Below are 41,944 nucleotides of genomic sequence, written 5' to 3' on the forward strand. Positions count from 1 at the left end.
CTGCAAGCGGCTCAAGGTGCTATCGACCAGTTGCTGCAAGCGCCAGCCGTCACGGGCTTCGAGGTCTTGCTGCACATGCATCAACTTGTCCAGATCGGCTTCGGTGACACAGTTCTGCGCCAGGTGGTGGTACTGCGCAAGTAACTCGCCCACGCCGTCCAGACCCTGAGCGACCACATCAAATACGGTGCGATCGTCAGCCACCGGCAATTCCTGCGGTAACTCACCAATTTTCAGCCCGGGTGCACGCCAAACAGCGCCGTCATCCGCCTTCTGGTCGCCCTTTACCAGCTTCATCATGCTCGACTTGCCGGTGCCGTTGCGGCCGATGATGCACACCCGCTCGCCACGGGCGATCTGCCAAGACACCTTGTCCAAGAGCGGCATTGCGCCGTAAGCCAGGGAAATATCGGTGAACTTGAGCAGGGTCATGGCACGCCTCAACAAAAAACGACGGGTGAAAGCCGGTTTAACCGCAACCGAGCAACGGGCTTCGTTGCATCCAGGGCACAGCGGCAACCTGAAACACCCAAAAAATCATCTATGGCTGCCGGAAGCACCCACAAAACAGGGCGCGCATTCTAACCGAGAAGCGCATCGACCAAGCAGGCAATTTCAACGGTGCACGCAGTAAATTCCGCTGCGATTCCTGGCGCACCTGGCGCCAAGCCCTCTAGCACGCTTGCCCAGGCTAAAACAGCGGTGAGCGTCATCAATTACGCGTTGAAACGCATTGCACCTTCACCGCCCATAGGCAAACGACTAAGCTAGGGCCATACGCACTATTTGCCTGGAAGTGTCATGCGCGGTCCCCTGTTCAGCTTGCTGTCCTGCCTGTTGGTTTCCACCTTGAGCGTCTCTGCAGCGCAGGCCGCTACCCTGACGCAACAACGTCAATATTACGATCAAGCCAAAGCTGCACTGGCCAAAGGCGACAAAGGCCCTTACCAGCGCTATGCCAGTGCTCTACATGATTACCCGCTGGAGCCTTACCTGGCGTATGACGAGCTGACCGCCCGGCTGAAGTGGGCCAGCAATGACGAAATCGAGAAATTCCTCGCCGAACATGGCGATCTGCCGCAAATCAGCTGGATGAAGCTGCGCTGGCTGCGCTGGCTGGCTGAACGTGGCGAGTGGCAAACCTTCATTAATTACTACGACCCGAAGCTCAATTTCACTGAGCTTGACTGCCTGTATGGCCAGTACCAGCTGAGCCACGGCATGCGCGCCGAAGGCAACGCCACCGCCGAGAAACTCTGGCTGGTGGGCAAATCACAGCCCAACGCCTGCGACCCGCTGTTCGCAATGTGGGCCGCAGAAGGCCAACTCACCGATCAGAAGCGTTGGCAGCGCGCCAAGCTGGCAGCCGAAGCGCGTAACTACGGCCTGGTCACCCACCTGATCAAGACGATGCCAACCTTGGGCAACCAGGGCCAGCGCCTGCTAGAAGTGGCGCAGAAGCCTGAGTTGCTGAAGCAGACCTCGCGCTTTACCCAGACCGACCCGGCCATGGCCGATGTAGTAGGCCTCGGCCTGCGCCGCCTGGCCCGCCAGGACCCGGAAAGCGCACTCAAGCTGCTCGATGGCTACGCCCAACGGATGAAGTTCTCCAGCGACGAGCAGGTGGCTATTGCCCGCGAAATCGGCCTGACTCTGGCCAAGCGCTTCGACTCCCGCGCTCTACAGGTCATGGCCAAGTACGACCCCGAGCTGCGTGATAACACCGTCAGCGAATGGCGCGCCCGCCTACTGCTGCGCCTGGGCCGCTGGGATGAGGCCAACCAGCTGACGCGCCGGATGCCTGCGGAACTGGGTAACACCAACCGCTGGCGTTACTGGCAGGCGCGCAGCCTGCAACTGGCGCAGCCCAACAGCCAAGAACCGAAAGCGCTGTACCAGGCACTGGCCAAGGAACGAGACTTCTACGGCTTTATGGCCGCCGACCAGGTGCAGGCGCCCTATCAACTGAACAATAAGCCACTGACCCTGAGCCCACAGACCATCCAGAAGGTGCGTAATTCGGCAGCGATTCGCCGTGCCCTGGAGTTCCACGCCCGTGGTCAGGTCGCCGATGGCCGCCGCGAGTGGTACAACGTCAGCCGCTTATTCAGCCGCGATGAGATGGTTGCCCAGGCGCGCCTGGCCTATGAGATGGGCTGGTACTTCCCGGCCATCCGCACCATCAGCCAGGCACAGTATTGGGACGATTTGGACGTACGCTTCCCCATGGCGCACCGCGAACACCTGGTGCGTGAAGCGAAAAACCGCGACATCCATTCCAGCTGGGTATTTGCCGTCACCCGCCAGGAAAGCGCCTTTATGGCCGATGCCAAATCCCATGTCGGCGCCATGGGTTTGATGCAGCTGATGCCCGCCACCGCCAAGGAAACCGCCAAACGTTTTGGCATTCCGCTGTCATCGCCACAGCTGGCCTACCGTCCGGAAGTCAATATCCAACTGGGTGCGGCCTATTTGAGCCAGATCTACGGCCAGTTCAACGGCAACCGCGTTCTCGCCTCTGCGGCCTACAACGCCGGCCCAGGGCGCGTGCGCCAGTGGCTGCGCGGCGCGGATCATCTGTCGTATGACGTGTGGATCGAGAACATCCCGTTTGATGAAACCCGCCAGTACGTACAGAACGTGCTGTCCTACTCGGTGATCTACGGCGAGAAGCTCAACGCACCGCAGCCACTGGTAGCCTGGCACGAGCGTTACTTCGACCAGTAACAGCTTAATAGGCACGCTCAACTGCAACGGTTGAGCGTGCAGCGCTGTTTACTCCAATACCTGCACCGGCATATCCAGACGCAGCTGCCCTTCGCCACAGGCGATCAGGTTCTGCCCGAAATACACCTCGCCTTCACGCTCACGGTAGGTTTTCAGGGTAGCCAGCGGTTCGCGATCGGCGCTGCGCTCGCCCGTCTGCGGGTCGAGGGTGGTCATGATGCAGCGCGAGCAGCCCTTGACCACCCGAAACTCCAGCTCACCAATACGGATGCGCTTCCAACTGTCTTCGGCATAGGGCTCACTGCCACTGACCACCAGGTTCGGGCGAAAACGCAGCATCGGCAACGGTCGACCGACGCGCGCCGAGAGGTCATCCAACGACGCCTGACCGATCAGTAGTAGAGGAAAGCCATCGGCAAACGCCACCTTGTCGCCCGCCTCGGCATACGCCGTATCGACCTGCCGCGCCCGCGGTTCTGAGACCTGAACCAGGCGGCAGGCACGGCCAAGCAATTGGCTAAGCCAATGCGCCGCCTGATCACCGGCATCGGGCACTTGCAAGCTGTCGCGCCAGATGGTCACACCGCGCAGCAGCGCACTGTCATCCGGCACCGCTACCTGCAGATCAGCCATGCCCGGTGCACTCAGTTGCAGGTGCGTGCTACCCAGCCAGCGCGCCTGCAACTGAGTCATCTGCGCCAGCAGGCGTTGCGTAAGGAAGCGCCCGGATTCAGCATCGACTACCATCCAGCGACGATCACCCTGTACGCCCAAAGCGTCCAACATCGTTTCGCGCAGGGCTTCGCCCGCCGCCGACTTCAGTGGATAACGGTACAACCCGGAGAGATGCAACATGAGTCCAGCTTCCGTTTGGCAAAACGCACTTATACGAGCAACCCGACGTACCTACAAGCCTGCTTTGGCCCTGCCGCTACTGGTGTTGCTAAGCGCTTGCAGCGGTACTGCGCCGGATAACCTGGGCATCCATGATGGACAACTGAGCGCCTGCCCAGACTCACCGAACTGCGTAAACAGCCAGGCCAGCGATGCGCGACATGCCATTGAACCGCTGCCACTGCAAGGTACCGCCGCAGAAACCCAGGCACGCCTCAAGGCGCTACTCAGTGCAGAGCCACGCGTGAGCGTGGTGGAGGAGGCTCCGGGGTATTTGCGCGCCGAATTCAGCAGCAAGCTGATGCGCTTTGTCGATGATGTGGAATTTATGATCGGTGCGGCCGGAGTGGATGTGCGCTCGGCATCGCGCCTGGGCTACGCGGATTTCGACGTTAACCGCGAGCGCATTGAACACCTGCGCCAGCGGCTAAGCGAATAAACAGAAGGTGCATGCCAGCCTGACGCCCGCGTCAGGCTTATTCCTCGGGGTGCAACAGGGCCAAACGCTGGTGCACCACATCCACCAATTTGTCCGGCTGAAACTTGGAGAGGAAGTTGTCGCAGCCGACCTTCTTAACCATGGCCTCGTTGAAACTGCCTGACAACGAGGTGTGCAACACCACGTACAAGTCCTTGAGACGTGAATCGTTGCGAATTTCGGTGGTCAGGCGGTAGCCGTCCATCTCCGGCATTTCCGCATCGGTGATCACCATCAGCAGCTTTTCATGCACATCGACGCCGGCATCAGCCCAGCTCTTCAGCAGGTTAAGGGCACGCAAGCCATCGCTGGCGGCATGGCAACGGATATCCAATTGCGCCATGGTGCCCTTGAGCTGGCTCATGGCCACGTTGGAGTCATCCACCAGCAGCACTTCGCGTCCTTTGGCATGCTCCAGTAACGGATCGGCGAGCTTTTCCGGGGAGACCTTGGTGCTCATCGGGCTAATTTCCGCCAAGACTTTTTCCACGTCGATCACTTCGACGATCTGGTCTTCAACCTTGGTGATGGCGGTCAGGTAATGCTGACGCCCGGCGCCACCGGGTGGCGGCAGGATGGATTCCCAATTGAGGTTGAGGATGCGTTCAACCCCACCGACCAGAAAAGCCTGCACCGAGCGGTTGTACTCAGTGACGATAATGGTGCTGCGCTCATCCGGCACAATCGGGCGCATGCCGATGGCCTGGGACAGATCGATCACTGGCAACGTCTGCCCACGCAGGTTGACCACCCCACAGACAAAACGATGGCGCTGCGGCATCAGGGTCAGCTTGGGCATTTGCAGGACTTCCTGCACCTTGAAGACGTTGATCGCAAACAGTTGCCGACCCGCCAGGCGGAACATGAGAATTTCCAAGCGGTTCTCACCCACCAGCTGGGTGCGTTGGTTCACTGAGTCGAGAATGCCGGCCATCATGCGCTCCTGTTCACTTATCGATCTAGCCTAGCTCAAATAGCCATACCCAGGTGTATCGGCCATCTGCCGTGCATCTGAAGGCAGATGGCGCAGCGCCATCATGCGATAAGCGCGGCGAGTAGGCCAGTCAGGCGGCAGAAGCCGCTCGACTTATTCAACCAGCAGCGGCGAGTCTTCCGGCAAATGCACACGTAACGCCTTCGGCCTGGCCGCGAACCGCAGTTTGCGGCTTTCCATCGGCTCACCGTCAAGGTTGAGATCCAGGCCTTCGGGGGCTTCGACTTCCAGCCAAGGCAGCCGTGCGCTGAGGGCTACACTCTGCAGGCCATTGATTCCGCCAGACAGCAGCGTACCGAGGGTGCCTACCACATCCGCTGCCGCCGGCACGATGCAGACATCCAACAAACCATCGTTGACTCGCGCCTGCGGGCATAGCACATGCCCACCGCCGGCCTGCCGACCATTGCCGATGCCGAGTGCGAGAAACTCGCCTTCCCACTGAAAATCCGGTCCGGTAAAGCGGCCAAACGACGATTGCACTTCGGCAAAACGGGTCAAGCCCGTCAAAAAATAAGCCGCACCGCCGAGCATGCGTTTGAGGTCTTCAGACGTGTTGGCGGTGACGTTAGAGCCAAAACCGCCCGTGGCCATATTCAGGAACACCTGACCATCCACTTCGCCCAGATCGATCGGCTGCGCCGGTATATCCAACAAGCTCAACGCAGCCAGTGGCTCGAGCGGAATACCGGCCGCACGCGCAAAATCATTGGCTGTACCCAACGGCAACAGCGCCAGACTGGCCTTGGTTTTTGCCAACGCCATAGCTTCAGCCACGTCACGCAGAGTGCCATCACCACCGCCGGCAATAAGGGTTGGGTAGCCCGCCTGCAACGCCTCGTTGACCAGACGCTGTGCATCGCCACCCTCCCAGGTGACCCGCACATCCACTTGCCAGCCCTCTTCACGACGCGCCTGCACCGCAGCGCGCACCTCGGCATTGAGAGCTTGCTTACCATGCAGAATCAGCAGCGCTTTACGTTCTTGCATTCACAGCATCCTTTCACGTTTCAACACAAAGATTCAGCAACAGGGCATGAGGTTGCACCAGCCGGCTGGTGACGAAATAAACATCAGCTAAATAGATTATTAAGCTCAATATTTACGCATTTTTAATCGTATTGATTTATTGGATCATCCTTACATCGCCAATGAACACCGCCGCTGAAAGCCGGTGCTCCTTAAATGAGGATATGCAGATGATCGACGTACGCCCCTTCGCCGAGCTCGGCGGTGCCCATCACGGTTGGCTGAATGCCCGCCATCATTTTTCCTTTGCCGAATACTATGACCCGGCGCGCATGAGCTGGGGACCACTGCGGGTCTGGAACGATGATGAAATCGCGCCGCACACCGGCTTTCCGACCCATCCGCACCGCGATATGGAAATCATCACCTATGTACGCCAAGGGGCCATCACCCACAAGGACAACTTGGGTAACCATGGCCGTACCGAAGCCGGTGATGTGCAAGTGATGAGCGCCGGCACCGGGATTGCCCACAGCGAATACAACCTGGAAGACACCACCACCAAGATCTTCCAGATCTGGATTCAACCCAACCAGTCGGGCCTACCGCCGTCCTGGGGCGCCAAGCCGTTCCCCAAAGGTGAGCGCGCCGGCACCTTCGTCACCCTGGCCAGCGGCTTTGCCGAAGATCAGGATGCCCTGTCGATCCGTACCAATGCGCGGATGGCCGCAGCCACCCTGCAAGCCGGGCAGAGCACCGAGTATCCGATTGGTGCTTCTCGCAAGGCTTATCTGGTGGCCGCCAGCGGCAGCATTGAAGTCAACGGCGTCAGCGCCCAGGCTCGTGATGGTGTGGCAGTCAGCGATGTAGAAGTGATCCGCGTAACGGCCATCGAAGACAGCGAAATCATCCTGGTGGATGTGGCATAACCAGCAGAGATGGCTTAGCGGCGCAGCAGAACCTGTGCGCCGCTAAGCGGCTTTACGCCGGATACCCAGTAATCTTGCGAATGGTCTGATACAGCGGCTTCAGCTGCTTGTACATGCGCTGATAAACCTGGGTGTACAACTGCTGATAGGTGCGCTGCGCCTCTGGATTGGGTGTGAACACATCACCGACCCGGGTCATGGCTTTGATCGCTGCTGGGTAATCTGGGTGCAGACCCAGCCCCACCGCGCAATTGATCGCCGCACCCAGGCCGCTGGTTTCATACAGATGCGGACGCTCGGCAGGCAGGCCGAAGATATCGGCCGTCAGCTGCATCGCCGCATCGCTCTGTGAACCACCACCAGAAACGCGTAGGCGGGTGATGCGCGTGCCCGAACGCTTCTCGATCTTCTCCTTGCCCTGGCGCAGGGCATAAGCCAAGCCTTCAAGAATTGCCCGGTAGATGTGCGCGCGGGTGTGCACGTCGCCAAAGCCGATGATCGAGCCTTTGGCCTCCAGCCCCGGTTCGCGGATGCCCGGTGACCAGTAGGGTTGCAGCATCAGGCCCATGGAGCCAGCCGGCACGCTGTTGACCAACTCATCGAACAGCGCCTCAGGCTCTACGCCCAACTCCTTGGCCCGCTGCATCTCACGCAGGCCAAACTCCTGCTTGAACCAACTGACCATCCAGAAACCGCGATAAATCATCACCTCGGTGTTGAAGTGATCGGGAATCGCCGACGGGTATGGCGGGATCAGCGGAATGGTTTCCAGGTAATTACTGCGCGTGGTGTTGATGGTCGCCGTAGTGCCATAGGACAGGCACGCCGTGCTCGGCTCCACGCCACCGGCGCCGAGCACCTCACAGGCCTTGTCGGCACCCGCTGCAATCAGCGGCAGGCCTTCAGGAATCCCGGTATGCCGGCTGGCCGCCGCCGTGATATGGCCAAGCAACTCGCCCGGCTTGCGTAATTCCGACAACTGCTCACGGCGCACCGGCATGGCCTGCCATTTCCAGTCGCCGGGTTTGGCCCACTGCAGGCGTTTGTAGTCGAATGGCAGATAAGCCACGCAACTGGTCAGCGAGTCGACAAACTGGCCGCACAGCCGGTGAGTAAGAAACCCTGAAAGCAGCAGCACCTTGTACGTCTTGGCCCAGATGTCCGGCTGGTTCTGGACGATCCAGTTAACCTCGGCCTGGGCGCGGAAGTAATCCACCGTGGCTTGCACCCCAGCGATCTTGAACAGCCACCCCCAAGGCCCGGTGATCCGCCCTTCGACCTTGGCCTGACGCTGATCGAGCCATAGCATCGCGGGTCTCAGCGGTTGGCCTTGCGAGTCAACATTGATCAGGGTGCCACGCTGGGTGGTGAGTGACACACCCTTGATCAGGCTACGGTCGATATCCACTTGCTGCCACAGCTGTGCGCAGGCTTCACCGAGACTGGCCCAGTAGTATTCCGGATCCTGCTCGGCCCAGCCGGGTTGCTTGGAGTAATAAGCCTCAAGCTCCACCTTGCCCTTGGCGAGCAGATTGCCCTGAAGATCAAACAACAGCGCCCGAATGCTCTGGGTGCCATTGTCGATGGCCAGCAGATAACTTTTCTCGCTCAAGACGCCGTCCTTCCTCGTGATCCATCTTCCGCCGGCAGGCTGTAGCAGCGCTGCCAGAGTTGCCGATACGCCTGTTCTTCCTCTTGCCAGCGCGCGTCGTCCCACCCCAGGCGGGCCTGACACAGCACACGGATTCGCGGCAGTTCGGCCGCCGCGCCGCACGCCAACAACAGGCCCAAACGGGTGCGGCGCAGCAGCAGATCATCCAGGTGCAGCACCAGCTCCTGTTCGGCCGCCCAGGCCAGTTCGGCCCACAGCGTATCCGTGCCGGCCACCTGCTCGACACCCAGTTCATCGAGCAACGCCAGTACTCGCGGCAGCGCCCGACCATAACGACCAACCAGGCGCTTCTGCTGAGCCGGGCTTAACTGCGGCATCGGCTGCTGCGGTACGACAGCAAAGGTCGCAGCGCCCTGATCATCCAGCGTACGGCCAACCATCGGCGCGCAAGCCTGCAGCACTTCCAGCGCCAACAGGCGGAAAGTGGTCAGCTTGCCGCCGGCCAGGGTCACGCAACCGGGCTCAACCCACAGCGCATGTTCGCGTTTTTCATCCGAAGGTTTGCGCCCTTCACTGCCATCCGTGACCACCGGGCGCACCCCGGCCCAGGTCGACAGCACATCCGCCGCGTTGATCGCGGCAGCAGGAAACTGCTGGCCACAGGCGGCCAGCAGGTAGTCCACTTCATCCGGGCTGATTCGCGCTTCTTCGGCCAATGGTGCCAGGTGATCCAGGTCGGTGGTGCCAATCACCGTCGCGCCTTCCCAGGGGAAGACAAACACCGGGCGCTTGTCCGCCGCATGCATAAAGCTAAACGCATGTGCCACGGGAAGGCGCCAGGCCGGCACCAGCAGGTGGCTGCCGCGCAGCGGACGGATATGCTCCAGCCCGGTTTTCTGCCGCAGCTGATCGGCCCAAGCACCTGTGGCCTGCGCCACCGCGCGGGTCTTGAAGCGATACTGCTGGCCGCTTTCGCTGTCTTCGGCGAGCAGGCCAGTGACACGCCCATCTTCGCGCCGTAACTCGACCACGCGCATGCCATTGAGCGCTTCGCCGCCGTCGGCACGGGCCTCACCCAGCACGCGCTGTACCAGGCGCGCATCATCGGTGACCGCATCAAAGAAGCGCGTACCACCGAGCAGGCCGTCTTCTTTCAGACCTGGGGCCAGATAACGCAGTTGCTGCAACGGGTAGTACAGGTGATTGCGCTTGCCGGCCAGGGCGTCGTACACCGCCAGCAGCCCGCCGAACACTCGCGGGCCGGGAAAGCCGCCCTGGTAATGCGCCATGATAAAACTCAAGGGGTCGACCAACCCCGGCGCTTCCTGCAGCAAGCGCTCGCGCTCGCGCACCGAATCGCGGGTCAGGCCGAACTGGCCCTTGGCGATATAGCGCAATCCCCCATGCACCATCTTCGAGGAGCGGCTGGAGGTGCCCCAGGCAAAGTCGCGCTGCTCCAGCAGCAGGCATTTCCAACCGCGCCGCGCCGCTTCACGCAGAATCCCGGCACCGCTGATGCCGCCGCCGACGACGATCAGGTCCCAGTCGCGTGCAGCCAGCTCAGGCAGTGCCTGTTCACGCCAGACGGCGTTCCACTGGCTCATCATCAATCCTGCAGCAACACGCCAGGTGCCAGGCGCTGTTCAGGGTCAAAATGCCCAGCCAGCGCCTTGAGCGTGGCCATACCCAGCTCGCCCTTCTCCACCGGCAGGTAAGGCGCATGATCGCGGCCGACACCGTGCTGATGACTGATGGTGCCGCGGTTCTCAGCGATGGTCAGGCTGGCGGCATGCTTGAGCTTCTGCCAGCGCGCCATGGCCTCGGCGTAGTTCGCACCTGGGCGGAATACATAAGTGGTGTAGATGCTCGAGCCTTCGTTGTAGACGTGGGAAAGGTGGGTAAACACATGCACCTGCTCGCCCTCTTCACTCAGGCCAGTGCGCAGGCTGGTTTCGACCTTGTTCAGCAGGTTGTCGACATTGCTCCAGTCGGTGGCGGTTTCCAGGGTGTCCACCGCATAGCCAGCGGCCCACAGGCCGTGGCGCAAGTAGGGGAAACGGAAGCGGTTTTCTGCCCATTTCTTGCCCAGCAAGGTGCCGGTAAATACGCCACCAAAGCTCTTCAGCAACTTCTTCGCCTGCTTCAGCGAGGCGGCATTCTGCGTACGGCTGCCGGTAACGCCGAAGGTCAGCATGCACTTGCCCTCGCGGGCGCCGCGCAGGGCCAGGTATTTCTCCAACCAGCCGATTTGCTGCGGATGGCCGGCCAGGGCCAGCTGGGTTTTGGTTTCAATGGCGTTGGACAGACGCAGCATCGACAGCGGCACACGCGCCTGGGCCAGGCTGCGAATGGCGCTCAGCGCTTGCTGCCAGTTAGGCAAAAATACCGCGTAGAAATTTTCCTGCTCGGCCAGGCGGGTGATGCGTACCTTGACCTCGGAGATGATGCCGAAGCGCCCTTCCGAACCCATGAGGATTTCGCGCAGATCAGGCCCCGCGGCAGAGGCCGGGAAAGTCGGAATCTCCAGGGTGCCGGCGAAGGTCTCGACCTTACCGCCGGCAAACAATTGCTCAATGCGCCCGTAGCGCAGCGATTGCTGCCCGCTGGAACGGCTGGCGACCCAGCCACCCAAAGTCGACAGCTCCCACGACTGCGGAAAATGACCCAAGGTGTAGCCCTGCGCACGCAGCTGGCTTTCCACTTGCGGACCATTGGCGCCAGGGCCGAAGGTGGCAATCAGGCTGTCGTGGTCGATCTCGATCAGCTTACTCATGCGCGCCAGCGACAGGGTCAGCACCGGTTTGTTGCTGGCCTGTGGGTTGATATGACCGGCCACCGAGGTGCCACCGCCGTAAGGAATGACGATCAGGTCGTGCTGGCTGGCCCAGGCCAGCAACTCGCGGACCTGCGCAGCGCTTTCCGGGTAGGCCACGCCATCGGGAAACACGCCAAAATCGCCGGAACGCATCGCCAGCCAGTCCGGCAGGCTCTGGCCGCGGGCGTGACGCACGCGGTCTTCGGCATTCAGGCAAATCAGCGGATGGGCCTGCAGACGCGAGGCCGGCACCTGCGCCAGAACCTGCTCCAGGCTGGCATCGGCCAGCAACTGACCCGAGCCGACCAGTTCGGCAAGAAAAGCCTCGCCATGGGCCGGCAGTTCCACCACTGTTGCGTCATCACCCCAGCCGTTCCAACGTCGCATCTGTATCTCCCGGATATTTCAGTCACCCTCGATGGCTGCCTATACTAGCTGGCCTTTTCAAGGCGTCACTGTCGTATCGAGCCAGGCGATATCGCCAATCAAGACATTCAGAATAAGAACAGTTCATGGAAAACCTCGGTTATACCTCTGTCCCTTCCCTGCTCAAGTACCTGCGCCACGCCGAGCAATTGGGCCTGGATATCGACCAAGCGTTGGCGGCCGCCGGCATCAAAACCGAGGACCTGGCCGACAACAGCAAACGCATCCCCAGTGAAACCCATGAGCGCCTGCTCGATCACTTGCTCAAGGTGTCGGCTGACCCGCTGTTTGGCCTGCACTGCGCGCGCTTTGTGCAGCCGGGTTCGTGGAGCGTGCTGGGCTATATCACCATGAACTGTGCAACCCTCGGTGAGGCCATGAGCCGCATCGTGCCTTACGAGAAACTGGTGGGGGACATGGGTGTCAGCCGGGTCGAGGCCGGCGCAGATCACGTTCGCCTGATCTGGACATGTCGCCATCAGGCTGAGCCGATCCGCCGGCACATGGTGGAAAACGTACTGGCTTCGTGGTTGCTGTATGCGCGCTGGATCTCCGACTCAGATAGCTCGCCACGGGAGGTGTGGTTTGAGCACGCCCTGCCCGAGGGCGCCGATAGTGCCGAGTACCAGACGATTTTCGGCTGCCCTATCCGCTTCGAGCAAAGCTGCAATGCGCTGATCGTGCCGCTGGAATATCTCGCCGTGCCGCTGCGCCAAGCCGACGCCAACCTGCTGCGCACCCTGGAAGAACACGCCCTGACCTTGATGGCCGGGCTGGACGACAATGAGCCACTGCCGCAGCGGGTAAAAAACGCCCTGCGCCTGCTGCTCAAGGATGGCCTGCCACGTAAGGAACGCGTGGCGGAGAAATTCAACATGACGGTGCGCACCCTGCAGCGTCATCTGCAACTGGCCGGCACCAGCTATCAGCAGATTCTCGATGAACTGCGCCAGGAACTGGCCGAGCATTACCTGCTGCGCAGCGACCTAGCGATTCAGGATATCGCCAGCTATCTGGGGTTTACCGAGTCGCGCTCGTTCCACCGCAGCTTCAAGACCTGGACCGGGCAGACCCCAGGCGAATTTCGCGAGAGCCGGCGCAATAGCTGACTACCTTGGTGGATAGGTGAAGCGCCATCCACCACAAGGAGGCAGCAACTACGCGGGCCTAACCGAGGATCTCGCTGAGCGGAATAAACCTCAGGCTGTCGCCCTCGGCTAGCGTGGTGCCCTCCAGCACTTCTGCAAAACCCTCAGCCCAGGCAGCGCTGCGTAACACCCCGGAGCTTTGATTTGGATAAGGCACCACGCGTCCGTTTTCCAGACGCGCGCGCAGGTATTCGCGGCGATTGCCCGGCTTGCTCCAGGTGAAACCCGCCGGCATCGGAAAGCCCAGCGGTTCGACCCGCTGCACACCTAATCGGCGCAGCAGATAAGGCCGCGCGAGCAGGCCGAAAGTCACCAGGGTCGAGGCCGGATTTCCCGGCAGGCCGATCACCGGTACGCCGCGAAACTGCCCGCAGGTCAGCGGTTTTCCCGGTTTAATTGCCAACTTCCACAGCGCCAGCTCGCCATCTTCGCGCAGGGCCATGCCAAGGAAATCCGCCTCGCCCACCGACACACCGCCGGTGGAAAGAATCAGGTCAACATCACTCAACGCAGCTAGCGCTGCGCGGGTCTGCTCCAGGTCATCGAGCAGAATGCCACCATCCACAACTTCGCAGCCCAGTCGCTGCAGCCAAGCGATCAGCACGCGGCGATTGCTGTTGTAGATTTGCCCGGGCCCAAGCGGCTGACCCGGTTCGACCAGCTCATCCCCCGTGGACAGCACCGCCACCCGAGGTCGGCGGCGCACATTCAATTCAGCGCAACCCAAGGACGCCGCCAAACCCAGCTCAATCGGACCTAGACGCGTGCCGGCGGGTAGAACGCTATCGCCAACACGGGTTTCCTGGCCCTGGGCCCGCACGTTCTGCCCGAGCTTGAGCGGCTCGCTAAAGGCGACGCGGCCATCCTCGCCGAGCACGGCGTTTTCCTGCATTTCCACAGTATCAGCGCCGGCTGGCAGCGGCGCGCCGGTAAAAATCCGCGCACAGGTGCCGGGCAGCAACGGCTGCGGTGCACTGCCGGCCTGAATGCGTTGGCTGACGACCAGCGGCTCGCCATTCCAATCGGCCAAGCGCAGGGCGTACCCGTCCATGGCGCTGTTGTCCCAGGGCGGCAGATCTAACTCGGCCAGCAATGGCTCGGCCAATACCCGGCCTGCGGCATCGCTCAGCTTGACCCGCTCGCATTCAACAATCGCGCTGGCCTCGGCCTGCCCCAGCAACCGCGCCAGCGCCGCCTCAACGGGCATCAATCCCGGCTTGTCACAGCAGCTCATCCACGGCTCTCGCAGGCGGCCACCGATTTGAGGTGCGGAACGAAATTGCATGGGCGGTGGCGGTTATCCAGCTGCTCACCCAGGATGCCATCCCAGGCAGTACGGCAGGCATTGGTCGAGCCCGGCAGGCAGCACACCAGGGTGCCATTGGCCAGGCCTGCCAGAGCGCGGGACTGAATGGTGGAGGTGCCGATATCCGGCACAGAAATCTGCCGGAACAGCTCACCAAAACCATCGACCTGTTTATCCAGCAAACAGCTCACCGCTTCCGGGGTGCTGTCGCGGCCGGTGAAGCCGGTACCGCCGGTAATCAGCACCACCTGCACCTGATCCTCGGCAATCCAGGTGGCGACCTGGGCGCGAATCTTGTACAGATCGTCTTTGAGCAAAACCCGGGCGGCGAGCTGATGGCCGGCGGCCTGCAGGCGGTCGACAAACAGTTGGCCGGAGGTGTCAGTTTCCAGGCTGCGGGTGTCGCTGACGGTCAACACCGCGATATTCAAGGGCACGAAATGTGCCTCGGCCTTGTGGTTCATGGCAGGCTTCCAGTTATGGGCGATAATGCCCGCCGTTATATCACAGGCCCGCTTTCGGAGACTGCGCATGCCCGCTCCCATGACCCTGCCCCGCTGTTCTGTTTTGCTGCTTGCGGGCGGCCGTGGGCAACGCATGGGCGGTGCCGACAAGGGCCTGCTCGACTGGCAAGGCCGTCCGCTCATTGCTTGGCTGAACGAGCTGGTGCGGCCACTAACCGATGACCTGCTTATCTCCTGCAACCGCAACGCCGAGCGCTATGCACCCTTCGCGGATCGCTTGGTAAGTGATGACGAGGCGGACTTCCAAGGCCCTCTCGCAGGCATTCGCGCCGGCCTGCGCGCCGCACGCCAGGCGAATGTATTGATCCTGCCGTGTGATGCCCCGCAACTCGACAGACCGCTGCTTGAGGCGCTACTGAACCTGGCCGGTGAGCGCGCAGTGGTAGTGCGTCAGGGCGAGCTTCTCGAACCGCTGTTCAGCGTCATTCCCCGTGCACTGCATGCTGACCTGGAGCAGGCCTGGCAAGCCGGCGAACGCAGCCCGCAACGCTGGTTGCGCAGCCTTGATCCATTTACAGTGGAGTGCCCACTCGGTGACCCTCGCTTGGCCAACTTCAACACGCCCGACTTGCTGACGACACGCGGATAAACACCGGTAAGGGAACTTGACCGGCAAAGTTTCGTCACAAGCAGGGTAAAAACATCTATCCAATCAAGGAGAAACCCATGTCTCAGCGGATTATTCCAGCATTGCTGCTTACCTTGGGCCTGGTCGCGCTGACTGGTTGCGCGTCGCCAACGGTAATCACCCTCAATGATGGCCGCGAAATTCAGACCATCGACGAGCCGAATTTTGATGAGGATTCGGGCTTCTACGAGTTCGAACAACTCGATGGCAAACGCGCCAAGGTCAACAAGGATCAAGTGCGTACCGTCAAAGAGCTGTAAGCCGATAACCCAGGCGTTGCCACGTACTACTTGCCCAGCGCCTGGGCTCTGATCGATATATTCAAAACGCTTGGCCAATAGAAAAAATTAAAACCTAAGCCCTTGTGCGGTAAAACTTTCTCAGTAAAATTTCGACCCATTCGGAGTGTAGCGCAGCTTGGTAGCGCGTCTCGTTCGGGACGAGAAGGTCGCAGGTTCGAATCCTGTCTCTCCGACCAGATCACATAAAAAAGCCCGCTTAATTGCGGGCTTTTTTATGTCTGGAGAAAAGCTATTGCAAGCTTTCGAACGCATGCACCAGGGCCTTGCTCAGGTCCACTGTGGAGAACTTGGTCAACACCGCATTGGCGCCCACTGCCTCGGCTTTTTCAGTGTTCATGGTGCTGTCGAGCGAGGTGTGCAGCAGCACATAGAGCTGGCCGATATCCGGCTTTTTACGCAGCGTGCGCACCAAGTCATAGCCATCCATTTCCGGCATTTCGATATCCGACACCAACACCTCGATAGGCTCGCCGGCATCGAATTGACGCTGCAGTAACTCCAGCGCTTCGGCGGCGCTGCGCACCATTTGGCAATCCAGCTCCAGCTTGCGCAGGGTAATCATGGTCTGCTGTAACGCGACGTGGGAGTCATCCACCACCAGTACACGACGCCCCTTAAGCAGCTCGCGCTCACGCTCGGATAACAGCTGATCATCCAACTCCTCAATACTCATCGGCGCGAGTTCGTGCAGGACTTTTTCAATATCGAGGATCTGCACAATCTTGCCGTCGATCTGCGTCACGCCGGTGATAAAGGCTTTGCTGCCGGACGCGGCCGGCGGCGGACGAACGTCACGGGTGTAGCACTGCACGATGCGCTCGACGCTCTGCACGTGCAGGCCCTGCCGAGAGCGACTGAGCTCCGTCACGATCAGACAGCCGTCATCATTGCCCTGCACGCCTTGCTCGCCGATCGCCTTGCCCAGATCAATCACCGTTAGCGCCGAGCCACGCAAGGTGGCAACGCCACGGACATGAGGATGACGACTGGGCAGTTTGGTCAGCGCCGGGCAAGGAATGATTTCCTGCACTTTCAGGAGATTAATACCCAATAGACGGCCGCTGTGCAGGCGGAATAATAGCAGTGACAGTGCGTCACCCAGCACGATGCTCATGCGTATGTGTCCTGTAAAAATGCCATCCGTGCCAACGCACTAATCATGACTATTACGCAAGAATTCAACGATCTGTTCAGCCTCGAACGGCCAGTTCAACTCAGCACCGGTATCAATACGGCGCAGCACTGGAATGCGCAGACCATAGTCCTCAACCCAATGCTCCTGCTCAGCGATATCGACCAGCTCGACCAACAGGCCATGCTCGACAAAAGGCATCAGCAACGCCTCGGCCACCTCACACAGGTGGCAGCCGAGCGTACCGAATAATTGGCATTCCGGGAGCATCTGCGCGCCTCCACTGGCTAATGGAGGTGCAGTTTAGCACTGCCCCCGGCTCAGGCGTCCGTGGACTTGCTGCTGTCTAGGGCGGGGGTGAGCAGGTTCTGCAGGCCGTCGAGCAAGCGGCTGTTGAGCTGCTCGGCCTTGTCCAGGCGACCGCTGTCAAAACGCTCATCCAGCGAGAAGCCGCCTTTGAGCATATCCAGCAAGCTGGTTTTAGCGGTGCCTTCTTCAGCCACCTGATTGGCGCTGCGCAATGCGTCGAGCAGGCCCTGGGCGTAGTCAATCAGCGAACTGTTCACTGCGCTGGCTGCCTGGCCGCCGTCTTGCGCCACGGCGCTGTAGGCATCGGTTGCCTGACGCACAGTGGTTTGGGTCAGGCGCAGGGACATCGACGCTAACTGTTCGCCATCCATGTCCAGCGCCATGGCGCGGTCGAAGGCACCGGACAGATCGCCGGCATAGAACTTGTTGGAGAGGTCCTGGACCTGGCCGAAGAGTTTTTCCAGTGCGGCGCGTTCTTCATCATCCAGCTCGCCTTCGACGCTGACTTGCCAGGCACCGATCTGTAGGCTGCCGGATTGGCTACTGGCAACTACTGAGCTGCCGTTACCATTGCTGCTGGCAACAACGCCACTCTGCGACCAGTTGGCCGAAGCCTGGGCGATGGAAATCCGCAGGCGATCACCATCACGGGTGGTCACTTCCATATCGAAGGTTTCCGCTTGCGCGGCAAACCGCTCGCTGTAAGCGGCGATATTGGTTGAGCCCTCAACCAGGGCCGCATCCGGATTAAAGCGTTTATCCAGGTCGCTGAAACCGTCCTGGATTTTCTGGTAAGTGTCGTCGATATCGCTCGCCACCTTGCCTTGCAGCACGCCCATGCCGTCGAGAATCTTGCGCGCTTCGGCAAAGCCCTTTTCCACGCCACTGCGGGCCTGCTCAAGCAATCCCTTGAGCTTGCTGGGGTCGGCACCAGCCGCCTGCTCGCTTTGCAGGCGCTGCTCGATAAAACCGAGAATACGCCCGGCGACTTTCTCCGGGGTGTAATCATTGGCCTTGCCGGCCAATGCACCCGGCTCAAGCCCAAGGCGTTCAGCCAAACGGTTGGCCAGTGTCGCCTGCGCGTCAGCAGCATTGCGCACAACCGGCTGAGCAGTGGCGGAGGTAGGACGTGAAGCAGAGGATAAATTTGCGGCCAGAGGGTTCATGGCAAAGTACCTGGGCGGTGTATCTGACTGGTTGGCGGCCGTGCGGGATGAAACTTTAGCCTGATTGCGGATAAACCGATCAACGGCGCATTCAGCCGGCTAGAGCGATTGCAGCGGAGACAGTTGGACGCTGCACCCACACAGAGCGCGCCCGAGCAGACCAAAGTCTAAAAGCCAAGCCTAAGCCCCCATGCTTTATTGCGCCTCGCTGTATCAGATCGGCCACAAGCCGACCCGCACACACGAGGAGCTAACAATAATGACTCAATCCCCCCTCGCTCGCGCTGTGGCATTCGCCACACTGGGCACCTGCCTCACCCTGCCATCGCTGGCCCAGGCAGAGTTTATCAAGGACAGCAAAGCGACCCTTGAAGCTCGTAATTTCTACTTCAATCGTGATTTCCGTCAGTCATCAAACCCGACACCTAGTCAGGCCAAGAGCGAAGAGTGGGCACAAGGTTTTATTCTGCGCGCCGAGTCGGGCTACACCGAAGGCACTGTGGGTTTTGGCCTCGACGCTATCGGCATGCTCGGCTTCAAACTCGACTCAGGTGACGGCACCGCCGGCAGCAATCTGCTGACACCAGACAAATCCTCCAATGGCTCACAGGACTATTCGTCCGATCTGGCTGTGGCTGGCAAGGTGAAAGTTTCCAAAACCACCCTGCGGGTTGGCGATATGCAATATAAAAACATGGCGATTGCGTCCAGCGACAGCCGCCTGACACCGCAAGTTTTTAAAGGTGGTCAGCTGATTTCCCAGGAAATTGATGGCCTTATTCTGGACGGCGGCTATGTGCGTGAAGTTAACAACCGCAACTCAGGTGATTTCGAAGACCTGTCCATCACCAGTGGCGGCAGGCGTGGGATTAACGTAACAGGCGGCAACAGCACTGACTCGTTCACGTTTCTCGGTGGCACTTATAAGCTCACTCAGAATCTGACTGGCGCCTATTACTATTCCAACCTGGAGGATTTGTATAAGCAGAATTCCTTCAACCTGGTCCATGTCCTGCCCTTGGCAGACAAGCAAACCCTGAAAACCGACTTGCGTTACGCCCGCTCCACCGATGACGGTCGTAGCAACGTCGACAATAAGGCGTTGGGCGCCATGATTACGTACGGCATCGATGGTCACAGCTTTGGCTTGGGCTACCAGAAGATGAGTGGTGACACTGGCTTTGCCTACCTGGCTACCAGTACCGATCCGTTCTTGGTCAACTATGTACAAATCAGTGACTTTGCCAACAAGGACGAGCAGTCCTGGCAGGCGCGGTATGACTTCAACTTTGCCAGCATCGGCATTCCGGGCCTGACGTTCATGACCCGTTACCTGACCGGTGACAACGTTGAGCTGGCCGCCAACCGTTCCGAGGGTAAGGAATGGGAACGCAACACCGAGCTGATGTATGTGTTCCAGGAAGGGGCTTTGAAGAACCTCGGCGTTCGTTGGCGCAATGCGACTGTGCGTTCGAACTTTGCCAACGATCTCGACGAAAACCGCCTGATCGTCAGCTACACACTGCCACTGCTCTAAGCCTCAACACCTAAGCGGTTGTAATAAAAAAGGCCCGGACATTGTCCGGGCCTTTTGCATTAACGCTCAGCGATCAATCCTGGCTGACAGCGCCAATCTTATGCACCGAGAGGTCTGCACCGTAATACTCCTCCTCCTGGCTCAGGCGAATACCCACGGTAGCCTTCAGCACACCATAAACCAGTACGCCGCCAATCAAGGCCACCACCACGCCCAGCGCGGTGCCGACAAACTGGCTGGCCAGGCTGACGCCGCCCAGGCCGCCCAACATCTCTTGGCCGAAGATGCCGCAGGCAATACCGCCCCACACGCCGCACAGACCGTGCAGCGGCCAAACGCCGAGCACGTCGTCGATCTTCCATTTCACCTGGATCGCGGTAAACGCCCAGACGAACAACGCACCGGCAATCGCGCCTGTAACCAGAGCGCCAACCGGGTGCATGAGGTCGGAACCGGCACACACCGCCACCAGTCCAGCCAGCGGACCGTTGTGCAAAAAGCCTGGGTCATTACGGCCAACCAGCAAAGCCGCCACGGTGCCGCCGACCATCGCCATCAGGGTGTTGACCGCCACCAGACCACTGACGCTTCCCAGGGTCTGTGCGCTCATCACGTTGAAGCCGAACCAGCCGATGATCAGAATCCACGAACCCAGCGCCAGGAACGGAATATTTGACGGGGCAAAAGCAACCAAGCGGCCATCGCGGTAACGCCCGTTACGGCGCCCCAGCAGGATCACCGCGCCAAAGGCCAACCAGCCACCCATCGCATGCACCACCACCGAGCCGGCAAAGTCATGGAAGGTTGCGCCAAACTGCGCCTCCAGCCAGGCCTGTACACCGTAGTTGCCATTCCAGATCATCCCCTCGAAGAAGGGGTAGATAAAGGCCACGATCAGCACCGTGGCGCACAACTGCGGGCCGAACTTGGCGCGCTCGGCGATGCCACCGGAAATAATCGCCGGGATGGCCGCCGCAAAAGTCAGCAGAAAGAAGAACTTCACCAGCGCATAGCCGTTGCCTTCCGTCAGCACACTGGCGGGCTCTAGGAAGGTCACGCCGTAGGCAATCCAGTAGCCAACAAAGAAATAGGCCAGGGCCGACACGGCAAAGTCGGAGATGATCTTCGACAAGGCGTTGACCTGGTTCTTCTGCCTGACCGTCCCCACTTCAAGAAAGGCAAAACCGGCATGCATAGCCAGCACCATCACGGCGCCGAGCAGGATAAACAAGGTATTGGAGCCGTGAATCAGGGTTTCCACAGCACTGTTGATGTTTTCCATCTGCGAAGAAAACTCCGTCGCGGGGAAAAAGCACCAAAGCGGATCACAAACCAATAAATACGCACCATATGGCGGCACTCATCATGATCCAGCTTGCCGAGGCCCAGGCTGTACAGCACCAAGCCGGTGCCGACTGAACCTTGCCTCGAAGTACTTATTCCATAGTTATTAATAAGTTATTGATGCACCACGGCGTCCTGGCCAGAACCCTCACAGCCCCATAAAGGAGCGCATCTGCAAGGGCGCGCACCAGCGCAATGCAAGCGCTGTACCAGCCGATCAGTCGGCTGCATCCGTCCCGCACCGAAGAAAAAAGGAACCACTGCCCCGCAGAGGACTCGAACCCCCTACACTGCCCCGTCATAAGGAGAGACACCATGGCTCGTAAGACCCCCGTATCGTCCAGCTCGGATCAGTTACTCGACGAATTCCAGGCGCTGGTACGCGACACCGAAAGCTTGTTGCAGCATTCCGCCAGCCTCGCCGGCGAGCAGGCCGAAGAGCTGCGCGAGCAGATCCGCAGCAGCCTGGGCCGTGCGCGCAGCACCCTGCACAACGCCGAAGACGCACTGCATGCCCGCGGCAAGGCGGCTATTGAAGCCACCGAAGGCTATGTGCAGACTCATCCATGGCAGACCCTCGGTATTGCTGCCGCCATTGGCCTGCTGTTGGGCATGCTGATTACCCGGCGCTAAAGAGAAACCTTAATGGATGCAACACCGCCCACCCCGCCAAGTCGCGGCAGTTCGCCACGGCGATTTGCCAGCGCTTTGCTGGGGTTATTGCAGGGCCATATCGCGCTGTTTGGCGAAGAGCTTAAAGAGCAGCAAAGCCACACCCTCAACCTGCTGGTGCTGACCAGCCTGAGTTTGCTGTTCGGCCTGCTGCTGATCATCGGCCTGTCGGCTGCATTGCTGATTGCCTTCTGGGAGACGCACCGTCTGCTGGTTATCAGTGCCCTGTGTGGCTTCTATGCACTGGGCATGCTGGGCACCCTGTTCACGCTGTTGCAGCGTGTACGCAATGCTCCCGCCCCCTTCAGCGCCAGCCTTGAAGAGCTGGCCCGTGACCGTGAGCAACTGCTGCCATGACTATGCCCGAGCTACCCGCCAAGGCCTCGCGCCGCGAGCTGCGCAAAACCCTGCTGCGCATGCGTCTGCAAATGCACCGCCAGGAACTGCGCCACGAAACCCTGGTGATGCTGCAACCACTGCGGCAGGCACAGTACTGGCGCAACCACTGGCGTGAAGAACTGGGCAATAGCAACGCACCGCTTTGGGTCGCTGGCGGCGCACTGCTGCTGGCTACCGTCGGCATTCGCCGTGGCCACTGGCGCCGCTGGCTGCGTATCGCCCTGATCGCCTTCCCACTGCTGCGGCGCAATCCGCCGAGACGCCCAGACACATCTGCCGACACGACTAAAGATACCCGCGCAGGGGATTAAACTGGCCACGATCTTGCTTAGTCACCTGGCTACGCCGCCCACCGGGGCGTCTGCCTGGCTAAGGAACTGCGCAGTGTTCAACGGTCAACCGCTTGCTGTTTTTCAACCTTTTATCGATACCGCCACCGGACGTATTGCCGGTGTCGAAGCATTGGCGCGCCTGCGCAGCGCTGATGGCCAGCTGCACTCGGCAGGCCCATTGTTCAGTGACCCGAAGACCCCGCCCACCGCCCTGCGCCGCCTTGACCGCGAAGTCCGCGAACAAGCTCTGAAGCGCTTTCATGAAGCCCCGCAAGACTGGTTTCTCAGCCTGAATATCTCGCCACGCTGGATCAGCCGGCTGCGCCCTGAACAAGCCTTGCCCAGCCTCAAACAGCTGCAACGCAGCGGCATCGACCCTGCACGTATCGTCTTTGAAATCACCGAACTGGGCGGCGCCAGCGCGCGCCTGCCGGGCGTGGTGGAGCGCTACCGAGAAGCCGGTGCACGCATCGCCATCGACGACTTCGGTGCCGGCTACTCGCAGCTCGACCGCGTGCTAGCCCTGCAGCCGGACATCCTCAAGCTGGACATGCGCCTGTTTCAGCAAGCCGCCCGTGGCGGGCCGAGCAGCGAGATCGTCAAGGCGCTGGCGCAAATGGCAGAAAAAACCGGCTGCTGGATCATTGCCGAAGGCGTTGAAACCGAGGCCGAGCTGGATTTTGCCCTGGAGTGCGGCGCGCGTTATGTGCAGGGCTATCTGTTTGCCAAACCCGAAGAAGCCTTTTTCAGCAGCAGCGCATTCGTCAAACGCTTTGCCCAACTGCGCGACCACTATGTGCAGCAAAAACTCGCCGAACGTGCGCGACTGATGACCCTGCGCCAGCAGCTCGGTGAGCTGATGAACAGCTTCAAGACCTGGATCGAAAGCGGCTCACAGCCCGATCAGCTACCGCAACCGCACGCCTACCCATGGCTGCTGCGCATCTACCAGTGCGACCGCCACGGCACCCAGCTGACCGCCAACCTGGAGTGGCGCGAGCACAGCTGGCACAGCGATGCGCGTTACGTCGGGCATAACTGGTCATGGCGCCCCTACTTCTATCAACTGCTGGCCGAAGGCTGGGAGGAACGCCGGCTGATTCTCTCCAGCACCTACCGTGACGCCACCACCAACCAGTACTGCCTGACCGCCGGGCAATTCATCGACAACGGCAAACGGCTGCTGCTGATCGATATCGACGCTGCGGGGTTTTGACTGCATAGGGCCGAACGCCTTGCATCATCGGCTTAGAACCCCGAAGCTAGCTGCCACAGCCAGGTAACGGCGAGGACAACCCTTGGATTGGCAAACCCTGCTCAACCGTGAACGACTCGGCAAGCCGACGCACAGCGTCGCCGAACTGGGCCGCACCCCGTTTCACAAAGACCATGACCGCATCATCTTCTCCGGCGCCTTCCGCCGCCTGGGCCGCAAGACCCAGGTGCACCCGGTCTCCAGCAACGACCATATCCACACCCGCCTGACCCACTCGCTGGAAGTCAGCTGCGTGGGCCGCTCGCTGGGTATGCGCGTTGGCGAGATGATCCGCGATGCCCTGCCGGACTGGTGCGAGCCAAGCGACCTGGGCATGGTCGTGCAGTCCGCCTGCCTGGCCCACGACATCGGCAATCCACCTTTCGGCCACTCTGGCGAAGACGCCATCCGCCACTGGTTCCAGCAGGCCGCCGGACGCGGCTGGCTGGACTCGATGAGTGCGGCCGAGCGCGGTGACTTTCTCAGTTTCGAGGGTAATGCCCAGGGCTTTCGCGTACTCACCCAGCTGGAATACCACCAGTTCGACGGTGGCACCCGGCTGACTTACGCAACGCTCGGCACCTACCTGAAATACCCCTGGACCGCACGTCACGCCGAAGCGCTGGGCTACAAGAAACACAAGTTCGGCTGCTACCAGAGCGAGTTGCCGCTGCTTGAGCAGATCGCTGGCAAACTCGGCCTGCCGCAACTGGAAGAACAGCGCTGGGCGCGTCATCCACTGGTCTATCTGATGGAGGCGGCAGATGACATCTGTTACGGCCTGATTGACCTGGAAGACGGTCTGGAGATGGAGCTGCTCGATTACAGCGAAGTCGAGGCGCTTCTGCTCGACCTGGTTGGCGATGACCTGCCGGAAACCTATCGCCAGCTCGGCCCCGACGATTCTCGGCGGCGTAAGCTGGCGATCCTGCGCGGCAAAGCCATCGAACACCTAACCAATGCCGCCGCCGAAGCCTTTGTCGAACAGCAGGATGCCCTGCTCGCCGGCACCTTGCAGGGTGATCTGGTCGAGCACATGCACGGCACCGCCAAGCGCTGTGTGCAAAGCGCCAAGGACATGGCTCGACGGAAAATCTTTCAGGACAAGCGCAAAACGCTGCATGAGATCGGCGCCTACACCACCCTGGAAATCCTGCTAAATGCCTTCTGCGGCGCAGCGTTGGAGCAGCATGGCGGGCGTACGCCGTCCTTCAAGAACCGACGCATCCTTGACTTGCTCGGTAAAAACGCACCCGACCCAAGCTGGCCGCTGTACCGCTCATTCCTGCGGATGATCGACTTTATTGCCGGCATGACTGACAGCTACGCTACTGAAATGGCCCGCGAGATGACGGGCCGCTCAAGCCCGGTATAAGCCATGACGAGCCTACTGCGACAAACCTTCAGCTGGCATGCCGGGCCGCCCGCCTGGGGCCCCGCGATGGTTGCCGGCTTCGGCTGTGCACTGCCGCTGCTGCTCGGTCTGTTCAGCGCTCACCCGGGCTTTCTCTGGGCGTCGGCGGGCGCCTTCCAGGCCGCCCAGGCCAACCCGCTGCACCGCCTGGGCATGCTGCGCATGTTGATGCTCTGCGGCCTGGGCGCCTGCAGCGCCGGGTTGGGCTTCTGGTCAGCCAGCCATCCCTATGCCAGCTTGCTGGTGTTCGCGGTGTTTGGTTTCTTGCTCGCCTGGCTGCAGCGCTTTGGCAGCGAAGCCGGCAAGCTGGGCATCGGCCTGGCAATCTGCCTGTGCCTCGGCCACGGTCAGCAGGGCCTGGGCTCGCTAAACAACCCGTATGCCATTGCCATGCTGTTCATCCTCGGTGGACTCTGGGTGATGCTGCTTGCCTTCGGCCTGCGCGGCATGCATGGCTTGCGCATGTGGCCGTATATGCCGCGTTTTATCAGCATCTTCAAGGTACTCAAACGCCACGCCAAGCGCCTGCCACAGCAAAAGTGGCGCCTGCATGCACTGGGTTGCACCTTAGCGTTTGCCCTCTCCGGGCTGATCGTCAACCTGGCTGAGTTGCACCGTGGCTACTGGCTGACACTGACTGTAGTGACCACCCTGCAGCTGGACTTCCAGGGCAGTCTGGTAAGGGCCGTGCAATCGATCCTCGCCAGCCTGGGCGCCGCAGCACTGCTGATCCTGCTCGGTCACAGCATACAAAACCCGGCTCTGATGGTCGCCACACTGCTACCGCTGATCGCCCTTAGCCGTGCCCTGCAGGCCAACCATTACGGCCTGTTTGTGCTGCAAACGACGGTGTGCTTCGTGTTGCTGGCCGAAAGCCTGGCGCATGACTGGCAGCTGCCTCAGGTGCGTTTGTTCAACAGCCTGCTTGGCGTGGCCCTGGCCTTGCTGGTGGCGCTGCTGGTGTATGGCCTGGAGCGCTGGCTAGATCATCGAAACAATCTGCAAAAAATCAAGCACAGCACAGGTCCAATTTAGAGCTGTTGCAGCGTAAGAAACCGGCATCCGCGCCACGGCAAAACGCACAACGCTCCACTATGCTTTGCGCTTGGCCAAGGCATAAAAGGACATGCGCGGATGCAGCAGACAGTAAGGTCTAAGGAACGACGTTTTCCGCTCCATATCCATATCAGCGTGCTGTTTACCCTGCTGTTGCTGGGCTCCGGGGTGGTGCTGGGGTACTTCAACTACCAGCAGACCAGCAAGATTATCCTCAGCAGCAGCGACCAGCTGTTCACCCAGATGCGCAAAGAAGTGCAGGCGAGTCTGCGCAATACCTACCAACCGATTCGTAACATGATCAACCTGCTCGCGCGCAACGAGCAGCTCAGTGGTCGCGACCGCCACGAACGGATGGTCATGCTGCCGATTTTCAGCCAGGCACTGCGCGACAACCCCAAGCTGGCTTCAATCTATGTCGGCTATGGCGATGGCAGTTTCTTTATGGTGCGCCCACTGCGCAGCGAGAAGCTGCGGCAGATCTTCTTCGCACCCGACAATGCGGCCTATCAAGTGTGGAGCATCGACCGCATCAGTGAACAACGCCTGGACTCCGAATACCTGTTCTTCGACAAACAACTGCAACCGATTAGCCGGCGACAGAACCTTAAAGAGACCTATGACCCGCGTACTCGCCCCTGGTACAACGGCGCCCTGCAGAGCCCTGAGCACTTCACCACTGCGCCCTATGCCTTCTTCTCCACGGGAGAAATCGGCACCACCCTGGCTCGCAAAAGCACTGAAACCACAGTGGTGGGGGCCGACCTGACCCTTGATGACCTGTCCGCCACCCTGGCCGAACACCGCCTGACCCCCTCTACCGAAGTGGTGCTGTACAGCCCCGATGGCAGCGCGGTTGCATACCCGGACAGCGCGCGCCTGGTAATCCCAGGAGAAACGCTGCAACTGGCGCAAGTCAAAGACCTCAGCCCAGTGCTGGCCAACTTTCTCAGCCTCGGGCTCGACGCGGATCGTCAGGGCGCCGTGCGCCTGAATAAACAGCGCTGGCAGATTTCTTACAGCCAGTTCAGCGAAGGTGGCCCGCAGGGATTGCGACTGGCCCTGCTGGCCCCGGAAAGCGAGCTGCTGGCGGATGCCTACCGCATCCGCTGGCAGGGCGCGGTACTGACCCTGTGCATTCTGCTTTTATGCATACCGCTGGGCTGGCTGCTTTCCAATATTCTGGTCAAACCGCTGCGTTTGCTGGTGGGTGAGGCCGAAGCCATTCGCAGTTTCAATTTCGATTACCCGGCCAGCGGCCGTTCCTTCGTCAAGGAAGTCGACCAGTTGGCCGTGTCGATGGGAAAGATGAAGGACACCATCTCCAGCTTCCTCGACATCACCGCCACGCTTTCAGCGGAAACCCGTTTCGATGCCTTGCTACGCCGGGTGCTGCGTGAAACCGTCGACCTCAGCGAAGCCAGCGGAGGCCTGCTGTATTTGCGCGACAGCAGCAGCGGCCGCTTGGAGCCGTACGGCCTATTTATCAACGAGCAGCAACACAACCTGGAAGAACACCGCATCCCGAGTTTCGACCCCAATGACCCCGCCCTGCCTAGCTGGCTAGCGCAAACGGCCACCGGCGGCACCAGCGTCACCGTGGCGCTTGGGTTCGAGCATGCGCAGGGTTTCCAGAGCCTGCTGCATACCCTCGACAGCCCGCGAGCGCACCTGGTCTGCACCGGCCTGCACAACCGCCAGGGTCAGACATTGGGTGTGCTGGTACTGCTGCACCGCGACAGCGGTGACGAAACCGACCTGGCCATGCTACGCCCCGAGCGCATTGCCTTTGTCGAGGCTGTTTCCGGCGTCGCGGCGCTGTGCATTGAGAGCCAGCGCCTGCTCGATCAACAAAAGAAACTGCTCGACGCCTTTATCCAATTGATCGCTGGCGCCATCGACGCCAAAAGCCCCTACACCGGCGGTCACTGTCAGCGTGTACCAGAACTTACCCTGATGCTCGCCCGCGCGGCTGAAGCCAGCGAGGAAGCTGCATTCCGCGATTACCAACCCAGCGAAGAAGAATGGGAAGCCCTGCATATCGCCGCCTGGCTGCATGACTGTGGCAAGGTCACTGTGCCCGAATACGTGGTGGATAAAGCCACCAAGCTGGAAACCATCTGTGATCGTATCCACGAGGTGCGCATGCGCTTCGAAGTGCTCAAGCGCGATGCCTGGATCAGCTACTGGGAGAACCTCAGCCAGGGTGGCGATGCTGCTAACCTCGGCCAGGCGCGCGATGAACTGCTCACCACTCTGGATGACGAATTTGCCTTTATCGCCCGCTGCAACCTGGGCGGTGAAGCCATGGCCGAAGCCGATCTTGAACGCCTGCGCCGCATCGGCGCGCGCACCTGGGCGCGCACTTTGGATGATCGCCTGGGAGTGTCCTGGGAAGAAAACCTGCGCCAGTCGCGTACACCGGCACAGCCCTTACCGGTGCAGGAAACGCTGCTCAGCGACAAACCCGAACACCTGATCGAGCGCCCTGAGAGTGAACTGATCGCCGAGGACAACCCCTGGGGTTTCAAGCTGGACATACCGCACTACAAACACAATCGCGGCGAGCTGTATAACCTCGGCATTGGACGCGGCACCTTGACCAATGAGGAGCACTTCATCATCAACGGCCATATGGTGCAGACCATCCGCATGCTCAGCCACCTGCCCTTCCCTGCGCACCTGGCCAACGTCGCTGAAATTGCCGGTGGTCACCACGAAAAAATGGACGGCACGGGCTACCCCAAACGCCTTAAGCGTGAAGACATGAGCCTGCCAGCACGGATGATGGCGGTTGCGGACATCTTCGAAGCGCTGACAGCGGTGGATCGGCCTTACAAGAAAGGCAAACTGCTGTCTGAATCACTCAACATCATGGCGGGCATGTGCAAGGGCGCACACATCGACCCCGAGCTGTTCGGGCTGTTCGTGCGGGAGAAAATCTACCTGCAATACGCCGAACGCTTTTTGCGCCGTGAGCAAATTGACCAGGTTGATATCACTGCGCTGCTGGCCAAGGCTGGACTGAGCGACTGACGGGAATTGCAGGAGGGCAAAGCAACAGGGCATGCGCGATGCATGCCCTGCTCACAGGTCTTAGGCCTGATTGATCGAGTTGTCTGGGTACCAGACGTCGATCAGCGGGCTGGCAGTGAAATCCACCAGCTCGTCACGGCCTTTCAGCCAGGCTTCAACAGCAGCACGCTGCTCTTCATTGACCGAGCCACGCTTGGACAGGCATACCAGACCGAAGTCATCGCCGCCGACATAGCCCAGGCCGTTAGCGACCATCGCGTCACGCAGAAAATCTTCCAAGAAGCTGTCGATGGCTGCATCGCTCAGGTCTTGTTTGAAGTTCAGGTTCAGCTCAAAGCCCAGCTCCTGGAATTCATCCACGCAGAGTTTTTTGCGCAGACGGCGGGAACGGTTAGTAGCCATGGAACAATCCTCAAAAGTGATAACGCGCGGCACTCTAGCAGTTTCGCGGCCTACGCGCCCGTCTGGAAGACGACAGGTCAACCGATAGCCCGCAGAAAAGCCCGGCCAATCGCATTTACTGCCACTCAGCCGGAACTGTCTTGGGGCATAATTGCCAACATTATCCCAACCCGCGACGGAACCTCGTTAGATGCCTCGCGTCACCTTTGTCCCTCAGTTAGAGGGGAGTCGCCCATGATCAAAAGCCTACGTCACCTGGCCATCGCCGGCCTGCTGTTACCCGTTTGCCTGCCGCTGGCGGCTGCCACTCCGGGCTTGTCAAACAAAGTTCAACAGTCATTGAAAGCCAACAAGATCAGCAGCCAGTCACTGTCTGTGGTCACCGTGCCGCTCAACGGCCCGGGTAATAGCACTTATTTCAATGCCGACATCTCCGTCAACCCGGCTTCGACCATGAAGCTGGTCACTACCTACGCAGCGCTTGAACTGCTCGGCCCGACCCACCAATGGAAAACCGAATTCTTCACCGATGGCCAACTGAAGAACGGCGTGCTTAACGGCAACCTGTACCTCAAGGGCGGCGGCGACCCCAAGCTGAACATGGAAAAGCTCTGGCTGATGATGCGCGACCTGCGTGCGAACGGCGTGCTGCAGGTGACGGGCGACCTGGTACTCGACCGCAGCCACTTCGTACAGCCACAGCTGCCCAGCTTCAATGACGACGGCGGCGACGCCAACAAGCCGTTCCTGGTGGCCCCCGACTCACTGCTGGTCAACCTTAAGGCGCTGCGTTTTATCGCCCGCACCGAGGGTGGCAAGGTGCATATCGCCGCCGAGCCGCCAATTGCCTCTATCCGCATCGACAACCGCGTCAAAGCCCTGCCGGCAGCCAAATGCCCGGGCTGGCCGGATGTGCGCTACAACCCGGTCACCGAATTTGACGGCACCACGGTCATCGTGACCGGCAAACTGGCCGAAGGCTGCAGCTCGCAGACCTACCTGTCGCTGCTGGATCACCCGGGCTACGCCGCCGGCGCCATCCGCGCCATCTGGCAAGAACTGGGCGGCAGCATCATGGGCAAGGACCGTCTTGCGCCAGTGCCGGAGAAAGCCCGCCTGCTGGCCCGCGCCTACTCCCCGGACCTGACCGAGATCATCCGCGACATCAACAAATACAGTAACAACACCATGGCCCGACAGCTGTTCTTGAGCCTCGGCGCGCAGTTTCGCAACTCCGCCGACCAGGACGACAGCAAGGCGGCGCAGCGGGTGATTCGCAGCTGGCTGGCACGTAAAGGCATTACTGCACCGCACCTGGTGATGGAGAACGGCTCCGGGCTGTCACGTGCCGAGCGGGTCAGTGCGCGTGAAATGGCGACCCTGCTGCAGGCGGCCTGGAAGAGTCCTTACGCCGCCGAGTTCATGGCTTCACTGCCGCTGGTAGCAATGGACGGCACCATGCGCAAACGCCTACACCGCACCCCGCTGGTGGGCGAGGCGCGGATCAAGACCGGTACGCTGAACAACGTGCGTGCCATCGCCGGTTTCAGCCGCGACAGCAACGGCAACAGCTGGGCCGTGGTAGCGATTCTCAACGATCCACGCCCCTGGGGCGCCTCGTCGATTCTCGATCAGGTGCTGATCGATCTGTACAAGCAGCCCAAGCTCAGCGCCCAGCGCTAGTCCTCGCTAACCCCGCGCCGTCCCAGGCGCGACGTTTTACTCCATTTCCCCACACAGCTGCGCCGCGCGTAACAACGCGGCGGTCAGGCTGTGGCGCTCCCACTCATCCAACCCGGCAAAGCGCGCGACAAACTCCGGCGGCAGCAAGCTCGGCGCCTGTTGCAGCAGGGTGCGGCCCTGTTCGCTGAGCAGCAGCCACTGCCGGCGGCGATCCTGATCATCACGCTGGCGTTGCAACAGGCCCTTTTCCTCCAGTCTGTCGAGCATGCCGGACAGGGTCGCAGCCGTCAGGCTGACACGACCACTGAGGTCGCTGGCCGTCAGGCGCGTCTCTCCCGCCAACACCTGCAGAATCATCAACTGCATCGGCGTCAGCCCACCAAAGCGACCGAGCCGTTTGGCATGCACTTCCCCGGCCTGCTGCAAACGCCGCAAGGCCTTAAACAGCGGCAGTTCGAAGGCCGAAATAGATGACAAATCTATTTCAGTAGAAACCTTTTTGTCGACCATATACGCCTTTTAATCCGATATAAAACTTTGACATGAAAGCATTATTTTGTTTTGGTGTAAAAGGTTCGGCAGCCCCGAACCACTCCCCAACGGCAATACCGGTAAGGAATTATGTGCGCAATCGCTGGAGAATTACGTTTTGATCAACGACCGGCCGACCTGGCTGCAGTCGAGCGAATCACCCACCACATGGCCGCCCGCGGCCCCGATGCCCACGGCTTTCACAGCCAGGGCCCACTCGCCCTCGGCCATCGCCGCCTGAAGATCATGGACCTGGCCGAAGCCTCCGGCCAGCCGATGATCGACAGCGAACTGGGGCTGACGATGGTGTTCAACGGCGCCATCTACAACTACCCGGAACTGCGCGAAGAGCTGAAAGCCCTCGGCTACCGCTTCTTCTCCGCTGGCGACAGCGAGGTGCTGCTCAAGGGCTACCACGCCTGGGGCAGCGACCTGCTGCCAAAGCTCAATGGCATGTTCGCTTTTGCCATCTGGGAGCGCGACAGCCAGCAGCTGTTCATCGCCCGCGACCGCCTCGGGGTCAAGCCCCTGTACTTGTCACGCACTGGCGAGCGCCTGCGCTTTGCCTCCAGCTTGCCGGCGCTGATGGCCGGCGGTGACATCGGCAAAACCCTCGATCCCGTCGCCCTCAACCACTACCTGAACTTCCACGCCGTGGTGCCGGCACCGCGCACCCTGCTGGCTGGGGTGGAGAAACTGGCACCGGCCAGCTGGATGCGTATCGACGCCCAAGGCAACTGTGAACAGCAGACCTGGTGGAACCTGACATTCGGCCCGCAGCGCGAAGAAATCGCCTTCGGCCTGGAAGAATGGCAAGAGCGCGTATTGGATGGCATGCGCGAAGCCGTGTCGATCCGCCAACGCGCCGCCGTGGATGTCGGCGTGCTGCTGTCCGGCGGTGTGGACTCGAGCATGCTGGTCGGCCTGCTGCGTGAAGCCGGGATGGACAACCTGTCGACCTTCTCCATCGGCTTTCAGGATGCCGGCGGCGAACGCGGTGACGAGTTCCAGTATTCCGACCTGATCGCCGAGCACTTCGCTACCCGCCACCATCAACTGCGTATCGGTGAGCACGAGATTCTCGAACAGCTGCCAGCGGCCTTTCGCGCCATGAGCGAGCCGATGGTCAGCCACGATTGCATCGCTTTCTACCTGCTGTCACGCGAGGTGGCCAAGCACTGCAAGGTGGTGCAGAGCGGCCAGGGCGCCGATGAGCTGTTCGCCGGCTACCACTGGTATCCGCAGGTGGACGCTGCCGAGGATGCCTTCGGCGCTTACCGCGCGGCGTTCTTCGACCGTGATTACGACGAATACGCCGCCTGCGTGCAGCCCGCCTGGCTAACCGGCGACATGGCTGGCGACTTTGTTCGTGAGCATTTCGCCCAGCCTGGCGCCGTGGCCGCTGTGGATAAGGCGCTGCGCCTGGACAGCACGGTGATGCTGGTCGATGACCCGGTCAAACGGGTCGACAACATGACCATGGCCTGGGGTCTGGAGGCGCGCACACCCTTCCTCGACTATCGCCTGGCCGAGCTTTCGGCACATATCCCTGGGCGTTTCAAGCTGCCGGATGGCGGCAAGCATGTGCTCAAGGAAGCGGCACGTAAGGTGATCCCCAGCGCCGTCATCGACCGGCCCAAAGGGTATTTCCCGGTGCCTGGCCTCAAGCACCTGGAAGGCGCCACCCTCAGCTGGGTGCGTGACCTGCTGCTCGACCCCAGCCAGGATCGCGGCCTGTTCAACCCGGCCATGCTGGATCATTTGTTGAGTGACCCACACGGTCAACTGACGCCTTTGCGCGGATCCAAGCTGTGGCAACTGGCCGCGCTGAATCTCTGGTTGAACGAACACGGCCTGTAGAGCGCTGCAGTGGCTGGGTACACACCCGCCACCGCAGCATCCGCCACCTGTTAACGGCAAAGGAACCCCTCCAATGCGTGCCACTGCCTTTAATCAACGCCTGCTACGCGGCCAAGCGCCCTCCTACGAGCGCCTGCAGGCGCGCCTGGCCGAGGACCACAACGCCCCGCCCAGCCAACCGCAAGCGGTGCACTGCGGCTGGGGCCGCCTGCTGCTCGGCCACACCTACCCGGATGCTGCCGCCCTGGCCAGTGATCTGCTGACCGAGCAGCCCGGCGAGCGCGATATCGCGCTGTATGTCGCCGCGCCGCACCAGGTGCTCGCGCAAGCGCCGCAGCAGCTGTTTCTCGATCCGTCCGACACGCTGCGTCTGTGGTTTACCGACTACCGCCCGGCGCGCCGCGGTTTTCGCGGTTACCGAGTGCGCCGCGCACAGAATGCCGAGGACTGGCAGGCGATCAATGAGCTGTATCAACTGCGCGGCATGCTGCCGATCGACCCTGGCAAACTCACTCCGCGCCACCTTGGTGGACCGGTGTACTGGCTGGCCGAGGATGAAGACAGCGGCGCGGTGATCGGCAGCGTGATGGGCCTTAACCACCACAAGGCTTATCAGGACCCGGACCACGGCAGCAGCCTGTGGTGCCTGGCGGTCGACCCACGCTGCAGCAGGCCAGGGGTTGGCGAAGTGCTGGTACGTCACCTGATCGAACACTTTATGAGCCGCGGCCTGAGCTACCTGGACCTGTCCGTGCTGCATGACAACGAACAGGCCAAGGGCCTGTATGCCAAGCTGGGCTTTCGCGAGCTGCAGACCTTCAGCATCAAGCGCAAAAACGGCATCAACGAAGCCCTCTTCCTCGGCCCTGGCCCGCATACACCGATGAACCCTTACGCGCGAATCATCGTTGATGAAGCGCTGCGACGCGGCATCGAAGTGCAGGTCGACGACGCCGACGCCGGGCTGTTCACCTTGAGCCACGGCGGCCGGCGAATCCGCTGCCGGGAATCCCTGAGCGACCTGACCAGCGCGGTAAGCATGACCCTGTGTCAGGACAAGCGCCTGACACATCGCACTCTGGCTCGCGCTGGCTTGCACCTGCCCGCCCAGCGCCTGGCCGGCAGCGCCGAGGACAACGCCGCGTTTCTCGCCGAGCATGGCAGCCTGGTGGTCAAGCCGGTGGATGGCGAACAGGGCCAGGGCGTGGCGGTGGATCTGCGCACGCCGCTGGATGTGCAGGATGCTATCGAACGCGCCAGTAACTTCAACAGCCGCGTGCTGCTGGAAAGCTTTCACCCAGGCTTTGATCTGCGCATTCTGGTGATCGGCTTTGCCGTCGTGGCCGCCGCCATTCGCCGCCCGGCGGAAGTGATCGGTGATGGCCAGCACAGCATCGGCGAGCTGATCGACGCACAAAGCCGTCGTCGGCAAGCCGCCACCGAAGGCGAAAGCCGCATTCCCAAGGACGCTGAAACCCTGCGCACCCTGCATGCCGCCGGGGTGGACTACGACAGCGTGCTAACCGCTGGCCAACGCCTGCCCGTGCGTAAAACCGCCAATCTGCACACCGGCGGCAGCCTGGAAGACGTCACCGACATCCTCCACCCGGTGCTGGCCGATGCTGCAGTAAAAGCCGCCCGCGCCCTGGATATTCCGGTGGTCGGCCTCGATTTGCTGGTGCCTGCGGCCGATCAACCCGAGTACGTGTTTATCGAAGCCAACGAGCGCGCCGGCCTGGCCAACCACCAGCCGCAACCCACGGCAGAGCGTTTTATCGACCTGCTGTTTCCATTGAGCCAAACGCCTAGCTAACCCCTTCCCCAGCCTCTCTCCGGCAACGGCTGAGGGGCGCAATCGCCGTAGAGGAGACTCCATGCAGCAACTCCCCGAACCCGACCTCGCTTATCTGCAGAAAGTACTGTTGGAAATGCTCGCCATTCCCAGCCCCACCGGCTTTACCGACACCATCGTGCGCTACGTCGCCGAGCGTCTGGAGGAGATCGGCATCCCCTTCGAGATGACCCGACGCGGCACCATTCGCGGCACTCTAAAAGGCAAGCAGAGCAGCCCAGACCGCGCGGTTTCAGCGCACCTGGACACCATTGGCGCGATCGTCCGCGAACTGCAGGACAACGGCCGCCTGGGCCTGGCCGCCGTCGGTTGCTGGTCGAGCCGCTTCGCCGAAGGCAGCCGTGTCAGCGTGTTTACCGACCAGGGTGTGATTCGTGGCAGCGTGCTGCCGCTGATGGCCTCGGGGCACGCGTTCAATACCGCCGTGGACCAATTGCCAATCAGCTGGGACCACGTCGAACTGCGCCTGGACGCCTACTGCAGCACACGCGCCGACTGCGAATCACTGGGCATTTCGGTGGGCGATTTTGTCGCCTTCGATCCGCTGCCGGAATTTACCGAGAGTGGGCATATCAGCGCGCGTCACCTGGATGACAAAGCCGGCGTCGCGGCGCTGCTTACCGCACTCAAGGCCATCAAAGAAAGCAGCCTGGAACCGGAGATCGACTGCCACCCGCTGTTTACCATCACCGAGGAAGTCGGTTCTGGTGCGGCAGCAGCCCTGCCCTGGGATGTCAGCGAATTTGTCGGCATCGACATCGCCCCGGTTGCGCCGGGCCAGCAGTCCAGCGAACACACCGTCAGCGTGGCCATGCAGGACTCAGGCGGGCCTTACGACTATCACCTGTCACGCCAACTGCTGCGCCTGGCCAGCGAGAATGAAATCCCGGTACGTCGCGACTTGTTTCGCTACTACCACAGCGACGCACAGTCGGCGGTCACCGCTGGCCACGACATCCGCACCGCCCTGCTGGCCTTCGGCTGCGACGCCACACACGGCTATGAACGTACGCATATCGACAGCCTCAAATCCCTCAGCCGTTTGCTTGCCGCTTACGTGCTCAGCCCACCGGTATTCTCCAGCGATGCCCAGCCGGCGCAGGGCTCGCTAGATCGCTTCAGCCACCAACTGGAGCACGATGCCCAGATGGAAAGTGATACCCGTGTACCGACGGTTGACAGCTTATTGCGCCCCCGCGATCAGGACGCTTGAAGGGCCGCACGCATCCGGGCAAAGTGACAGCATGACGCGAGGCCGGATCTGGCCTCAGATAATAATATTGAGGTCGGTGAATGCCTCGGATATGGCTGGCGATGGTGCTGTTCTGGCTGTGTGGGCCGGCGTGGGCGTTGCTGCCTGCCACACTGGACAGCGCCGATTTGCGTCTGTCACTAGGCCCGTCCATGGCTTACCTGGAAGATTCAAAAGGCATGCTGAGCGCCGAACAAGTCGGCGCGCTCAGCGATGAGCGCTTTACCCCTGTCAACGGCGAACACGCCAACCTCGGCAAAAATGATTCGGTCTGGTGGTTCAAGGTACGTCTGAACAACCGCCTGGCACAGGACCTGGCCGGCTACCTGGAAGTCAATTACCCCCTACTGGACCACCTGCAGGTGTACCTGCGCCACGCTGATGGTCAGTGGCAGATGCAGGAAAGCGGCGACCGCTTTGCCTTCTCCCAGCGCCCTGTGCAGGTGCGCAACTTCTGGTTTCCACTGGAGCTGACGCCCGGTGACAGCACCTTGCTGGTACGGGTCGAGACCACCAGCACGATCTTTATGCCGCTGTTCTTCAGCACCTATCAAGCCAGCGCGGCCGCCCAGGAAAACCTCATGGGGTTCAATGGCGCGTTCTATGGCGTGCTGTTTGCGATGTTCTGCTACAACCTGTTCCTGTTTATCTCGCTACGTGAATCGGCCTACCTCTGGTACCTGGCCTACAACCTCAACGTCGGCCTGCTGGCCGCCTGCTTCGACGGCATGCTGTTCAAGCTACTGCCCGAGCATGTGGTGTTCCAATCGGTGAGCATCTACATCCTGATGTACCTGCATTGCCTCACCGCCATTCAATTCAGCCGCCACTTCCTGCATGCGCCGCAGTACTTTCCACGCCTGGACACGGGCCTGCGCTTATTGATGCTGGCTTGCGCCGGCTGCCTGTTGTCGGTACCACTGATAGGCTTCAACGCGTGGAATATTCTGGCCAGCGTCACGGTCTCGCTGGTGTCGCTGATTTTGCTGCTCACCGGGGTCTATGTCTGGCGGCGCGGTGTACGTTACGGCTCTTATTACACGCTGGCCTGGGCCATCCTGCTGTTCGCCTTTATTCAAGCCACCACTGGCTCGCTGGGCCTGGAAGTGCTGGGTGTATTCGGCGCAACGGTGGTGAAAATCGGCGTAACCATCGAGCTGATTACCCTGTCCATCGGCCTGGCCGACCGCATCAACCTGCTAAAGGAAGAAGGCTTCCAGTCGCGCCGCGCCGCTGAGCAAGCAGAAATCGAGAACCTGGCCAAGAGCCGCTTTCTGGCCAAGATGAGCCATGAAATCCGCACCCCACTCAACGGCGTACTGGGCATGTTGCAGCTGCTCAAAGAGACCCCGCTGGACCGCAGCCAGCGTTTCTATGTCGACACCATTTCCAGCTCCGGCAGCTCGCTGATGGCGGTGATCAACGACATCCTCGATTACGCACGCATCGAATCCGGCAAGCTCAGCCTGGAACACATCGAATTCGACTTGGAAGAGCTGATTTCCGACACCCTCAGCCTGTTCACGGGGCAGGCGCTGGATAAGCGTCTGCGCCTCTATGTCAGCCTGGAAAGTGGCGTGCCACGCCGTGCCCAGGGTGACCCGACACGGCTTAAGCAGGTGCTGATGAACCTGCTCAGCAATGCCCTGAAATTCACCGCCGAAGGCCACGTCGCACTGAATGTCTGCCGGCGCAATGATTCCCAGGGCAAACCGCATCTGGTGTTCGCCATCAGCGACAGCGGCATTGGCATCAGTGACACGGCTCTGACCCAATTGTTTGAATCCTTCGCCCAGGGCGATTCCAGCACCACCCGCCGTTATGGTGGCAGCGGCCTGGGTCTGGCGATCAGCAAGGAGCTGGTGGAAATGATGGGCGGCCGTATCGAGGTGCAGAGCACCCTCGGCCAGGGCACGCGCTTTGCCTTCGATGTTCCGCAAAGCGCTGACGAACTCCCAACTGACCCACTGCACGAGCTACTCAAGGGCCGCACCGCTCTGCTGACGTCACTAGACGGTCTCGGCCTCGATGCCTTGAGCCGCTTGCTGGGGCGTTGGGGCATGCGCACCGAGCGCTGCCAGAACCCGGAAACCCTGCAAGGCTACCTGGAAGACTTCTCCGCCCCGCCACTGCTGGTGCTGATGGCACCGTGGCCGGGCAGCATTCAGCACTGGCTGGATTCGCTGCGTCCACTGCTGCAACCTGGGCAACGCGTGCTGCTGCTCTGCGCGCCCGAACACTGTCAGCAACTGCCCAGCTCCGCCGGCCTGCGCCTGCTCGGCCTACCTCAGCCGCTGGCCATCAACGCCCTGCGCAGCGCCCTACTCGAACTGTACGAAGAGCCGCGTATCGTGGAAATCCAACCGCAACCCAAAACCCACACAGATACAGGCACCGCGCCTTGCATCCTGGTGGCCGAAGATAACCCCGTGAACCAGCTGGTGGTGCAGGGCTTTCTGAAAAAGCGTGGCTATAACGTGCGCCTGGTGACCAATGGCCTGGCTGCACTGAATGAGTACCAACGCGACCCCAATGCCACGCAACTGATTCTGATGGACTGCGAAATGCCAGAGATGGACGGTTTCGAAGCCACGCGGCAAATCCGTCGCCTGGAGCGTCAGTACAACCTGCCAGCCGTACCGATCATCGCCCTGACCGCCCATATCCTGGATGAGCACCGCCAGCATGGCGCTGATGCAGGCATGAATGACTTCCTCGGCAAGCCCCTGGACAGTGCCAAGCTGTACAGCACCCTGGAAGCGTATCTGCAGCCTGCAGAGCCGTCCGTTCAGTAGCGGCGCGGCAGACATGCACACGCAGAGCCCTGTGAATCGCCCCTGAGATCGTGCTCAAGGGTGTTAGTCACAAGCGGCTTTTCAAGGCAGTTTTTAACGCAGCACTCCCAACGTAGGTAATTTCCCAACGGCCTGCTAGCATCCGCGCTGCGCTCTGGAGGCCTTACCGTGCTGATCCCTTATCACCTGCTCGAAGCTGACACCCTGACCCGCCTGATCGAAGACTTCGTTACCCGCGACGGCACCGACAATGGCGACGAGACTCCACTGGATACGCGTATCGAACGGGTACGCCACGCGCTGAGCAAGGGCCAGGCAGTGATTGTGTTTGATGCGGAGAGCCAGCAATGCCAGCTGGCGCTGAAGCGCGATGTACCGAAAGAGTGGCTGGATGCGCTTGAGGGTCTTGAAGACTAAGTAGCATGTGGCCGGCTACCCTCGCAGGCCACCCTCGCGCTCCCAGGCGCAACGCACGCGCAACTCACCTTCCTGCGGGCTGTGGAAACCACTGTCGGACTCCCAGCGAAAGGTGTGCGTGCCGTTCAGCTCGGTTTCCAGGTGCACCACCGCACTGGCCCAGTACAGACGCTTGAGCAGCGCCTCGAACTGCTTGATCCATAGGCTCCACTCATACTCCACCGTACGGTAGCTGGCACCAAAGTGGATCACCTGGGTCTGATACAAGCCATCGCCCGGTTGTTCACAGCAGGCGAACATCTCACGCCCGAGAAAGCTCCAGGCATCGCCGGCCGGTAGCTCATCGAGCACTTGCCGATTGATTTCACGGCGCAGTCGACTCTCCGCCGGACTGTCCGATGGCCAGTCTCGGATGCAACCATAAACGATGGATTCGGACTCCACGCAGGCACTCCAGCAAATCAAGGCTGCCTTCTATCACAGCCGTCCAGAGCAAGGAAGGAACTACTGCCAAATAAGCGTCATTGCCGTGGCATAGCGACGCCTAGGCGGCGTCAGCTACAGGCGCGCTTCGGCCCGCGCCGCATCATCCAGGCCAGCACCGTCATCAGCACCGCAAGCCCGGTAAGCACCATAAACGGCAACTGGTAGTTACCCGCCAGATCGCGCGCCAACCCGGTCAATACCGGTGTCAAACAAGCAATGCTGTATCCCATGCACAGCATCATCGCCGTCCAGCGGCTGACCGCCAGTGGCGATCCCGCCTCGTACAACGGCAGCACCAGCGACAAGGCAAACGAGCCGCCTAAACCAAAGCCGATGGTCACCGCCCAAAGTTCAGGCAGCACGGTCGGTTGGAAGGTAATCATCGCCAAGCTGATCGACGACAGCAGCCCACAGCCGACCAGCAGCAGGTAACGGTTCTTGAACCGCTGCGCCAACCAGGGCAGCAGAAATGAGCTGGGCAGTCCCATCAGCATCGACACACTGAACAGACTGTTGCTGTGCATCAAGCTCAACCCGGCTTCGTTGTAACGCGCTACGGCCCAGGTGGCGAGGGCATAAAACAAGCCGGCTTGGATGGCAAAAAATGCACTGATCAACCAGGCCCGTGGCTGCCGCCAAGGTAAGCCGGTGCCACCCTCTTCGCTTTCGGCTTCGACGCGGTTAGGCAGGAACAGCCACAGCAGCAAACCGACGACCGCCGGTAGCGCCCAGATGGCCAGGCCATAGGTCCAGTCATTTGCCAACCACTGGGTAGCCGGGATCGTCAGTACTGCACCACCCGCACCACCAATAGCCATGCTCAGCGAATACCAGCCCACCACGCTGCCCATCCGCCCAGCGAAGTGGCGCTTGATGAACCCCGATAACAAAGGCCCCGCAACCGCGATAGCTGCGCCCAGCAGCACCGCACTGCCAATCAGAATTGAGCTGGCATGCCCTACCGCACGCAGCAACAGCGCCACAGCAATAACCGCCAGACACAGGGCAATAGTACGTTCGAGCCCCAGGCGCACCGCCAGACGCGGCGCAAAAGGCGCGAGCAAACCCATGCATAACACGGGAAGCGCAGTAGTAAGGCTGATCAGGCTGCGGCTCAAGGCCAGTTCTTCAGCAATCTGCGTATTTCGGCCCACCGTGACCGGCTGTTTCGGTAGATCGTGACCGGACATTTCGCTAACGCGTGACCGCTCATTTCGCTATCAACGTGACCGATTTCCAGCCTGCTCCGAAACAGGCGGTCA

General features: G+C 60.8%; 37 protein-coding genes and 1 tRNA gene (1 of these 38 only partly in view). 21 read left to right on the top strand and 17 right to left on the bottom strand.

Going from position 1 to position 41,944, the window contains the following annotated elements; all coding sequences use genetic code 11:
- Window positions 1-432 carry the start of an ATP-binding cassette domain-containing protein gene (locus HBN63_RS08055; protein WP_160084945.1) on the bottom strand. 1,482 nt of this gene lie to the left of the window's left edge, so only the first 432 of its 1,914 coding nucleotides appear in the window; it begins with the start codon at window positions 430-432; its stop codon lies beyond the left edge, outside the window.
- A 369-nt stretch (window positions 433-801) separates the two neighbouring features.
- Between HBN63_RS08055 and HBN63_RS08060 the strand changes: the two genes are divergently transcribed.
- The gene (locus HBN63_RS08060; protein ID WP_170049044.1) at window positions 802-2,727 is read left to right on the top strand and encodes a transglycosylase SLT domain-containing protein; all 1,926 of its coding nucleotides are present in this window, start codon (window positions 802-804) and stop codon (window positions 2,725-2,727) included.
- A 48-nt stretch (window positions 2,728-2,775) separates the two neighbouring features.
- On the opposite strand, the gene HBN63_RS08065 is transcribed toward HBN63_RS08060, so the two are convergent.
- Window positions 2,776-3,582, bottom strand: a complete 807-nt coding sequence (locus tag HBN63_RS08065; protein WP_170049045.1) for an MOSC domain-containing protein — start codon at window positions 3,580-3,582, stop codon at window positions 2,776-2,778.
- Here HBN63_RS08065 and HBN63_RS08070 point away from each other — a divergent pair.
- The gene (locus tag HBN63_RS08070; protein ID WP_170049046.1) at window positions 3,581-4,060 is read left to right on the top strand and encodes a DUF1499 domain-containing protein; all 480 of its coding nucleotides are present in this window, start codon (window positions 3,581-3,583) and stop codon (window positions 4,058-4,060) included. The genes HBN63_RS08065 and HBN63_RS08070 overlap by 2 nt on opposite strands.
- Before the next feature lie 37 nt (window positions 4,061-4,097).
- Here the strand turns inward: HBN63_RS08070 and HBN63_RS08075 are convergent, their stop codons facing one another.
- Both HBN63_RS08075 and yegS read right to left on the bottom strand, forming a co-directional pair.
- The gene (locus tag HBN63_RS08075; protein ID WP_090248080.1) at window positions 4,098-5,033 is read right to left on the bottom strand and encodes a chemotaxis protein CheV; all 936 of its coding nucleotides are present in this window, start codon (window positions 5,031-5,033) and stop codon (window positions 4,098-4,100) included.
- 153 nt (window positions 5,034-5,186) lie between these two features.
- Complete coding sequence (gene yegS, locus HBN63_RS08080; protein WP_170049047.1) at window positions 5,187-6,083, bottom strand: lipid kinase YegS; 897 nt, start codon at window positions 6,081-6,083, stop codon at window positions 5,187-5,189.
- A 209-nt stretch (window positions 6,084-6,292) separates the two neighbouring features.
- Here yegS and HBN63_RS08085 point away from each other — a divergent pair, with 209 nt between their 5' ends.
- The gene (locus HBN63_RS08085) at window positions 6,293-6,991 is read left to right on the top strand and encodes a pirin family protein (protein WP_170049048.1); all 699 of its coding nucleotides are present in this window, start codon (window positions 6,293-6,295) and stop codon (window positions 6,989-6,991) included.
- A gap of 52 nt (window positions 6,992-7,043) precedes the next feature.
- Here the strand turns inward: HBN63_RS08085 and HBN63_RS08090 are convergent, their stop codons facing one another.
- Genes HBN63_RS08090 through HBN63_RS08100 form a run of 3 tightly spaced genes read right to left on the bottom strand, consistent with a single transcriptional unit; the run spans window position 7,044 to window position 11,805 of the window.
- Entirely contained in the window at window positions 7,044-8,603 is a 1,560-nt protein-coding gene (locus HBN63_RS08090; protein ID WP_170049049.1) for an FGGY-family carbohydrate kinase, read from the bottom strand.
- A complete protein-coding gene (locus HBN63_RS08095; RefSeq protein ID WP_170049050.1) occupies window positions 8,600-10,207 on the bottom strand; it encodes a glycerol-3-phosphate dehydrogenase/oxidase in 1,608 nt (535 codons plus the stop codon). The genes HBN63_RS08090 and HBN63_RS08095 overlap by 4 nt, the downstream gene beginning before the upstream one ends.
- A 2-nt stretch (window positions 10,208-10,209) precedes the next feature.
- Window positions 10,210-11,805, bottom strand: a complete 1,596-nt coding sequence (locus tag HBN63_RS08100) for an FAD-binding oxidoreductase (protein WP_170049051.1) — start codon at window positions 11,803-11,805, stop codon at window positions 10,210-10,212.
- A 125-nt stretch (window positions 11,806-11,930) separates the two neighbouring features.
- Between HBN63_RS08100 and HBN63_RS08105 the strand changes: the two genes are divergently transcribed.
- The gene (locus HBN63_RS08105; protein WP_090248088.1) at window positions 11,931-12,953 is read left to right on the top strand and encodes an AraC family transcriptional regulator; all 1,023 of its coding nucleotides are present in this window, start codon (window positions 11,931-11,933) and stop codon (window positions 12,951-12,953) included.
- Window positions 12,954-13,011: 58 nt separating this feature from the next.
- On the opposite strand, the gene glp is transcribed toward HBN63_RS08105, so the two are convergent.
- Together glp and moaB are read right to left on the bottom strand one after the other, a co-directional pair.
- Entirely contained in the window at window positions 13,012-14,226 is a 1,215-nt protein-coding gene (glp, locus tag HBN63_RS08110; protein WP_170049052.1) for a gephyrin-like molybdotransferase Glp, read from the bottom strand.
- Window positions 14,223-14,762 (bottom strand): molybdenum cofactor biosynthesis protein B, encoded by a 540-nt coding sequence (gene moaB / locus HBN63_RS08115; RefSeq protein ID WP_090248092.1) that lies wholly within the window; start codon window positions 14,760-14,762, stop codon window positions 14,223-14,225. Before moaB ends, glp begins: the two co-directional genes overlap by 4 nt.
- Window positions 14,763-14,829: 67 nt before the next feature.
- Here moaB and mobA point away from each other — a divergent pair, with 67 nt between their 5' ends.
- From mobA to HBN63_RS08130, 3 genes are all read left to right on the top strand, one after another.
- Window positions 14,830-15,411, top strand: coding sequence for a molybdenum cofactor guanylyltransferase MobA (mobA, locus tag HBN63_RS08120; protein ID WP_170049053.1), 582 nt, complete (start codon window positions 14,830-14,832; stop codon window positions 15,409-15,411).
- A gap of 77 nt (window positions 15,412-15,488) precedes the next feature.
- Window positions 15,489-15,710: a YgdI/YgdR family lipoprotein gene (locus tag HBN63_RS08125; protein WP_160015517.1), complete on the top strand. Its 222-nt coding sequence runs from the start codon at window positions 15,489-15,491 to the stop codon at window positions 15,708-15,710.
- Between the two features lie 141 nt (window positions 15,711-15,851).
- Window positions 15,852-15,928 (top strand) — tRNA-Pro (locus tag HBN63_RS08130).
- Window positions 15,929-15,981: 53 nt separating this feature from the next.
- Here the strand turns inward: HBN63_RS08130 and HBN63_RS08135 are convergent.
- Genes HBN63_RS08135 through HBN63_RS08145 form a run of 3 tightly spaced genes read right to left on the bottom strand, consistent with a single transcriptional unit; the run spans window position 15,982 to window position 18,359 of the window.
- On the bottom strand, window positions 15,982-16,866 hold the full coding sequence (locus HBN63_RS08135) for a chemotaxis protein (protein WP_170049054.1): 885 nt from the start codon (window positions 16,864-16,866) through the stop codon (window positions 15,982-15,984).
- Window positions 16,867-16,905: 39 nt separating this feature from the next.
- On the bottom strand, window positions 16,906-17,154 hold the full coding sequence (locus HBN63_RS08140; protein WP_160084961.1) for a glutaredoxin family protein: 249 nt from the start codon (window positions 17,152-17,154) through the stop codon (window positions 16,906-16,908).
- Between the two features lie 50 nt (window positions 17,155-17,204).
- A complete protein-coding gene (locus HBN63_RS08145) occupies window positions 17,205-18,359 on the bottom strand; it encodes a DUF5610 domain-containing protein (protein WP_170049055.1) in 1,155 nt (384 codons plus the stop codon).
- A gap of 259 nt (window positions 18,360-18,618) precedes the next feature.
- Here HBN63_RS08145 and HBN63_RS08150 point away from each other — a divergent pair, with 259 nt between their 5' ends.
- Window positions 18,619-19,896 carry an OprD family porin gene (locus HBN63_RS08150; protein WP_170049056.1) on the top strand — a complete coding sequence of 426 codons (1,278 nt, stop codon included), beginning with the start codon at window positions 18,619-18,621 and terminating at the stop codon, window positions 19,894-19,896.
- Between the two features lie 73 nt (window positions 19,897-19,969).
- Here the strand turns inward: HBN63_RS08150 and HBN63_RS08155 are convergent, their stop codons facing one another.
- On the bottom strand, window positions 19,970-21,178 hold the full coding sequence (locus HBN63_RS08155) for an ammonium transporter (protein WP_170049057.1): 1,209 nt from the start codon (window positions 21,176-21,178) through the stop codon (window positions 19,970-19,972).
- A gap of 377 nt (window positions 21,179-21,555) precedes the next feature.
- On the opposite strand from HBN63_RS08155, the gene HBN63_RS08160 reads away from it, so the two are divergent.
- The 7 genes from HBN63_RS08160 to HBN63_RS08190 all read left to right on the top strand — a co-directional run bounded on the left by HBN63_RS08160 (window position 21,556) and on the right by HBN63_RS08190 (window position 29,404).
- On the top strand, window positions 21,556-21,873 hold the full coding sequence (locus HBN63_RS08160) for a YqjD family protein (RefSeq protein WP_090248105.1): 318 nt from the start codon (window positions 21,556-21,558) through the stop codon (window positions 21,871-21,873).
- Between the two features lie 12 nt (window positions 21,874-21,885).
- Entirely contained in the window at window positions 21,886-22,269 is a 384-nt protein-coding gene (locus HBN63_RS08165; RefSeq protein ID WP_170049058.1) for a phage holin family protein, read from the top strand.
- The gene (locus HBN63_RS08170; protein WP_160084965.1) at window positions 22,266-22,622 is read left to right on the top strand and encodes a hypothetical protein; all 357 of its coding nucleotides are present in this window, start codon (window positions 22,266-22,268) and stop codon (window positions 22,620-22,622) included. Before HBN63_RS08165 ends, HBN63_RS08170 begins: the two co-directional genes overlap by 4 nt.
- Window positions 22,623-22,695: 73 nt before the next feature.
- Window positions 22,696-23,859 (top strand): EAL domain-containing protein, encoded by a 1,164-nt coding sequence (locus HBN63_RS08175; RefSeq protein ID WP_170049059.1) that lies wholly within the window; start codon window positions 22,696-22,698, stop codon window positions 23,857-23,859.
- 82 nt (window positions 23,860-23,941) lie between these two features.
- Window positions 23,942-25,273 carry a deoxyguanosinetriphosphate triphosphohydrolase gene (locus HBN63_RS08180; protein ID WP_170049060.1) on the top strand — a complete coding sequence of 444 codons (1,332 nt, stop codon included), beginning with the start codon at window positions 23,942-23,944 and terminating at the stop codon, window positions 25,271-25,273.
- Window positions 25,274-25,276: 3 nt separating this feature from the next.
- A complete protein-coding gene (locus HBN63_RS08185; protein ID WP_170049061.1) occupies window positions 25,277-26,347 on the top strand; it encodes an FUSC family protein in 1,071 nt (356 codons plus the stop codon).
- Between the two features lie 99 nt (window positions 26,348-26,446).
- On the top strand, window positions 26,447-29,404 hold the full coding sequence (locus HBN63_RS08190) for an HD domain-containing phosphohydrolase (protein ID WP_170049062.1): 2,958 nt from the start codon (window positions 26,447-26,449) through the stop codon (window positions 29,402-29,404).
- A 60-nt stretch (window positions 29,405-29,464) separates the two neighbouring features.
- On the opposite strand, the gene HBN63_RS08195 is transcribed toward HBN63_RS08190, so the two are convergent.
- The gene (locus HBN63_RS08195; RefSeq protein WP_090248116.1) at window positions 29,465-29,806 is read right to left on the bottom strand and encodes a YggL family protein; all 342 of its coding nucleotides are present in this window, start codon (window positions 29,804-29,806) and stop codon (window positions 29,465-29,467) included.
- A gap of 234 nt (window positions 29,807-30,040) precedes the next feature.
- On the opposite strand from HBN63_RS08195, the gene dacB reads away from it, so the two are divergent.
- Window positions 30,041-31,489 carry a D-alanyl-D-alanine carboxypeptidase/D-alanyl-D-alanine-endopeptidase gene (gene dacB, locus HBN63_RS08200; protein ID WP_090248117.1) on the top strand — a complete coding sequence of 483 codons (1,449 nt, stop codon included), beginning with the start codon at window positions 30,041-30,043 and terminating at the stop codon, window positions 31,487-31,489.
- A 36-nt stretch (window positions 31,490-31,525) separates the two neighbouring features.
- Here the strand turns inward: dacB and HBN63_RS08205 are convergent, their stop codons facing one another.
- Window positions 31,526-31,999, bottom strand: a complete 474-nt coding sequence (locus tag HBN63_RS08205) for a MarR family transcriptional regulator (RefSeq protein ID WP_170049063.1) — start codon at window positions 31,997-31,999, stop codon at window positions 31,526-31,528.
- 111 nt (window positions 32,000-32,110) lie between these two features.
- On the opposite strand from HBN63_RS08205, the gene HBN63_RS08210 reads away from it, so the two are divergent.
- The 5 genes from HBN63_RS08210 to HBN63_RS08230 all read left to right on the top strand — a co-directional run bounded on the left by HBN63_RS08210 (window position 32,111) and on the right by HBN63_RS08230 (window position 40,196).
- Complete coding sequence (locus HBN63_RS08210) at window positions 32,111-33,880, top strand: N-acetylglutaminylglutamine amidotransferase (protein WP_170049064.1); 1,770 nt, start codon at window positions 32,111-32,113, stop codon at window positions 33,878-33,880.
- Window positions 33,881-33,953: 73 nt separating this feature from the next.
- Window positions 33,954-35,693 (top strand): N-acetylglutaminylglutamine synthetase, encoded by a 1,740-nt coding sequence (gene ngg, locus HBN63_RS08215; RefSeq protein WP_170049065.1) that lies wholly within the window; start codon window positions 33,954-33,956, stop codon window positions 35,691-35,693.
- A 61-nt stretch (window positions 35,694-35,754) separates the two neighbouring features.
- Complete coding sequence (locus HBN63_RS08220; protein WP_170049066.1) at window positions 35,755-36,945, top strand: osmoprotectant NAGGN system M42 family peptidase; 1,191 nt, start codon at window positions 35,755-35,757, stop codon at window positions 36,943-36,945.
- Between the two features lie 80 nt (window positions 36,946-37,025).
- A complete protein-coding gene (locus tag HBN63_RS08225) occupies window positions 37,026-39,779 on the top strand; it encodes a hybrid sensor histidine kinase/response regulator (protein ID WP_170049067.1) in 2,754 nt (917 codons plus the stop codon).
- Between the two features lie 168 nt (window positions 39,780-39,947).
- Window positions 39,948-40,196, top strand: a complete 249-nt coding sequence (locus HBN63_RS08230; protein ID WP_090248127.1) for a YheU family protein — start codon at window positions 39,948-39,950, stop codon at window positions 40,194-40,196.
- Between the two features lie 15 nt (window positions 40,197-40,211).
- Here the strand turns inward: HBN63_RS08230 and HBN63_RS08235 are convergent, their stop codons facing one another.
- Both HBN63_RS08235 and HBN63_RS08240 read right to left on the bottom strand, forming a co-directional pair.
- Window positions 40,212-40,640, bottom strand: a complete 429-nt coding sequence (locus HBN63_RS08235; protein WP_090248129.1) for a hypothetical protein — start codon at window positions 40,638-40,640, stop codon at window positions 40,212-40,214.
- Between the two features lie 110 nt (window positions 40,641-40,750).
- A complete protein-coding gene (locus tag HBN63_RS08240) occupies window positions 40,751-41,872 on the bottom strand; it encodes an MFS transporter (RefSeq protein WP_170049068.1) in 1,122 nt (373 codons plus the stop codon).
- Between the last annotated feature and the right edge of the window lie 72 nt (window positions 41,873-41,944).

Source organism: Pseudomonas sp. WS 5011, from assembly GCF_012985775.1.
In the GTDB taxonomy this organism is placed as follows: domain Bacteria; phylum Pseudomonadota; class Gammaproteobacteria; order Pseudomonadales; family Pseudomonadaceae; genus Aquipseudomonas; species Aquipseudomonas peli.

Bases quoted from the DNA above. Each gene is read 5' to 3' on its own strand.
- ngg (WP_170049065.1), top strand. From the start codon at position 33,954: ATGCGTGCCACTGCCTTTAATCAACGCCTGCTACGCGGCCAAGCGCCC.
- HBN63_RS08195 (WP_090248116.1), bottom strand. From the start codon at position 29,806: ATGGCTACTAACCGTTCCCGCCGTCTGCGCAAAAAACTCTGCGTGGAT.
- HBN63_RS08095 (WP_170049050.1), bottom strand. From the start codon at position 10,207: ATGAGCCAGTGGAACGCCGTCTGGCGTGAACAGGCACTGCCTGAGCTG.
- HBN63_RS08145 (WP_170049055.1), bottom strand. From the start codon at position 18,359: ATGAACCCTCTGGCCGCAAATTTATCCTCTGCTTCACGTCCTACCTCC.
- HBN63_RS08060 (WP_170049044.1), top strand. From the start codon at position 802: ATGCGCGGTCCCCTGTTCAGCTTGCTGTCCTGCCTGTTGGTTTCCACC.
- HBN63_RS08125 (WP_160015517.1), top strand. From the start codon at position 15,489: ATGTCTCAGCGGATTATTCCAGCATTGCTGCTTACCTTGGGCCTGGTC.
- moaB (WP_090248092.1), bottom strand. From the start codon at position 14,762: ATGAACCACAAGGCCGAGGCACATTTCGTGCCCTTGAATATCGCGGTG.
- dacB (WP_090248117.1), top strand. From the start codon at position 30,041: ATGATCAAAAGCCTACGTCACCTGGCCATCGCCGGCCTGCTGTTACCC.
- HBN63_RS08070 (WP_170049046.1), top strand. From the start codon at position 3,581: ATGAGTCCAGCTTCCGTTTGGCAAAACGCACTTATACGAGCAACCCGA.
- HBN63_RS08100 (WP_170049051.1), bottom strand. From the start codon at position 11,805: ATGCGACGTTGGAACGGCTGGGGTGATGACGCAACAGTGGTGGAACTG.
- HBN63_RS08170 (WP_160084965.1), top strand. From the start codon at position 22,266: ATGACTATGCCCGAGCTACCCGCCAAGGCCTCGCGCCGCGAGCTGCGC.
- HBN63_RS08210 (WP_170049064.1), top strand. From the start codon at position 32,111: ATGTGCGCAATCGCTGGAGAATTACGTTTTGATCAACGACCGGCCGAC.
- HBN63_RS08105 (WP_090248088.1), top strand. From the start codon at position 11,931: ATGGAAAACCTCGGTTATACCTCTGTCCCTTCCCTGCTCAAGTACCTG.
- HBN63_RS08190 (WP_170049062.1), top strand. From the start codon at position 26,447: ATGCAGCAGACAGTAAGGTCTAAGGAACGACGTTTTCCGCTCCATATC.
- yegS (WP_170049047.1), bottom strand. From the start codon at position 6,083: ATGCAAGAACGTAAAGCGCTGCTGATTCTGCATGGTAAGCAAGCTCTC.
- HBN63_RS08140 (WP_160084961.1), bottom strand. From the start codon at position 17,154: ATGCTCCCGGAATGCCAATTATTCGGTACGCTCGGCTGCCACCTGTGT.
- mobA (WP_170049053.1), top strand. From the start codon at position 14,830: ATGCCCGCTCCCATGACCCTGCCCCGCTGTTCTGTTTTGCTGCTTGCG.
- HBN63_RS08135 (WP_170049054.1), bottom strand. From the start codon at position 16,866: ATGAGCATCGTGCTGGGTGACGCACTGTCACTGCTATTATTCCGCCTG.
- HBN63_RS08225 (WP_170049067.1), top strand. From the start codon at position 37,026: ATGCCTCGGATATGGCTGGCGATGGTGCTGTTCTGGCTGTGTGGGCCG.
- glp (WP_170049052.1), bottom strand. From the start codon at position 14,226: ATGAGCTGCTGTGACAAGCCGGGATTGATGCCCGTTGAGGCGGCGCTG.
- HBN63_RS08075 (WP_090248080.1), bottom strand. From the start codon at position 5,033: ATGGCCGGCATTCTCGACTCAGTGAACCAACGCACCCAGCTGGTGGGT.
- HBN63_RS08065 (WP_170049045.1), bottom strand. From the start codon at position 3,582: ATGTTGCATCTCTCCGGGTTGTACCGTTATCCACTGAAGTCGGCGGCG.
- HBN63_RS08205 (WP_170049063.1), bottom strand. From the start codon at position 31,999: ATGGTCGACAAAAAGGTTTCTACTGAAATAGATTTGTCATCTATTTCG.
- HBN63_RS08085 (WP_170049048.1), top strand. From the start codon at position 6,293: ATGATCGACGTACGCCCCTTCGCCGAGCTCGGCGGTGCCCATCACGGT.
- HBN63_RS08160 (WP_090248105.1), top strand. From the start codon at position 21,556: ATGGCTCGTAAGACCCCCGTATCGTCCAGCTCGGATCAGTTACTCGAC.
- HBN63_RS08185 (WP_170049061.1), top strand. From the start codon at position 25,277: ATGACGAGCCTACTGCGACAAACCTTCAGCTGGCATGCCGGGCCGCCC.
- HBN63_RS08155 (WP_170049057.1), bottom strand. From the start codon at position 21,178: ATGGAAAACATCAACAGTGCTGTGGAAACCCTGATTCACGGCTCCAAT.
- HBN63_RS08220 (WP_170049066.1), top strand. From the start codon at position 35,755: ATGCAGCAACTCCCCGAACCCGACCTCGCTTATCTGCAGAAAGTACTG.
- HBN63_RS08165 (WP_170049058.1), top strand. From the start codon at position 21,886: ATGGATGCAACACCGCCCACCCCGCCAAGTCGCGGCAGTTCGCCACGG.
- HBN63_RS08150 (WP_170049056.1), top strand. From the start codon at position 18,619: ATGACTCAATCCCCCCTCGCTCGCGCTGTGGCATTCGCCACACTGGGC.
- HBN63_RS08240 (WP_170049068.1), bottom strand. From the start codon at position 41,872: ATGTCCGGTCACGATCTACCGAAACAGCCGGTCACGGTGGGCCGAAAT.